Genomic DNA, 56,477 nt, shown 5'->3' on the forward strand with positions numbered 1-56,477 from the left:
GTGCGCGATTCGGCTCCGCCCGGCACGAAGGCGTCGCTATCCGGCCCGGTGCGCATCCGAACCGTGGAAGGCCGCCCGGTAGCTGTGCGGACTGGTTCCGACCACCCGTTTGAAGCGATCGCGGAACGCGGTCGGCGAACCGAACCCGACCTGACCCGCGATCCGGTCGACGGGATGAGTGGTGGCTTCGAGCAGATGCTGCGCCTGCCGGATACGCGCGCGCAGCAACCACTGCAACGGCGTGGTCCCGGTGTGCTCGCGAAAACGGCGGTTGAGCGTGCGGGTGCTCATCCCGGCATGGGCGGCGATGTCGTCGAGGGAGATGTCCCGCGCGCAGTTGTCCTGGATCCATCGCAGCACCGGCTCCAACGCCGAGCCGCGCGGCGTCGGCGGCTGGTCGTGCACGATGAACTGCGCCTGGCCGCCTTCCCGCTCCAGCGGGACAACCGATTTCCTGGCCGCGTCGGCCGCGACCGCCGAGCCGTAGTCCTTGCGGATCATGTGCAGGCACATGTCGATGCCCGCCGCCGCACCCGCCGAGGTGAGCAGCGAGCCGTTGTCCACGTACAGCACGTCGGGGTCCACGTCGATGGACGGATGGTCGGCCGCGAGCGCCGCGGCGGCGAGCCAGTGCGTGGTCGCACGATGGCCGTCCAGCAATCCGGTCGCGGCCAAGATGAAGGCGCCGGAACAGATCGAGGCGATGCGGGTACCCGCCGCCGCGGCCCGGCACAGGGCGTCGATCACTTCCTCCGGCACCAGCAGGCCCGGGTCGGCGCAGCCCGGCAGGACGATCGTGTCCGCCTCGGCCAGCGCGTCGAGCCCGCGCGGCGCCAGCAGCGTGAACACGCCCGCGTCGACCGTCGGTGCGCACGCGCAGACCAGCACGCGGTACGCCGGCCTGCCGTCGGGCAACCGCGTGCGGCCGAACACCTCCACCGGCGTGGCCAGATCGAACGCGATCACTCGGTCCAGGGCGAGTACGACCACGGTGTGCATGGCAATAGCGTAGTAGGCCGGTCGATTCCGGCCAACGGTCACCACCTGGCTTTCGACAGATACTTGCAGTTCACTGATTTGGCGAGAATTGATCGGTATATGGCGCTTTCGCCAATTCCTCCGGCCCGCCATCATGGCTAATCTCGACCGCCGTGACTAAGTTCCTGCTCTCGGTCCACGTGCTCGCCGCGATCATCGCCGTAGGCCCCGTAACGGTGGCGGCCAGCATGTTTCCCGCCACCACCCGCCGCGCTCTCGCCGACCCCGGGACCGGCCACAGCCCCGCCGTCCTCGGTACTTTGCATCGCATCTGCCGGGTCTACGCCCTGCTCGGCCTCGTCGTCCCGGCCTTCGGTCTGCTCACCGCGCTCAGCCTCGGCGTGCTCGGCGACACCTGGCTGGTGGTGTCGATCGGATTGACCGCCGCCGCGGCAGGCGTGCTCGCACTGCTCGTGCTGCCCGGGCAGCAGAAGGTCCTGGCCGACCTCACCGGGGCCACCCCCACGCTGATCCGCCGCCTCGCCATGGACGCCGGGGTGTTCAACCTGCTGTGGGCGGTGGTCACCGTCCTGATGATCGTCCGGCCCGGCTCGACCACCGGAGCGTGAGACTCAGTCGGGCAGGTAACGAACCGCCATCGTGCGGTCGCGCACGACCATGATCGGGCAGGCCACCGACAGCAGCAACGCCTGGCTGGTCGAGCCGAACAGCATTCCGGCGAACCCGCCGCGGCCCCGGCTGCCGACCACGAGCAACTGGGCCCGCTCGGAGCGTTCGAGCAGACAGCGCTCGGGCCGGTCGGTCACGATCTCGCGCCGGATCTCCACGTCGGGAAACCGCTCCTGCCATCCGGCGAGGCTTTCCGCGAGCACGATCTGCTTCTCGGCGTCGGTCGCGCTTTCGGCGTTCGCCGAGGGCACCTCGACGCCGGTCCACCCGTGCAGCGCCAGCAGGGGCACACTCCGCGCCGAGGCCTCGTTCAGCGCCGCTTCGATGGCGGGTTCACTGATCTCGGTACCGTCCACCCCGACGATCACCGGCTGCTTCCTGGCTTCCCCGGTGAGCGGCGCCCCTTCCCGGACCACGACCACCGGGCAGCGCGCCCGCCGCGCCAGCGCCGCGCTGACCGATCCGAGCAGGGCGCGGCGCACGGTGCCGCGTTCGCGGGTGCCGACGACCATCATCCGCGCCGGGCCGGTGCGGTCCAGCAGCGCCGGTCCGACCGGCTCGTGCACGAGTTCGGCGCTGACCTCGATGTCGTGCAAGGCGCGGACCGCGATGTGCGCCTCCTCGCGTGCGGTGTCCAGCACCCAGCGGCCGTGCCCCTCCAGCCGCGCGTAGTCGGTGCTGGTGAGCGGCTCGGTCACCCCGGGCCCGTAATCGGCGACCGGGTCCAGAACGTGCACCAGACGCAGCGGCGCCCGGTGCTGCGCGGCGGCCTGCGCTCCCCACGCGACCGCCGCAGCGGAACCGGCGGACCCGTCCACACCGACGACGATCGGGCCGTTGCTTCGCATGCTCACTTCCTTTCCGGACGAAAGAATCGAGCTCGGCACCCGACGCTGCCGGCCGGGAAGGTCGGCCTCAACCGCCGAGAACGGCGCACGCATAGCCCAGATGGACGCCTTCACCGACCTGGAGGTCGATACTCGCCACGTAGGGCGGATACGGCTCCTGCACCGCGCTGATCGTGTGCGGTCCCTCCGTGGCGGGTATCCAGTCGATCAGGGCGACACCGCCGGAGGGCCGGACCGTGCCGAACGGAATCCCGTTGTCGTAGAACACGACCGGTGCCACCACGTCGGTCACGGTGGCCCGCGCGGTGTAGAGACAGCCCGTCCCGTAGTTCGTCGCCAACCCGAAATTGACGCCGGGATACATCCCGACCTGGGTCACCGTGGCTCCGGCCGACGGCGGCTCGGCCATCGTGACCGCCACGATGGCTCCGATCGCCGCCGCTATCGCACCAACTCGTCTGCGCATTCGGATGGTCCTGTCGGTCGTGATTCGCTCTTCGTCGAACGGGCGCCGGCCACGCGCACCGGCGCGACAAACTAGATCCTCACTCCCGCACGGCCTCGGCGGGGCCCGAACCGCCGAATCGCGATCCCATCGGCACATCCGGTGCCGCCTGATCGGGTCGTGTCGTCGCCGCATGGTTGTGTGTCCGGAGGTGTTCGGCGAGAACGACGGAGGTGCGGCGTGGTAGCGATCGACTTCGAGCGGAGGGTGCGCGCAGCGAGGGCGGTGTCGGTCTGGCGTTCGGCCACCGCCGCGGGGCTCGGCGGCGTGCCGCCGACGGCACTGGTGCTGGCGGGGATCGTCAGCGTGCAGGTGGGCGCGGCGGTGGCGAAACAACTCTTCTCGACGACCGGCGCGGCCGGGGCGGTCATGCTGCGGCTGGTCTTCGCCGGCATCGTCCTGCTGGTGATCTGGCGCTCGTCGCTGCGGGTAGCGCGGGGTGCGCTGCCGGTCGTGCTCGGGTACGGCTCGGTGCTCGCCCTGATGAACCTCTCGTTCTACGAGGCGATCGACCGGATCCCGCTCGGTATGGCGGTGACCATCGAATTCCTGGGACCGCTGACCGTCGCGCTCGCCGGATCGCGGCGCTGGATCGACCCGCTGTGGGCGGTGCTCGCCGGAGCCGGAGTGCTGCTGCTGACCAGAGCGGACGGCGACGTGGACTGGGTCGGCGTGTTGTTCGCGCTGGCCGCTGCGGCGTGCTGGGCGGGCTACATCCTGCTGAGCGCCGCGCTCGGCGAGCAGACCAGCGGCGGCGGCGGGCTGGCGCTCGCGATGGCCTTCGGCGGGCTGATCATGCTGCCGGTCGGCGTCATCGACGCGGGCGCCGCGCTGTGGCAGCCCGCCGTGCTCGCCACCGGATTCGCGGTGGCGATGCTGTCGTCGGTCCTGCCGTATTCGGTGGAACTGGAAGCGCTGCGCCGGATCCCGCCCCGCGTCTTCGGCGTGCTGATGAGCCTGGAGCCCGCGGTCGCGGCGATCGCGGGCTTGGTCGTGCTCGGCCAGGTCATGAACCTCGGGCAGTGGGCAGGCGTGGCGTGCGTGGTCGCGGCGTCGGCGGGGGCGACGCGGACCGAAGCGAAGGATTGAACCGCGGCGAGGCTCGGACCCGTCTCAGCGCTGCTGCCGAGACGCACCCGGCTGCCCGGCGTCACGGTGCTCGTCACGGGCCGTCTCGGGGTCTTCCGCGATCAGGCTGCCGAGCAGGGCCAGGGAGCGCTCGGAGGGTGATCCCGGTTCCGGGTGATAGGCGATCAGTATCTGGCCCGGCGCGCCGTTGACGCTGAACGTCTCGTAGGACAGCGTCAGATCCCCGACCATGGGGTTACGGAAATGTTTGACCCCCGCGGTTTTCGCTCGCACGTCGTGGCGTGCCCACAACTGCCGGAACTCCTCGCTCTTCAGCGACAGCTCCCCGACCAATTCGGTCAAGCGCGGGTCGTCCAGGTCGGCCCCCGCGGTCGCCCGCAGGCTCGCGACGGTGTCGGCCGCGATGGTCGGCCAGTCGGCGTAGAGATCGCGCGCCTCGGGGTCGAGGAAGACCATGCGCACCTGATTGACGCCCGGAACCGAGCACGAGTTGACCGCAGCCGCCAGCGGATTCGCCGCCAGGACGTCCAGGTATCTGCCGAGTACCAGCGCGGGCGTGTTCGGCCACGCGTCCATCAGCCGTACCAGCCCCGGCGCCGCCCGTTCGGGCCGTCGCGGCGCGCGCGCTCGCTTGACCGTGGGCCGCGCCAGCTCCCGAAGATGCGCCGTACCTTCCTCGTCCAGTGTGAACACTCGCGCCAGCGCGGCGATGACCTGCTCGGAGGGATGCCGGTCACGCCCCTGCTCCAGGCGCACGTAATAGTCGGCGCTCACCCCCGCGAGCAGGGCGATCTCCTCCCTGCGCAGCCCGGCGACGCGCCGCTGACCGCCACCGGACATCCCGAAATCCTCCGGTCGGACCAGCTCGCGACGCGCACGCAGGAACGCGCCCAGTCGATTGTCGGAGTTCATGATCCGAGCCTAGGTGAGGCGCGGCGCGCCTGGGTGGCCCCGCGACTACCAGGAAGTCCGCAGCCTGTCAGGCGGGCGCGCGGGGGCGGAACGTAGTGGACATGACGAACAACAACCTCACCGGCCGCGTCGCGGTCGTCACCGGAGCATCGAGTGGAATCGGCGCCGACACCGCACGGCAGCTCGCACAGGGCGGCGCCAAGGTCGCGCTACTTGGCCGACGCAAGGATCGCATCGAGGAACTCGCCGCCGAGATCGGCGGTGACGCGCTCGCGGTGGTCGCCGACGTCGGCGACCAGCAGTCCGTGCGAGACGCCGCCGCCACGGTGCGGGCGGCATTGGGGCCCGTCGACCTGGTCGTCGCGAACGCGGGCGTCATGCTCGCCGCACCGTTCGAGTCCGCGCTCACCGAAGAGTGGGACCAGATGGTCGGCACCAACATCAACGGCCTGCTCTACACCGCCAGAGCGTTCATCGATGACCTGCTCGCGGCCGCGACCGAGGGCGGGCAAGCGGATCTGGTGCTGGTCGGCTCGATCGGCGGGCACACGGTCTTCCCCAACTACGCCGTGTACACCGCCACCAAGGCCGCGGTCGCGCATCTGACCCGCAACCTGCGGGCCGAGTTCGGGCCACGCGGCGTGCGGGTCAAGAACATCGAACCCGGATTCGTCGGCACCGAGCTCGGCGCGGGAATGCAGGACGAGCAACAGCGCGCCGGGCTGGAGCAGTGGCGTACGGCGATCAAGATCCTGGAACCCGGCGACATCGCCGCCGCGATCGCCTACACGGTCGGCGTGCCCCGGCACGTCAACATCGCCGAACTCGTCGTCGTCCCGACACAGCAGGGCTGATCACCGGCTCATCCACTGCTACAGTCCGGCGGATGACGGACGTTGCCCCGGTACTGCGCCGCGCCCGGCCCGAGGACGCCTCGGCGATCGCCGAGATCTGGTATCCGGGCTGGCGCGACGCGCACCTGGGCAACGTCCCCGACACCCTGCTGGCCGTCCGTCCACGCGACTCGTTCGACACCCGCGCGGCCGAGCGCGTCGGCGACACCGTCGTCGCCACCGTGGACGGCGTAGTGGCGGGCTTCGTCATGGTCGACGAGGACGAGGTCGACCAGGTCTACGTAGCCGCCGCACACCGCGGCACCGGCTCGGCCGCCCTCCTGCTCGCCGCCGCCGAACAGCGCGTCCGCGCCAACGGGCACGACCGCGCCTGGCTCGCGGTCGTCCCCGGCAACACCCGCGCCCGCCGCTTCTACGCAAAGCAGGGCTGGACCGATCAAGGCGCCTTCATCCACGCGGCCCCCGGCCCCAACGGACCGGTTTCGGTCCCCGCCCACCGGTACACCAAGCCCGTCTGAGCTAGTCGAGGTCCGCCCACCCAGGCCAAGGCCGCATGCCCTCGTAACCACGGATATAAGCGAGGCGGCGCAGCGCTTGGAGCTGGTAGGTGGAGTCGATGGCGGCGGCCCGCATCGACTGCAGGGCCATCCGGAACTCCTGGATGTCGCGCAGCAGGTAGAACCCGTCCCAGCGCATCACGTCGCGCCCGTACCCGCCGCAGAATTCGGCGTACTGCGCGGCGGTGATCTCGGCAGCGGTCCAGCATTCGATCGCCGCGTGCACTAGGTCCCATTCCGGCGGGCCGATCGCCGCTTGTCCCATGCCGACCAGGATCACGTCCCCGTCGTCGCCGACCACCACGCTCTGGTCCCAGTCGGCGCCTTTGACCACCGACCACGGCAGGCCCGACGGGAGCGTCTTCCAGCGCCCGCGCAATTCCTCCAGGTGTTTGTGCAGCCATCGCCGGTCGTCCTCGGACACAGTCCGCGCGGCGGCGATCTCTTCCTCCACCCGAGCCAAAGGCGACATCCGGCGTAGCTCGAACCCGGGCAGCGGCAGCCGGTGCAGCTGCCCCAGCGCCCTGGCCACCTCGGCGGGCGTGCCGGGATGGTGCGGCGGCAAGTCCTGCCAGAAGGTCACCGGGCAGCCCTCGACCACCACCGGCTGCGGGATGTCCGGGACCACACGCGCCGCCGACACCCCACAGGTCTCGAGCCATCGAGCCACGGCGACTTCCCGCCCCGTCACCAGCTTTTGCCCACGCAGGCCGATCCGCACGACGATTCCGTCGCGCAGCCGGTACACCCCGCGCGTTTCCGCCGGTTCGGCATCGCTCGCATCGATCCCGACGCTCACACACGCGGCACGCAGAATCGACCGCATCCCGTTACCCGCGATCCCTGCGGTCATGTCAGCCTCCCAAGCCCCGCGCTCCCCTCTGGGGAGCAGTAGCGCATCTCGGCTTCGAGCTTCATGGCAGCCATCCAGATACCGGGGGGCTAACACCCCATTTTCCCTGCTCAGTGGACATTACCCCGGCAATTCCACCGCAGTCAGCAACCAAACAGAATCCGCCCGTTTCGCCCGAATTGACGTTTTCTCAGCCACGGGCCATCACCTTCGTCCACCCCGGCCCGCGCCATGCTTACAAAGAAAGCCCCTTGCCGGAAACGCCGCGAGAGACGCTTACAAGATGCCTTCGTTCAGGTCATATGCGTTCACCAGGGCGCAATGGCCAATGGAGGCCCGAAGCGATTTGCCGTCCAGCGTGGCTACCCGGGGCGACCGCGCTCAGCGACTCCTGGTTCGGGTCCGAAAAGAGCAGAACCGCCACAGAGCAATCTTTGAGCAACATTTCTGAGGTGGCGCTGGTATCGGCTCACTTAGGCCTGATTTCGTCGGCCCCGAACGCAACCCACGGTGACGAGGCCGGAGGCGGAACTAGCCGGGCGGGGCATGGGAGTTGCACCCCACCAAGCACCTGCGGAACGCAGCGAGGCACTCGTGGGGCTGCCAGGAATCGAACCCGCTCCCCTGGTCGTGACGTCGAATCGCGGTCTACCTGCGAAAAACACATCCATGGCGAATCGCGTTCGAACACGGGTGACTGTCAGCAGAATGCGGGCACGGGCTAAGCAGGTTCAGGCGGTCGGTCGTACGCGTCGACAGCGGCCTTGGACGTCGAGGAGTCCTGCAACACCAGTTCCCACGGACCGGAGTTGATCTCGAAACTCTTGCCGAACCCGACCCACTTCCCTGCCATCCGAGCGCCGGTCAACTCGATCAGCAGTTGAATCGCGCCGTGGTAGTACGCGCCCCGGTAGTAACCATCCTGGGCGGTGTGCTCGCTCCATGTGCCCGTAGCCACGTGCCCGTCTACGGTCAGGTCCATCTCCATGGACGATTGCGCGGAGTTCGGCAGGCTGCGCACCGTCAGGCGGTTGTCGTGCTGGAGCACCACGACGTGATGCACAGCCGTGAACGTCGCGTCACGACCGGAGGAGTAGTACTCGTACCGGGACAGCCAGATGCCCGAGTAATTGCCAGGCGTCCTTGGGCGCCGCCCGGCGGCGACCTGCTCGGGTGCGACTTCGCCGATAGCCGAGTCGACCACGGTCCCCTCCTCACCGCCGGAGAGACTTCGGCCGGCCATCACGGCACCGAAGCCGAGGGACTCGATCGGTAGGCGCATGACCTTCTCCAGCGCTCGGGCGTGCGACGGCCGCGGATTGCTTGTGAGCCCTGATTCCCAGCGCTGCACAAGGCGTTTCGTGGCACTGGCACACCCGGCATCCCGGAGTGCCCGCGCGAGGTCGTCCTGGCTCATCAAACGCGCGTTCCGGGCCGCGCGGAGAGCCGTATTCGGTGCCGAAGCCATGTCGCCACGTTAGCCCTTTGACGCCTAAATGTCGCCCTGAATAGAGGCGGATTGACGCCCGTTACGTCATCGCACGGACACGGCTTGTCGACCGACTCTGAATCTGGCCCCGCCGTCGGGTCGACCTTCGAATCCTCGGCGTCGGGTGCCCACCAACCACACCACAACGTGCAGAGGGGTCACCGAATGACCACAGAGCCCGCAACCGTCCTTATCGTCATGGCCGCCGTTGGGGGACTGCTGATCCTGCTGTTCTGGGTACTGCCCTGGCTACTCGAACTGGGCGACGACCCGGACGAGTCCGTACCGGCGCGTGACATCCTCGCGCGTATCGAGGAGGAGCAGCGATGACGACACGGCGCAGTTGGATACAGGACTACTGCGAGGACAGCAACATGCCTGCCGACGAGCAGCACGCACAGGGCCTGATGAAGCTCCACGCCACCTGCACCCCGCCGTGCCCGCGCGAGCTGTCCGCTGAACGGTATCTCCGGGAGCGCGGCGAAGGCAGCACACCCGAGAGTCCGACAAGCGAGGTGCAGGAAAAGTGGGCGGAAATGTGGGCACGGCACCCAGCGAGACCGGCAAAGCGGCATGAAAAAGGCCCTTCACCTGCGGTGCAGGTGAAGGGCCTCTGAGTGGAGCTGCCGGGAATCGAACCCGGGTCCTCCGCCGCGTCTTCAGGGCTTCTCCGTGCGCAGTCCGCTGTGCCTCTACTCGGATCTCCGGGTCCCGCGAACAAGCCCGGATGACGATCCCAGTCGCTGTTCGATGTCCCGTCCTACTCCGCGACCGAGTAGGACGGTTAGCCCTCTAGCTGATGCCGGCACCGGAGCCGAGGGCATGCCCCGGGCCGACAGAGACGCTCTGCTGGTTAGGCAGCGAGAGCGTACTCGCGCTGATTGGAATCGGCGCTTAATTGGTTGCAACGACGCTTACGGTGGTCTCTTGCCTGCACCGACACGCTTCCCCTGAATCTACGTACGCAGTCGAAACCGTTCAGCCCCGTACGCCCCGGCACCTTGCCGGGCTGTTCATGTTAACACCGGTCAGAGCCAGGATCATCCCAATATCCGGTGGGGGCGACTGCCAGGACGTCGGCCACGCCACGCAGATCAAGCGGCGATCGACTGGGGAGGATGGAGCACATCCGCCGACCATCTCCCCCGATCGAGACCGAATCCCGCCACCACCACCCGTCGGCGAGCACCGCGCGTTCGAGCACCCGAACCTTCTCGGATGCTGGTGGTCGATTCTCCCGGTTCGACGACCAACCCGACTTACACTGCACGAGCCGTACGATCGGCTCTGAGCAGCGGATCTCGATTTCAGACTAAGGAAACACTTTGGCAGTTCGCACCATTCGGGACAGGTTGCTGCGCCTGTCCGCCCTCACCGTCATCGCCGGACTCGTCCTGACCGGATGCTCCGCACTACGCGACAAGTCGGCCGAAGGAATCGAGCCGGGTGTCACCGCGGACCCGTGCCCGAACGCCGTCGACACCCGCAAGGGGTGTATCTATCTCGGCGTGCTGTCCGATCTGACGAGTGGGCCGTTCGCCGCGCTGGGCAAGGACATTCACAACGGCCAGCTGGCGTTCTGGAAGGCCGTGAACGAGGCGGGCGGGATCGGCGGCAAGTACGAGGTGGACATCGCCACCTACACCGAGGACACGAACTACGATCTGCAGAAGCACGTCGAGACGTACCGGCGGATCGAGCCGCACGTACTGGCGCTCTCGATGAGTTTCGGCACCGTGCAGACGCAGAAGGTACTTCCCGAGATGGACGCGGCGAACATGGTCGCCATTGCCGGAACCCTGTGGTCGGGCTGGCAATTCGAGAACAGCGACAAGGGCCTGTTGCTGGAGTCCGGGTACTCCTACTGTTCGGAGGCGATCATCGCCCTGGACTGGATCGCCGAGCACCTGGCGAAGCCGAACTCGATCGCCACGGTGAGCTACCAGGGTGACTACGGCGGCGACTACTCCACCGGCGCGAAGAAATGGGCCTCCGCCAACCGCGTCGACATGGTGGCGCACATCGACACCGAGCCCAACACTCAGATCGGCAATCAGGACGCGGCGGTCGCCAAGATCCTGAACGCCGGAGCGGATCTCGTGCTCCTGGCCACGGGGCCCGCGGAGGCCGGCGAGATCATGGGCAAAACGGCGCTGGCCGGCTTCCCGGGCCGATTCCTGGGCTCGGGCCCGACCTGGAACGGCGGCTTGTTGAAAAGCCCTGCGGCGACGGCGATCACGGCACGCTACAACATGACCTCGCCGTTGGACGGCTGGGACGGTACCAGCGTGGGCGCCAAGAAGGCGCGGGCCTCGGCGACCAGGGAGCCCTCGACCTGGGGTTACAGCGCGGGCTGGATGTTCTCCTACCCGATGAAGGCGCTGCTCACCCGAGCGGTGAACGAAGGCAGGCTGACCCGCAAGGGCGTCCGGGGGGCGGTGCACGGCCTGCGCGTCGATTACGAGGGTGCGATTCCCGAATACATCTATGGCGCGGCCAAACCCGACCTCGCCCGTCAGCGAGCGGTCATCGAAGCGCCGGAGCAGACCGCGCCGCTGGGTGCGAAAACCCTTGCGGTCGCGTACCACGGCCCGACTCAGGACCGCATCACCCTCACCGAGCCCTGCGTGCAGCCGTAAGCGAGCCAGATATGCCTTTCCATCGTGTTTTCCGTCGACTACTTCGACTCGTAGCCGTTCCGCTCGCGCTCGGGCTCGTCCTGACCGCCGGGTGTTCGACTTCGACGCCCGCCGCCACACCGGGTGTCACCCGCGAACCATGTCCACACGCGATTCACCGCGACAAGGGCTGTATCTATCTGGGCGTGCTGTCGGACCTGAACAACGGCCCCTTCGCCCCGCTCGGAAAGTCCTTGCAGGAAGGGCAGCTCGCGTTCTGGAACGAGGTGAACAAGCAGGGCGGGATCGGCGGCTACGAGATCGACATCACCGCCTACACACGCGACACCGCCTACGACCCGCGCAGGCACGTCACGGAATTCGCGAACGTCGCGCCGCACGTGCTGGCGCTCGCGATGAGTTTCGGAACCGCGCAGACGCTGGCTGTCCTGCAGGAGATGGACGACGCGGATCTGGTGACCGGGGCGGGCACACTCTGGTCGGGCTGGCAGTATCGCTCCACCGATCGCGATCTGGTACTGGACGACGGGTTCTCGTACTGCACCGAAGCCGTGCTCGGCCTGGACTGGTTCGCGCAGAACCACTATCAGCCGCGCACCCTCGGCGTGGTCGCCTATCGCGGCAACTACGGTGGCGACTACGCCAGTGGGGCGCTCAAGTGGGCCTTGGACAACGGCGCCACGATCACCTCGCGCGTCGACACCGGGCCCAACACCGAGGTCGGCAATCAGGACTACCCGGTCGCCGCGATCATGGCCGACCCGCCCGATGTGGTCCTGTTGGCCACCGGGCCGGGCGAAGCCGCCGAGATCGTCGGCAAGCTGGCGAGATCCGGCTACGAGGGCCGGTTCCTGGGGTCCACTCCGACCTGGAACAGCGCGCTGCTCAAGACACCGGCCGCGCCCGCGCTCACGGCGCTGTACAACTACACCTCGCCGTTCGACGGCTGGGACGGCACGAGCACCGGAGCCCAGCGCGCCAGGAACGCCGCGACCAGCGAACCGACGAACTTCGGCTACAACCTGGGCTGGGCGATCTCCTATCCGATGAAGGCGCTGCTCACCAAGGCAGCCGAGTCGGGCGGTCTGGACCGGCCGACCTTGCGCAAGGCCCTGGCCGGGCTCACCGTGGATTCCGAAGGCATGGCGGCGCCGCAGATCTACGGCCGCGACGAACCCGACGTGGCAGCGCAGCGCGCGGTGGTCAACGTGCCCGACCCGTCCACGTCACTGGGTTCGCGCACGGTGGTCGCCGATTACCGCAGCCCCACGTTGAAGCGGATCGCGATGCGCGAGCCCTGCACGAGGTGATTCGCGCAGTCCTTGTGGCGCCCGCCGCCCGAGTGACCTTGCCTGCGGCAACGGGATTCGGCTGGGGCGGCAGTGTCAGTGGGAGTCAGGCGGCGGCAATGAGTGCGACCGCTGCCAGCGCGAGGACCAGGCCGAACTGCTGCTGCCGGTGGACCCGCTCGCCGAGCAGCACCATCGCCAGCAGCACGGTCACCGCCGGATACAGCGAGCCGATCACGCTCACCAGCGACAGCAGCGATCCGTGGAACGCGTACAGCAGCGCCGCGTTGCTGACGACGTCCAGCACGCTGATATAGCAGGCCAGCCGTAACGGTTCGCCGCGCAGCCTGCCGAACTCCCTGGCGACCAGCGCGGCGAGCCAGACGACTCCGGTGGCCGCGACACGCTGCATGAGCAGCGGCCACAGTCCCGAGTCCGCCGAAGTCTTGTGCAGGAAGACGAAGGCGAAGCCGTAGGCGGCGCCGGACCCGATGGTCAGCGCGGCGACGGTGCGGGTGAACCGCAGTTCGCGTCCGCCGGTGATCTCCTCGGTCACCTCGTCGGGCGATTCCCGGCTCACCAGGAGCACCGCGACCAGCGCGAACACGACGCCCGCGAAGGCGAGCGGACCGGGACGCTCGCCGGTCAGCAGCCCGACGAGCACCGGAATGCCCGCCACGAGCACCGCCGTCAGCGGCGACACCACCGCCATCGGACCATTGGCCAGCGCCGCGTAGAACCACCACACCGCGACGCCGCTCGCGACGCCCGCCGCCGCTCCCCACGCCAGCGACGCGGCGTCCGGCGTGCCCGACACGAACGGGAGCAGGGCGAGCACCAGCAGCACCGAGAACGGATAGGAGTAGATGACGACGCGCAGTGCGGTCACCCGCCGCGACGCCACACCGCCGTAGAAATCGCTCACGCCGTAGCCCACCGCGGCTGCCAGCGCGAGCAGGACGGCGGTCACTTCATACCTTTGACCCGCCGTCCCAGCTCGCGGGTGACTTCTCGCTCGGCGGTGCGCCGAGCCAGGTCCTGGCGCTTGTCGTAGTCCTGCTTACCCTTGGCCAGCGCCAGTTCGACCTTCACCTTGCCGTCGGAGAAATACATCGACAGCGGCACCAGCGTCTGGTTGCCCTCTCGCGACTTGCCGACCAGTCGCTCGATCTCGCGCTTGTGCAGCAGCAGTTTGCGCACCCGGCGCGGCGCGTGGTTGGTCCAGGTGCCGTGGCTGAACTCGGGGATGTGCAGCCCACGCAGCCACACCTCGCCGTTGTCCACCGTCGCGAAGGCGTCCACCAGCGAGGCCTTGCCCTCCCGCAAGCTCTTCACCTCGGTGCCGACCAGCGCGATCCCGGCCTCGTAGACGTCCAGGATCGTGTAGTTGTGCCGCGCCCGGCGGTTGGTCGCGATGACCTTACGCCCCTTCTCCTTCATAACGGTCCACTCTAAGTGACCCGGCAACCAAATTATTCCCGCAGGTCGCGGACGCACTAGCCACCCTGATGCAGCACGATGTAGAGCGCGAGGACAGCGAGGAACAGCACAAGCAGGGCCACCGTCGACATCCGCGGTGCGCCGGGACGCTCCGGCGGCGGCCTGCGCCGCAGCCACACGTTCTCGACCGACGGATCGCTCCTGCCCCGGATCTGCGGCGGCGCGTCCGGAGCCTCACCCCCTGCGGAGCCGGAGGAAACATCTTGGCCCTCATCGCTGGAACCCTCACCCGGTGCCATAGCCAGCACGGTAGCCGCGATGACGGTGGCGCGCCGCAATTCCCGCGCCGCGCAACACAGTTGGAACTCAGGCCAGGCGCCGCCGGAACGCCTCGGCGGATGCGCCGGTCGCCAGGTCGACGGTGTGCACGCCCAACTCGACCCCGCCCTGGGTGAGTTCGAGAATCATGAAGCCCAGCTCGTGGTAGTTCTCGTACAGCGCACTGTTGCCCGCGCTCGCGGTGAGCCGCGGCTCCGCGCCGACTGTCTTCGCGGCCGCGCCCGACACGATCTGCCTGGTTCCCTTCGACGCCGCCGTGGGTTCGAGCACCTGCAGCGAGTGATCGTGCCCGGACAGGATGAACTGGCACCGGCCGATCACATGGTCTTCGATGAAGCGTTTCACGTGCACGCCGTTGATCGGCTCCAGAGACAGGCCCTCGTAGCGGCCCGCGTCTCCGTGCGGGCCGTTGCTCAGATACGGCTGGTGCGTGCAGGCGATCTTCCACGGGGCGGGCGACTCGGCGATGGCGCGGTCGAGCCAGTCGCGCTGCTCGTTCATGAACTGCCCGTCGACCGCCCAATAGGGCGAGAAGACCGGTGGCACGTAAGCGGCCAACGGATTGACATCGAGGACGAAGAACTCGACGACGGGGTTCCGCTCCGGGATCCGCACCGAGTAGTAGCGGCTCGGCATCCACCAGCGTCGAGAGCTGGCGTGGTACTCCACCTCGGCATTGCCGCGCAGCAGCCACCCGCCGTCGCCGCCGAGAACCGAACTGTTGTCGTGGTTGCCGAGAACCATCAGCCAGGGGAAGTCCAGTCCGGCGTTGGGATTCTCGAACTTGTCGGCGAACTGGACGTCGGCGGCACTGTCGGGCCCGTGCTCGTAGATGTTGTCGCCGAGACCCAGTGCGAGCGAGACGGGTTCACGGCCGTGGTGTGCGCGCATGGCGTCGGCTACCGCCCATTGGGTGCGGGTGCCGGTGCCCGCGTCGCCGGTCACCAGCACCCGTACCCGACGATCCTCCGGGAAGGGGAACTTGCTGACGCCTTCGGCGACGGGTACCGCCTGCGCGGGCGTCCGGCCGACCAGCGTCGCCCCGGCCGCGAGGGTGGCCGCACCGGCCAAGAACTCCCGGCGCCCGATCGTCTCGCTCACACAGTCCTCCACAGTCTTCGGCGGTCCGGCACGCCGACCATCCTCGCCCATCGATGCACCGCGCGCCGGCGACGGCTCACGCGGCGGCGAGCACTTCGAGCACCTGCTCTCCGTATTTCGCGAGTTTGTTCTCGCCGACACCGCTGACGCCGCCGAGCTGGGCCAGGCTCGCGGGCTTGCGGGCCGCTATCTCGCGCAGGGTGGCGTCGTGGAAGACGACGTAGGCGGGAACGCCCTGTTCCTTCGCGGTGGCCGCGCGCCATTCGCGCAGCTTCTCGAACAGCGGCAGATCGGTGAGTGTCAGGTCGGCGGCCGCCGCCTTGGCGGCCTTCGCGGCCCGCGCGGGCTTGGGCGCGCGTTCGGGTTCACGGCGCAGCAGTACTTGCCGTCCGTCGAACAACACCTCGCTGCTGGCCTCGGTGAGTGTCAGGACGCCGTAGTCGCCGTGGACGGCCAGCAGCCCGTGGGCCAGCAATTGGCGCACCACGCCGCGCCATTCCGTGTCGCGCAGGTCGGTGCCGACGCCGAAGACTTTCAGCTCGTGATGGTCGTGCTGCACGACCTTGGGGTTCTTCTTGCCGAGCAGGATGTCCACGATGTGGCCTGCGCCGAAGCTCTGCCCGCGTTCCCGCTTCAGACGCAGCACCGTGGACAGCAGCTTCTGCGCGGCCACCGTGCCGTCCCAGGACTGCGGCGGGGCCAGGCAGGTATCGCAGTTGCCGCAGGGCAACCCGGGCTCGCCGAAGTAGGCGAGCAACTGGGTGCGGCGGCAGGCGACGGTCTCGCACAGCGCGAGCATCGCGTCCAAGTGCAGTTGCAGCTGGCGACGGTGAGCGGCGTCACCCTCGGAGGAGTCGATCAGCTTGCGCTGCTGCACCACGTCGCTGAGCCCGTAGACCATCCACGCCGTGGAGGGCAATCCGTCGCGACCGGCACGCCCGGTCTCCTGGTAGTACCCCTCGACCGACTTCGGCAGGTCGAGATGGGCGACGAAGCGCACATCGGGCTTGTCGATGCCCATGCCGAAGGCGATGGTCGCCACGACGACCAGCCCGTCTTCGCGCAGAAAGCGCGACTGGTTCGCCGCGCGGGTCCGGTGGTCCAAGCCCGCGTGGTACGGCACCGCGGAGACGCCGTTCTCGGTGAGAAACGCCGCGGTCTTCTCCACCGAGTTGCGCGAGAGGCAGTAGACGATGCCCGCGTCGCCCGCGTGCTCGGTGCGGATGAAGTCCAGCAGCTGGCGCTCGGGACGGTTCTTCGGCTCGATGCGGTACTGGATATTGGGCCGGTCGAAGCTGGACACGAAGCGGCGGGCGCCGCCGAGGTCGAGCCGCTGGATGATCTCGTCGCGCGTCTTCTCGGTGGCTGTCGCGGTCAGCGCGATCCGCGGGACGTCCGGCCACCGCTCGTGCAGCACGGACAGGCCCAAGTAATCGGGACGGAAGTCGTGACCCCACTGCGAAACGCAATGTGCTTCGTCGATGGCGAACAGCGCGATCTTGCCGCGGTCGAACAGCTGCGCGGTCGAGTCCAGGCGCAACCGCTCCGGCGCCAGATACAGCAGATCGAGTTCACCCGCGACGAACTGCGCCTCGACGGTCCGGCGCTCGTCGGGGTACTGGGTGGAGTTGAGGAACCCGGCGCGCACGCCGAGGGCGCTGAGCGCGTCCACCTGGTTTTGCATGAGGGCGATCAATGGCGAGACCACGACACCGACGCCGGGGCGTACCAGAGCGGGCACCTGGTAGCAGAGCGACTTGCCGCCGCCGGTCGGCATGAGCACCAGCGCGTCGCCGCCGTCGATCACGTGCCGCACGATCGCGCCCTGGTCGCCGCGGAAGCTGTCGTAACCGAAGACTCGGCGTAGAACCTGTTGCGCCGCAACGGATCCGGCGTCCGATCCGGACGCGTCTTCGATCGCTACAGCCGCGAAATCATCGGGGGGAGTCACCCGGCCCATCCTACGAGCGCCCGGACGGCGCGGTACCGGTACGGTGCGGCGTTCGCCCTGCTGGACGGCCGAGTTCTGCACATGTGCACAACCAACGCCGAAGCTTCCCGTCCCGGCTCGCCGACCTGGGGGTTTCCCATCAGAGCGGAAATTCTCGGCCCGGCGGCTCCCTCCAACGCTGTTATGTTGTGGCCCATGGCAACAGGGATCGGGACCAGGGCACGCGCGGCGATGCTCACCGCCGTCGTCGTGGTCGCCGCGGCCGCCGTGGTCACTGCGGCACTGCCCGCGGCGCGGGCGGAGACCATCCCCGCGATGTGCTCGCACGGCTGGGAGGCCGGGACCGTCGTCGAGGGAGCCGGCAATCTGGAGAATCTCGATGCCGACGGCCAGGGCGGTTTCTACGTCACCGGCCTGATGGACAATTACCTGGCGCATGTCGACCGCGCCGGGCGGATGGAGAAGCTGGTCACGGATGTACACCGCCCCGCAGGTGTGCGCGTCGCCGGGCGCTACGTCTACTTCCTCACCGGCGACGGGCTCAGCGAACCCCCGGGCACGCTCCAGCGCTACGACGTCGAGACCGGCGCGGTCAGTGTCCTGCTCACCGGGCTGAACGGGCCGAACGGCCTGCTGTTGCTGCCCGACGGCAGCCTGCTGTTCACCACCATCGGTCTGAACGGTCCGAACGGGATCTCCCGCTACTGGCCCGAGACGAACGAGTACGAGCGGGACTGGTCGAGTCTGCCGCCAGCCAACGGCCTCGCGCTGGCCGCGGACGGCGAGTCGGTCTACGTCGACACGATGACGATGCAGATCCTGCGCGTCCGGCTGGACGATCCGGCGCACCCCACGGTGGTCTCCGGCATCCCGGACCTGGTCGCACTCCCCGACGACATGGAGGCCACCCGAGCGGGCGCGCTCTTCGTCGCCGACCATATGCTCGGCGCCGTCTATCAGGTGGATACGACCACCGGCGCCACCTGCGCGATCATCACCGGCTTGATCAAGCCGGGCCCTTTGCGCAACCTGCCGGACGGCGCCACCTCGGTCCGCATCGACCGCGACGGTGACTCCTGGGCGCTGTTCGTCACCAGCATGGACGGCACGCTGCGGCGGTTGCGCCCACCGGCGGGCATCGACCTCACGCCCGCGAATCCCACGCGGGCCGGATAGTTCTGGGTGCTTCGAGGATTCCGCGGTCACCGACCGACCTGGTGTACCCATCGGAGGGAGGAAAGCCGTGGTCGAAACAGCGCCGATGGTGGCGGCCACCGCGATGGACGCCGAGGACATCGCACGACTACGCGATCGGCTCGCGCAGTGGATGGTCGACAACGGCATCGGGCAATGGGTGCCGGGCGAGTACGCGGTGGCGGTTGTCACGGAGGAGATCGCGCGAAATGAATGGTTCGTGTGGCGCGACGAGTCCGCGGCGCTCGTGGCCGCCGTTCGCCTCATCTGGCGGGATCCGGAGTTCTGGGGCGCGGACGACGACACCGAGGCCGGTTACGTCCACGGCCTGATGGTCGCGCCGGAATACCGGGGCCACGGACTCGGTCCGCGCATACTCGGGTTCTGCGCCGCGCACACACTGGCTCACGGCGTCACCCGCCAACGCCTGGATACCGCGTCGGATAACCAGATACTCCGGAAGTATTACGCCGCACAGGGTTTCATCGAACTCCGGGAGACGAGACTGCCGCCCCAGTTCCACGGGACCACCCACGTCGTCCTGATGGAAAAGTTCCTGGATACGCCAGACGTGCGTTAACTGACGGGCTCGCGACCACGTCGTCCCGGGCCCGAGCTCCAGCCGTGCGAAACGGAGCGGTCAACCGCGCAGGCGGTCGAGAACTTCGTCGTGGAGCAGGCTGTTGGTGGCGATCGCGTCACCACCGTGCGGACCGGGTTTGCCGTCCAGCGAGGAGAAACGCCCGCCCGCTTCCCGGACGAGGATGTCGAGGGCGGCCAGATCCCACAGGGAGACCTCCGGTTCGGTGGCGATGTCCACCGCGCCTTCGGCGAGCAGGCAGTAACTGAAGAAATCGCCGTAGCCGCGCACGCGCCACACGTCGTCGGTCAGGGCGAGGAAATGCTCCCGCAGCCCGCGGTCGCGCCAGCCGGACAGACTGGAGAACGCCAGGCTGGCCGAGCCGAGCTCGCCGACTGCGGAGACCGAGATCTGTTCGGCCACTCCCTTTTCGAAGCTCGACCAGGCGCCCGACCCCGCAGCCGCCCACCAGCGCCGGGCCAGGGCGGGCGCGCTCACCACGCCGACCACCGGTTCGCCGTCTTCCAGCAGGGCGATCAGCGTCGCCCAGATGGGCACTCCCCGCACGAAGTTCTTCGTGCCGTCGATCGGGTCGACCACCCATTGCCTTCCGCTGAATTCGGCGGCGCCGCCGAATTCCTCGCCCAGTACCGCGTCATCCGGCCGGGCCTCCGACAGCACCTGCCGGATCGCCTGCTCCACGGCCAGGTCGGCGTCCGACACCGGCGTCAGATCCGGCTTCGCGTCGACCTTCAGGTCCAGCGCACCGAAGCGCGCCCGGGTGATCGCGTCGGCGGCATCGGCCAACCGCAGGGCCAGTTCGAGATCGGAGGAGTACACAGCCACGCCCCGCACCCTATCGGCCCCGCCCGGTCACGCCGTTTCCGTCCCGGTTGGGCGAAGGCCACGGCTGAGTGAGCGCAATCAGCCGCCCTCGCTCCGCGACGGCATCCCCAGCGCCTACCCCACGGTCTCCAATGACCGGGCCGCGACCAACGCGCTCGCCCACCAGTGCAGCTGGTCGAGTAGCGTCGTCGCGGCGGTCGCGGGCCCTTCGGGCTCCAGCAACTTTCCCTCTTCGTCGAAGAGCAGGTAGTAGCGCGGGAACGACACATAGTCGCGCACCGTGTGCGCGTTGAGCTCGTTGAAGATCTGCCGCAGGTGCTCGATGGCGAGCAGGCCGCCGGAGGCCCCGCTGTAGCCGACGAAGCCGATCGCCTTCGCGTTCCACTGGGTGAAATGCCAGTCGATGGCGGCCTTGAGCGAGGCTGGGACGCTGCGGTTGTAATCCGGCGTGACGATGACGAACGCGTCGGCCGCGTCGAGCCGGCGAGTGAGCTCCGCCATGCCGTCCGGGCGCGGCGGATTCGGATCGAGCGCCGGGGGCACCGCGGGCAGGTCCAGCGGCAGGTGCGCCTCGGCGAGATCGATGACGTCCACCTCGAACGATCCGTGCCGTCGCGCCTGCTCGGCGAACCACGATGCGACGACCGGTCCGAAGCGTCCCTCCCGGACGCTGCCGATGATCACCGCGAGCTTCAGTGGGGTGTTGGACATGTCGCATCTCCTCGGATCACAGAAACGACCCCGGCGGGCCGCCGAACCCAATCTGCTTTGCGGCACGCAGGGCAGGGAGACCGCCGTAAGAGTGGTAGTGGCAGGGACACCCTCGCGGCGTTGGGCCTTGTTAGGTTCGACGGGTGAGCGACAACGAACTCGGGCTCTTCCTGCGCACCCGCCGTGAAGCGGTGACGCCCGCCCAGGTCGGCCTGCCCGCCGGTCCACGGCGGCGCACCCCCGGGTTGCGCCGCGCCGAACTGGCCACCCTCGCCGGGGTGAGCGTGGAGTACGTCACTCGCCTCGAGCAAGGTCGCGACCGGCATCCTTCGCCCCCGGTGCTGTCCGCGCTCGCCGACGCGCTGCGGCTGAGCCCCGCCGAGCGCATCCATCTGCACCGGTTGAGCAAGTCGGTGGACAGCGGGTTCACCTGTATGGGCGACGCGCAGCCGCTGCGCGAGGTGCGGCCGACCGTGCGCGCGATCCTGAATCGACTCGAACCCGCGCCCGCCGTGGTGGTCAACCGCCTCACCGAAGTTCTCGCCTACACCGACGGCTACTACCGGCTGATGGCACCGACCGGTCTCTTCGACGGACCCCACACCCCGGCGAACCTGGCGCGTTTCGTCTTCTGCCTGCCCGGCGCCCGGAACCTCTACGCGGACTGGGAGCACGTGGCCGACGAGACGGTCGCCACGTTGAAGCAGGGCCCGTTCCGCACCGACCCGCACATCGCCGCCCTCGCCGACGAGCTCACCGTCACGGTGGGCCCGGAGTTCGCCGACCGGGTCGACACGGTGCCCAGCTTGGCCGCCGCCACCGGTATCAACCGCCTCGTCCATCCCGAGGCCGGTCCCCTGCGCCTGGCCTACGAGCTACTCGAACTCTCCGCCGACGACGACCAGCGGGTGATCGTCTACCTGCCTGCCGACGACGCCACCGCCGCCGCCCTCGACACCCTCAACGGACGCCGCCCGGGCGGACTGCACGCGGTTTCGGGCTGACCGGGCGAACCGTCCTCGGCGACAGACCGCGCGAACGAACCACACCTCGAACACAGAGCACGAACGCCTTCGGCAGCGTGAACGAAGTGGAGTTCGACACACCGCGCGCGCCACACCGAACCCGTCGGTCGGGCAGGACAACGGAACGGGCGCGGCAGGCGCCGACCTGGCGAAGAGCCGATCGCCTCCGCTGCGAATTCCAAACAGCAACTGCGCCAAGCGCGGTCGCCGTTTAGGGTAGGAACCCATGAGGCGTCCGTCACAACGTACCGGCCAGGGGCCGGGTAGGGAGCGAGTGCGTGACGTCCCGGCGATCACCCCGTCCGGCCCTCGAACGACGGCGCCCACCCGTGGTGACGCCGTCCCTGGCCACCCGGCGCGCACTCGTGTGCTGCCGCCGCAGAGGGGCAGCTAGGCTTGACAATCGTGCATCCTGACGTTTCCGCTGATCTCGCCGAACTCGACGCCACCCTGAAGACCGTCGAATCGGTGCTCGACATCGACGAGCTGCGCCGTCGTATCGACGAGCTCGAGCATCAGGCCGCCGACCCCGACCTGTGGAACGACCAGGACCACGCCCAGCGGGTCACCAGTGAGCTGTCCCACGCCCAAGGCGAATTGCGCCGGGTGGAGGAGCTGCGCCAGCGGCTCGACGACCTGCCGGTGCTCTACGAACTGGCGGAGGGCGAAGAGGGCGAGACCAGGACCGCCGCACTCGCCGAGGCCGACGCCGAGCGCGCCGCGCTGCACAGCGACGTGGAGGCGATGGAGGTTCGCACGCTGCTGTCGGGCGAGTACGACAAGCGCGACGCGCTGGTGAACATCCGCTCCGGCGCCGGTGGCGTGGACGCCGCCGACTGGGCCGAGATGCTGATGCGCATGTACATCCGCTGGGCCGACCGGCACAAGTACGGGGTCGAGGTCTACGACACCTCCTACGCCGAAGAAGCGGGCATCAAGAGCGCCACCTTCGCGGTGAAGACGCCCTACGCCTACGGCACGCTGTCGGTCGAGATGGGCACGCACCGGCTGGTGCGGATCAGCCCGTTCGACAACCAGGGCCGCCGCCAGACCTCCTTCGCCGAAGTCGAGGTGCTACCCGTGGTCGAGACCACCGACCACATCGAGGTGCCCGAGACGGAGATCCGCGTCGACGTGTACCGCTCGTCCGGCCCGGGCGGCCAGAGCGTCAACACGACCGACTCCGCGGTCCGCATCACCCACCTGCCCACCGGCATCGTGGTCACCTGCCAGAACGAGAAGTCCCAGCTCCAGAACAAGATCTCGGCCATGCGCGTGCTGCAGGCCAAGCTCTTGGAGCGCAAGCGGCAGGAAGAGCGCGCCGAGATGGACGCGCTGAAGACCAACGAAGGTGCGTCCTGGGGCAATCAGATGCGCTCCTACGTGCTGCACCCGTACCAGATGGTCAAGGACCTGCGGACGAACTACGAGGTCAACAACCCCTCGGCGGTGCTCGACGGGGACATCGACGGTTTCATCGAGTCGGGTATCCGCTGGAGAATGCGAGAGCAGGCGAACTAAATGAATGTCGCGGGAATCCAGGCTATCGCGTCCACCGGCTTCACCACCTGGCTACGCGGTTCCGGCCTGGAGATCGTGCTGCTCATTCTCGGTGCCATCCTGTTCAGCCGGTTCGCCACCTACGTCAGGGACCGGATCACCCGCAAGATCGACGCCGGATTCCGCAGCAGTGACGCCCTGGTGCGCACCGAGGCGGCCAAGCACCGCCACGCGTTGGCGCAGGTGATCACCTGGGTGGTGCTGACCATCGTCTACGTACTGATCACCATGGAGGTGCTGCGGCGGCTCGGCTTCGCCGTCACCGGGTTGGTCGCGCCCGCCGCGGTGCTCGGCGCCGCGCTCGGTTTCGGCGCGCAGCGCATCGTGCAGGACATCCTCGCCGGGTTCTTCCTGATCGCCGAGCGGCAGTACGGGTTCGGCGATGTGGTCCGCATCGCGGTGACTGGAGCCGCGGAGCAGGCGGAGGGTACGGTCGAGGACGTCACGCTGCGGATCACCACGCTGCGCAACGCGGACGGTGAAGTGATCACGGTGCCCAATGGCCAGATCGTGAAGGTCACGAACCTGTCCAAGGACTGGGCACGCGCCGCGATCGACGTGCCGGTGGCCGCGAGCGCTGACATCACCAGGGTCAACGAGATCCTGCACGAGGTGGGTACAAAGGCGTACGAAGACGCTCGCCTGAAGCCGTTGCTGCTCGACGAGCCCACCGTCATGGGTGTGGAAGACCTCACCGTCGACCAGATGAACATCCGAATGGTTGCCCGGACGTTGCCGGGTAAACAGTTCGAAGTCGGACGCGAGTTGCGGGTGCGAGTCGCCGCGGCGCTGCGCCGGGAGGGAATCAGTGAGACCACGTAGATCCACGGCGATCCTGATGGCAACCTGGGTCGCCACGTTCGTGCTGTACGTATTCGTCAAACCCGACGAAACGAGCACCGCGCCTGCCACCCTGGTCAACGCCGTTCCCGCAGCGGTGTTCACCGAAGCGCCGGCCCGCTGAGCCCGGCGGGCGAGCCGCCGCCGTTCTGTCACCCATGGTTGACGACGCAGGCCGCGCCCGGTTGCTGGTTACACTGGCTCCCCGTGATCACCATGCGGAACGTGACCAAGTCGTACAAGACCTCGACGCGACCCGCGCTGGACAACATCACCGTCGATGTGGGCAAGGGCGAGTTCGTCTTCATCATCGGACCGTCCGGCTCGGGTAAGTCGACCTTCATGCGGTTGCTGCTCAAGGAGGAGACCCCTACGGCGGGCGAGATCAGAGTCGCCGATTACCGGGTCGACCGGTTGCCCGGTCGCAAGGTGCCCAAGTTGCGCCAGCGCATCGGGTGCGTCTTCCAGGACTTCCGGCTGCTTCAGCAGAAGACCGTGTACCAGAACGTCGCGTTCGCGCTGGAGGTGATCGGCAAGCGGCGCCAGTTCATCGACCGCACCGTCCCCGAGGTGCTCGACATGGTCGGCCTCGGCGGCAAGTCCGACCGGCTGCCCACCGAGCTTTCCGGTGGTGAGCAGCAGCGAGTGGCGATCGCGCGGGCATTCGTGAACCGGCCGCTGGTGCTGCTGGCCGACGAACCGACCGGCAACCTCGATCCCGACACCAGCGGCGACATCATGATGCTGCTGGAGCGGATCAACCGCATCGGCACGACGGTGGTGATGGCCACCCACGACAACCACATCGTCGACGCGATGCGCAGGCGGGTGGTGGAGCTCGATCACGGACGCCTGGTGCGGGACGAGGCGACGGGCGTGTACGGGGTGGGCCGGTAATGCGCGCGAGCTTCCTCTTCGGCGAGGTCTTCGCGGGCCTGCGCCGCAACGTCACGATGACCATCGCGATGATCCTGACCACCGCGGTCTCGCTCACCATGCTCGGCGGCGGCCTGCTGGCGGTGCGCATCGCGGACAAGACCGAGCAGTACTTCCTCGACCGGCTCGAGGTGCGGCTGTACCTCACCGAGGACGTCTCGGCCAACGACCCGGACTGCTCACAGGACCCGTGCCGGGCGCTGATGGCCGATCTGAAAGCCACCAGCGGCGTGGAGTCGGTCCAGTTCCTCAACCGGGAGGAGGCGGTCCGGGAGGCCAAGGAGAAGACCTTCAAGGACCAGCCCGAACTGGCCAAGTACGTCAGTGAGACGCCGTTGCCCGCCTCGCTGCGGGTGAAGATGGAGAACGCGGAGCTCTACCCCACCATCTACGAGAAGTTCTACGACCGCCCCGGCGTCGGCATGGTGCGCAACGACAAGGACATCGTGGACCGGCTGGTCAGCCTGTTCGACGGGTTGCGCAACGCGGCGTTCGGCTTGGCCGTGCTGCAGGCGCTGGCCGCGGTGATGCTGATCGCGAACATGGTGCAGATCGCCGCGTTCACCCGCCGGACCGAGGTCGGCATCATGCGGCTGGTCGGCGCGACTCGCTGGTACACCCAGTTGCCGTTCCTGCTCGAGGCCGTGGCCGCCGCACTGGCCGGTTCGCTGCTCGCGATGATCGGCCTGCTCATCGCCCGCCCGCTGGTGATCGACCGCGCCCTCGGCGACCTGTTCGCCAGCAAGGTGTTCCCGCGCATCACCGGCGACGACATCGCGATGACCGCGCTGGTCATCGCCCCGGTCGGCATCGTCTTCGCGGCGATCACGGCCTACGCGACGCTGCGGTACTACGTCCGCGAGTGATCCTCCGAGCCGGTGGCCGCGATCAGCTGAGCCACCGGCTCGACTTGCCCACCAGTGGCTGAGCTCGCGTCGGCCGGGTTGGCCGGACCAGCCGCCCTAGCCAGACCAGCCACCTAGCCAGACCAGCCACCCTAGCCAGATCGGCCACCCTAGCCGGACCAGCCACCCTAGCCGGACCAGCCACCCTAGCCAGATCGGCGGCCCTAGCCAGATCGGCAGCGCTGGCCGGATCAGCCGGAACTTCACAGCGCAAGGTCGGTCAACTGCCCGCAGTCGTGCCGGATTCGAATCGGCGGGTCGACGGCGATCACGGTGTGCGGCTTCGAGACGCAGGCGAATCGGTCGCGGCCGCCGCTCTGGTCGAGGCCGTAGATCCCGACGGCCGTCACCATTTCACCCAGGTTCTGCGGCCGGTCCGTTTCGACACGGCTGGGCAATTCGCCCCGGTTGATAGGCCAACCCCGTTAGCGGCAGATTTCGACCGAGCCGTCGCGGACAGCCTGGCGGCGACGGTGGTGGTGGAAGCCACGGCCGCCGTCGCACCCCATTCGGGCATCGGCTCATGGCGCCGTCGCGCATGGCGAAGTGCGGGTCATCGCGGTGCGAGGCGTGGTGCGACCTGCGGCGGAGACGGCGGCGGACCGCCTACGGCGCGACTATGGGCGCTTGTCCAGCAAGGCGTCGATTCCCCGCGTATTCTGCATCTCGACGCGCTTCTTACTCCGGAGTAAGATAGCCTTACTCTGGAGTAAGATAGCTGGGGATAGACCGCACCAAACCATCCGAGAAAACAGGTGATGATGAGCACTCGAGACAGCGCAACGAAGCGACGTCCAGACACGTCCGCGGTCGGCCTGAACCAACCCAAGCGGGATTGGATGGGCGCGGCGATGCGGGTCATGACGACCCTCACCGGGTCGGAACTCGCCGAGAAGTACAACCTGCGCAAGCCGATCGAGCGCGTCACCTACGAGGGCACCAAGACCGGCTTCCGCACGCTCGGCGCCGCGACGCGCGCCTTCGCCAAGGTCGCGGGCACCGGAGCGCCGAAGCGCCTGGCCGCCAACGAGGCGAAGAACAAGGACTTCTTCGACCTGACGCCGACCGACGAGCAGCAGATGATCGTCGAGACGGTGAAGGAATTCGCCGCCGAGATCCTGCGCCCGGCCGCCTACGAGGCCGACAACGCCGCCAAGGCGCCGCGCGATCTGCTCGAGCGCGCCGCCGAACTCGGCATCACCCTGATCAACGTCCCCGAGGAACTCGAGGGTGCGGCCTCCGAGCGTGGCGCGGTGACCAACGCGCTGGTCGCCGAGGCGCTGGCGCACGGCGACATGGGTCTCGCCCTGCCGATCCTGGCGCCCAGCGGCGTCGCGGTCGCTCTCGCGCAGTGGGGCAGCGACGCCCAGCAGAAGACCTACCTGCCCTCCTTCACGGGGGAGAACGTGCCGCAGGCCTCGGTCGTGATCAGTGAGCCGCGTGCGCTGTTCGACCCGTTCGCGCTGGAGACCAAGGCGGTGCGCTCGCCCAGCGGCTACCGCCTCTCGGGTGTGAAGAGCCTGGTCCCCGCCGCGGCCGACGCCGAGCTGTTCCTGGTCGCCGCCGAACTCGACGGGCGTCCGGCGCTGTTCATCGTCGAGTCGGACGCGCCTGGCCTGGTCGTGGAGGCCGACCCGAGCATGGGTCTGCGCGCCGCAGGCCTGGGCAGGCTGATCCTGGACAACGTCGCGGTCGGCGCCGACGCCATCCTGGGCGACGGCGAAGCCACGACCCGCGCCGAGGAGTACGCCGACGCCGTGCGCCTGGCCCGTCTCGGCTGGGCTTCGCTCGCCGCGGGCACCGGTCAGGCCGTGCTGGACTACGTGATCCCGTACGTGAACGAGCGGGAAGCGTTCGGCGAGCCGATCTCGCACCGCCAGGCGGTGGCGTTCATGGTCGCCAACATCGCGATCGAGCTCGACGGCCTGCGGCTGGTCACCCTGCGCGGCGCTTCCCGCGCGGAGCAGGGCCTGTCCTTCGGCCGGGAGGCGGCGCTGGCCAGGAAGCTCGCCACCGACAAGGGCATGCAGATCGGCCTCGACGGCGTGCAGCTGCTCGGCGGTCACGGCTTCACCAAGGAACACCCGGTCGAGCGCTGGTACCGCGACCTGCGGGCCATCGGCATCGCCGAAGGTGTCGTGCTCATCTAACCGGCCCGTTCCGTTCTCCAGGAGACCTCACCCATGATCAACCTCGAACTCCCCAAGAAGCTGCGGGCCAGCGCGAACCAGGCGCATCAGGTCGCGCAGGAGATCTTCCGCCCGATCTCGCGCAAATACGACCTCGGCGAGCACGACTACCCGGTCGAGCTGGACACCATGGCCGCCATGGTCGAGGGTCTGGCCGACTCCGGCACCCAGAAGATCGGCGGCGCGGCCGGTGGCCGTTCCGACGACAGCGACAGCCACGCCACCGAGCTGCTCGGGAACACCAACGGCGGCAATATGTCCGCGCTGCTGAACGCGCTGGAGACGTCGTGGGGCGACGTCGGCCTCATGCTGTCGATCCCCTACCAGGGCCTGGGCAACGCGGCCATCGCGGCCGTCGCCACCGACGAGCAGCTCCAGCGCTTCGGCAAGGTGTGGGCCTCGATGGCGATCACCGAGCCGTCCTTCGGTTCCGACTCCGCCGCCGTGTCCACCACCGCCGTGCTCGACGGTGACGAGTGGGTGCTCAACGGCGAGAAGATCTTCGTCACGGCGGGCCAGCGCTCGACTCACATCGTGGTGTGGGCGACGGTGGACAAGAGCCTCGGCCGCGCGGCGATCAAGTCGTTCGTCGTGCCGCGTGACGCTCCCGGCCTCTCGGTGGCGCGGCTCGAGCACAAGCTCGGCATCAAGGCCTCCGACACCGCCGTGCTGCTGTTGCAGGACTGCCGGATTCCCAAGGACAACATCCTCGGCAGCCCGGAAGTCAACGTGGAGAAGGGTTTTGCCGGGGTCATGCAGACCTTCGACAACACCCGTCCGCTCGTCGCCGCGATGGCGGTCGGCGTCGCCCGCGCCGCGCTGGAAGAGCTGCGCTCGATCCTGACCGCCGCGGGCGTGGAGATCTCCTACGACAGCCCGGCCAACAACCAGCACGCCGCCGCCGCCGAATTCCTGCGGATGGAAGCCGATTACGAGGCCGCCTACCTGCTCGCCTTGCGCGCCGCGTGGATGGCCGACAACAAGAAGCCCAACTCGCTCGAGGCCTCCATGTCCAAGGCGAAGGCGGGCCGCACCGGCACCGACGTCACCCTGAAGTCCGTCGAACTGGCCGGCGCCATCGGCTACTCGCAGCGCACCCTGCTGGAGAAGTGGGGCCGCGACTCGAAGATCCTGGACATCTTCGAAGGCACCCAGCAGATCCAGCAACTCATCGTCGCCCGCCGCATCCTCGGCAAGACCAGCGCCGAGCTGAAATGACCTGGTAGACAACGAAAAACCGGTGCGAATCCACTCATCAACTCGCACCGGTTTTTCGTGTGCCCGGTCCACCGGCTGTGGTCCCGTAACACTGCGGACATGTTCACGAGCAGGTCACCGCAGTCAGCCGAGCGGGGCCGCGCTGGTCACCAGTTCCTCTCCGCGAGGTGACCACCAAGTCCACCCCGCGGGTGCGACGACCCTGCCGCCGACCCGCTCACCTCCAAGTACGACCCGCAGGACGGGGTCGTCTTGCGGTGCGGGCCGTGCGATAACCCGGTGCCGCCGCCACACCGAGATGCTCGACCGGTCCCCCTACCGAGCGGGAGCGGGCTTCGGCCCCCTCTTCTCGTTTCCGATCGGCCATACTGTCTCTCCGTGGAGACGTTCGGAGACTGGCTCGAATTCGTGGGTACGGTGACTACAGCCATCGGTCTCGTCATCGCTTGGGAGAAGGCGACCGGACGACTCGACAGCCTCCGTGAGGGCGCTCACAGGCAACTCCTTACGATCCGCCACAGGGTAGGCGGCGGCCGTAGCATGACTATTCAGGCTGATACAGCGGTCACCTTCGGCGGCACAGGTGAGTTGACCTTCCAAACCGTGGGACAACACGTCGTCGAACCAAATGCGAGTGTCCAGCGGCAGATCGAAGGTCTCGCAGCCGAAACCAGAGTGCTCCGAGACATGATCGTGGAGCTACGCAAGCACATCGAAGAGGTGGAGACCTCGCCCCGCCTCGAGATGTCAGAAGTGAACACTGCCCTCGAGGAGTCGATCAACAAACTCGAATCCGAACTGAACATCAGCTCAGCGAGAGACTTTCGAGTAGCTATCGGGGGTATGCTGCTGACCGTCGTCGGACTTCTCTGGGGGCTGGCCGTAGACGGAGGGTTTTCCTGGCTTCCGTGGCTTTGACCGCGTTGACCGGATTCCCCGCGCACCATTTTCTCGTGTCGGAAGGGGATGCGTCCGGATCAGCGCGGCATGTCCTGAATCAACTCGACGGCTTCCTGCCGGTCCGGCCACGCGACGATGAGACAGCGGACAATCCTTGCCGCCGAACATTTTTGGTGGCCTCGCTGCTATAGACCTCGAACCGAATGGTCCGTAGCCTTCGCATCCATGTGGAGCATTGTGCTTATCTCGATTGTCAGTTGTGTTGTGATCGCCGCTGGATTCGCGTGGGGGCTGCCCGGCGACTGAGGACGGGCCGTCGCAGGCATTCCGCCTGGCTCAGTGCGCTGCGTTCCGGTTTCGGCGAGCGAGCTGGTCGGCGGTGAGATCGGCCGTCCAGAGGGGCTGGAGCATGTGCCAGTCGGCTGGGTGCGCGGCGATACCGGCGGCGAATCGGTCGGCCAGCGCCTGGGTGGTATCGCGTACTCCACCGCTGGTGTCGATGGGGGAATCGACGTGGAATCCCCACCCGTCGGGCGTGTACCAGCAGTGCACGGGAAGCAGGGGGGCTCCGGTGTCGATCGCCAACCGCGCGGGCCCGGCAGGCAGCCGTGCCGGTTCCCCGAAGAAGGTGACCGGCACGCCCGTGCCGGACAGGTCGCGTTCACCCAGCAGACCGACTATTCGCCCCTGTCGAATCCGGGTGATCAGCTGAGCGAACGGCGGCGTCGCGGTACCGGTGAGCGGGATGATCTCGAATCCCAAGCGTTCGCGGAAGCGGACGAAGCGCTGGAACAACGATTCCGGGGCGAGCCGCTCCGCGACGACGGTCGGCGAGCCCACGCGTTGCACCAGCCACACTCCCGCCAGGTCCCAATTTCCGCTGTGCGGCAGGGCGAGCACGGCACCGGTGCCGCGTTCGACCGCCCGGTGGATGTGTTCGAGCCCGGTGGCCGAGGATTCGATGGTATCGGCCAGTCGCACCGGGTCCATCGATGGCAGCCGAAAGGCTTCGCGCCAGTAGCGGGCATAAGAGCGCAGGCTGGCACGGATGAGTGTCTGTGGCACCGCCTCCGGCACGGTGCCCAGTACCCGAGACAGGTTGCGGCGCAATTGGTTCGGTCCACCGTCGCGGGCGGCGCGTTCGGCTGCGGCGTCGAAGAGGCGCACGGCCAGCGGTTCGGGCAGGGCGCGTACCAGCCGCCAGCCGGCGGCGTAACCCAGGTCCCATGCCCGGCCGGCCGGATTCACTACTCGCCGCCGGACTCGGCCGACCCCGCTTCGTCGGTCGTCACGGAAGGCGCCGCTGAGACGACGTCGCTGAATACGGGCAGCCGAACCGATCCGACTACCGGCGCGCTGACCTCGGCGGGCTCACTCGGATGGCTGAACAAGGGTGCCCGGTTACTTCGATGCATTTCTGGATTCTCCGCTCACTCGCGATCGATGACGCCCAAATGGGTGGATACCGCCATACACGGTCACCAACGCCGCGGATTCGGCGGTCGCCTCGAAAACCCACACTACCTTGACCAGAACATACGGAACGGTTTTATCGAGGATGTGCCCGCACGCTCGCGGTCAGCCGCCGAACGCTCGCGCCATGAGGCGGGGCCGTGTACGGTGCGCCTCCGGTCCCGTCTGCCCGCCGGTTCCGCGCGGGGCGGGGACCCGCCGCGGCCCCTGGGCTCCGTAGCGCTCCGTTGGGCAGCACGCCGCTGCGTCGATGAGTCAACGACACGATCACGCCATTCGGCGCTCACCCCTGGACAGGGCGCGCACCAACCAGGCAGCCTATCGCCCTGAGTCGCTGGATCGACAAGTCAGCGGACGTATTTCACTCGAGCAGTACCAGAAAACTTCAAGGAGAACTGGTTATGCAACGACTGAGTTTTACGCGTCGCCTCGCTACCGCTTTCGCCGCCTCCGCGGTGTTCGTGGCCCCTTTCGCCGGGCACGCCGCCGCACAGCCCGCCACGGTGGACTGGACCGTCTCCACCCAGAAATTGCGCGCCGCCGCGGCCGGGAATCCGGCGGCCGAGCAGGCGATCGACCGGCTGATCGCCTCCGGTCAGCTCACCGAGGCCGGGCTGGTGGCCTTGCCCGCGCAGCCGTTCCAGATTCCGGCGCAGTCGGATATCGGACGCGGTGAAGGGCCTGGCGTGTACGGGTCCGGTATCGCGTTGGGCGTGGACGGATTCCGGATCGGGTTCTTCGGCGGGCCCGGCACCATCTCGCCGAATCAGGGCGGGGCCAAGCTCGAGGTGCTGTGGATCAACCTCGCCAACGGGCGCAGCGGCACCGAATTGCTCTACGAGCACAACGACGTTCCGGTCGACACCACCATTCGCACACGCGCACTCGACACCGGCGCTGGTCCGGTGGTCGCCGCGGTGTACGGATCGCTGTGGCACCGCTGGTCGGTACCCGTGAGCGACGCGAACCCGGACGGGTACGCCTACCGGCTGGGCACGATCTCGGTGCCGTCGTTCGGCGCCGTCTACAACTGAGCGCGAAGGCCCCGGCTCCCGCCGCCACGGGGGCTGGGGCCTTCGGTTTGTCGGACCTCACGTAGATCCGTAGCTTTTGATTTCGTGAGCCTGGAAGACCGAGTCGCCGAGTTGGAGTGGCGGCTCAGCGCGCTGGAAGAGAACCTGCGGCCGGAGCACCTCCCGGCGGACACCGAGCAGTGGGCGGTGACCCGCCTGCAGGACGAGTTCGCGGCGGCCGACGAGCCCAACGGCGGGGTCGTCTTCGCCGGGTCGGTCCGCCTGCCCAACGATCAGCAGCGCGAATGGCAGGCCCGGTTCACCACCGGCGACCTCATCGAGGACGACTGGGCCGAGACCGCGGAATGCCTTGCCGCGCTCGGCAGCCCGGTTCGGTTGCGCCTGCTGCGCGAGATCATGGGCGGGCGGAGAACCGCGGCCGAACTGGCCGGGGTGGAGGGTGTCGGCACCTCCGGCCAGATCTATCACCACCTGCGTCAGCTGGCCGCGGTCGGCTGGCTGCACACCGCGGGCCGCGGGCGGTTCGAGGTCCCCGCCGCCCGGGTGGTTCCGCTACTGGTCGCCCTGGCCAGCGCCCGGCGCTGAGCCGGGCGCCGCCGCGGCGGCTGAGCCGGGCGCCGCCGCGGCGGCGACGTATCCGCCGGTCGCGAGCAGCCCACCGATCTGCTCGTAGGTCGCCCGCTCCCGGGGCGCGACCGTCGCCAGGCCGTCGACGTAGCGGTTGAACATGCAGAAGGCAGCCGCGACCAGCACCGCGTCGTGGATGTCCTCGTCCTTGGCGCCCGCGGCGCGCGCGTTCTCGACGTCCTCCGGCGTGACGTCCAGCCCCGACCGACGCACCTTGTCCGCGATCCTCAGCAGTGCGCGGAGTTTCGGATCGATGGCGGCGGACTCCACGTCCTCGATGACGGCGTCGATCAGGTCACGACCGCCTTCTACCAGCACGGCCGCGGTCGCGGCGTGCGACTGCGTGCAGAAGTAGGTGTTGTTGCGCGACGACACGTACGCGGCGATGGTTTCCCGCTCCCCCGGCGTGAGCGGAGAAGTCCCGCGCAGCAGAGTCTGCGCGAATTCGCTCAACGCCGTGCCGGTTTCGGGTTTGAAAGCGAACAGCCCCCGGATGCCGGGCAGGTCGCCGGGAACGTCGATGAACGGTTCACGATCCGTCGGATCGGACATTGGCCGCGTCTCCCTTCGAGCGGTCTTCGAGACGTTGCGAAGGTTATCCCTACCGGCCGGTAACGGCGGGCGAAAAGATGAATCGGGCCGAGAATCGCCCCCCACCTGCGGCGGACGCAACCCAAACGAGACGGATTTGTCCGTTTTAGTTGTGACCTGTCACACTCCGCACTGCTACGGTGGCAAGTCAACACGCCGTACCGGTTCGCTAGGTCGAGGACCGACGCGAGGGTTTTGTGGAGGTTATGCGACATGAACTTGGCCCACACGCTGGAGGCCGTGAAGGCGCTAGGGGTGCTGCGCAGCCGGGGTGTCTCCGATCCCAGGAAGCCGCTGGAGACGCTGCGGACGATGAAGGAGTCGCGCATCTACGGCCCCCAGGCGACGCTGATCCGGCACTCCGCGCGAGTGGCCCCGGACGCGCCGGGCATCGTGGACGAGGCAGGTCCGCTGACCTATCGCGAGCTGGACGACCGGTCCACGGCGATCGCACGCGGATTGCAGGCGGCGGGCGTCTCCGAGGGGATGGTGATCGGCGTCCTCGCACGCGATCACCGCGGCCTGATCCTGGCCATGGCCGCCGCGGGCAAGCTCGGCGTGCGGGTGGCGCTGATGAACACCGGGTTCGCCAAGCCGCAGTTCGCCGAGGTGTGCGAGCGCGAGAAGGTCAAGGCGGTGCTGCACGACAGCGAGTTCCTCGGCCTGCTCGACGCGCTGCCCGCCGACCTGCCGCGCTACCTCACCTGGGTCGATGAGGGCACCGCGCTGCCCGACGGCGCGCAGACGCTCGACGACCTGGTCGCCGCCAACTCCACCGATCCGCTGCCCGCGCCGAGCAAGCCCGGCGGCTTCATCATCCTGACCAGCGGCACCACCGGCCTGCCGAAGGGCGCGCCGCGCACCAAGGTCACCCCGCTGTCCACGGCGCAGCTGGTCGACCGCATCCCGTTCCCGCAGCGCGGCACCCAGGTGATCGTCTCGCCGATCTTCCACAGCACCGGTCTGGCCACCTGGTTGGTCGGCGCGGCCCTGTCCAACAAGGTGGTGGTGCGCCGCCGGTTCGACGCCGAGGCGACGCTCGCCATGATCGCCGAGCACCAGGCCGACATGCTGGTGGCGGTGCCCACGATGCTGCACCGGATGGTCGAGCTGGATCCGGCGATCCGGGCGAAATACGACACGTCCTCCCTGAAGGCGATCGTGCTGGCCGGTTCGGCGCTGTCCCCCGAACTCACCATCAAGGCCACCGAGGCGTTCGGTCCGGTGCTCTACAACCTGTACGGCTCGACCGAGTGCGCGGTCGCGACCGTGGGCACCCCCGAGGACCTCGCCCTGGCACCCGGCACTGTCGGGCGCGCGCCGATCACCTGCGAAGTGCGGCTCTACGACGAGAACGACCAGCGCGTCACCGCCGTCAACACCACGGGGCGGATCTTCATCCGCAGCGGCGCGCCGTTCGAGGGGTACACCGACGGCAGGCACAAGCAGATCATCGACGGCTACATGTCCAGCGGCGACGTCGGCCATTTCGATGAGAACGGCCTGCTGATGGTGGACGGCCGCGACGACGACATGATCGTCTCCGGCGGCGAGAACGTCTTCCCGCAGGAGGTGGAGAACCTGCTGCTGGAACGGCCCGACGTCTTCGACGTCGCCGTGGTCGGCGTGGACGACGTGGAGTTCGGAAAGCGGTTGCGCGCCTTCGTCGTCCCGGAGCCGGGCCACTCGCCCGACGGCGAGGAGATCAAGGCGTACGTCAAGAACACCCTGGCGCGCTACAAGGTGCCGCGCGAGGTGGTCTTCCTCGATGACCTGCCGCGCAATGCGACCGGCAAGCTGCTGCGCCGCGTGCTGGTGGACTACGAAGTCCAAGCCTGATCGGCGGGCGGGGTGAGTGGCGCACTCACCCCGCTACCAGCGGGTAGCGTGCGCTGAGATACATGACACACCTGGTTACAGGAGCTTGCTAGTGTAAGCACCAGCACTGGCACTCGTAATTGCGGTTCGCACCACTCGGAGGACCACCGGGTGGCACCGTCGGAAGGTTGTCGTCGATGTCTCTTTCTCTCCCCGCGCTGGGTGGCACCGCTCGCAAGGCGGGCGATCTGGCCCTCGGCGTGAACGTGATGGTCAAGCGGCGGCTGTTCAATCCGCTGCGCCCCGACCACGCGGCGCGCTCGGCGTTCAACGTCTTGAAGTTCGGACCGTTCGCCGGTGTCGTCATGCACGCCGCACAGACCAGGCCGGAGGCCGCGGCGATCGTCGACGAACGCGGGGAGCTGACCTTCGGTCAGCTCAACGAACAGTCCAACGCCCTGGCCCGCGGCTTGCAGAGCAAGGGCATCAATCCCGGTGACGTGGTGGCGATCCTGGCGCGCGATCACCGCGGCATGGTGCTGAGCCTGCTGGCCACCGGCAAGCTCGGCGTGCGCGGGGTGCTGATGAACACCGGGTTCGCCAAGCCGCAGTTCGCCGACGTGGCCGAGCGCGAGCACGTCAAGGCGGTGCTGCACGACAGCGAGTTCATCGACCTGATGAGCGCCATCCCCGCCGCGATCCCGCGCATCCTGACCTGGGTGGACGAGAAGGACAACGCCGACCCCGCGATCACGACCATCGACTCGCTGATCACCGGGCAGTCCGGCGCCGCGCTGCCCGCCCCCGCCAAGCCGGGCGGCATGATCATCCTGACCAGCGGCACCACCGGCACCCCGAAGGGCGCGCCGCGCGACCGGGTGAGCCCGTTCGCCTCCGCGCAGTTCATCGACCGGGTGCCGCTGCCCAACGGCGGCACCATGATCATGGCGGCGCCGATCTTCCACGGCACCGGCCTGTCCCAGTTCACCCTCGGTCTCGCGCTGGGCAACCGGGTGATCTTCCAGCAGCGCCGCTTCGATCCCGAGCTGACGCTGGCCAATATCGCGAAGTACCGGGCTGATTCGCTGGTCGTGGTGCCCACCATGCTGCAACGCATCCTCGACCTCGGCGACGACGTGCTGGCGAAGTACGACGTCAGCAGCATCAAGGTGATCTTCGCGGCGGGCTCGGCCATCGCGCCGGACGTGGTGACCCGCACGCTGGACCACTTCAACGACAGCCTCTACAACCTCTACGGCTCCACCGAGTGCGCCGTCATGACGGTCGCGACCCCCGAGGACCTGCGCAAGGCGCCGACCACGGCGGGCAAGGCGCCGGTCGGCATCCGGATCGTGCTGCTGGACGAGAACCGCAAGCCGATCACCGAACCGAACGTCACCGGAACCATCTTCGTGGACAACGGCTTCGCCTTCACCGGCTACACCGACGGCCGCACCAAGGAAGTCGTCGACGGCATGATGTCCAGCGGCGACGTGGGGCATTTCGACGAAGAAGGCCTGCTCTACATCGACGGTCGCGACGACGACATGATCGTCTCCGGCGGCGAGAACGTCTTCCCGCTCGAGGTGGAGAACCTCATCGCGGGCCGCGACGACATCTTCGAAGCCGCGGTGGTCGGCGTGGACGACCGCGAGTTCGGCAAGCGGCTGCGCGCGTTCGTCGTTCCGGGTCCCGATTCCAAGCGCGACCCGCAGGAGATCAAGGACTACGTCAAGGCGAACCTGGCCCGCTACAAGGTCCCGCGCGAGGTCGTCTTCCTCGACGAGCTGCCCCGCAACGCGACCGGCAAGCTGCTGCGCAAGCCGCTGATCGAGATGGAGGTCGACGCGGGCTGACCGGCGCGCGTCCGGGTCTGCCGGGCGGCGCGCTCGCCGCCCGCCCGCCGGACCGACGTACTTCCACTTGGAAACTGCACGTCGCTGGGCTGCTCGGCGCCGGCCGATGCGGTCGATCGCGTGCAATCGGTCGGCTATCATCAGCGGGTGAGTTACGAGTTCGACCGGTCTGCCGCGGGACTTCGCGGCGCCGTCGCGCGGGTGCGCGGTGGTTCGGCCGGTGCGATCTCGGGGGCCATTTCCGTCGCGGCGCACGGCTGGGCTTCCAGCGGCATACTGCCGGACACCACCGCACTGGCGCTGCTGGCCGCCGCGTCCGCCGTGATCGGCGCGTTGGTGGCGGGTTTGGCCCCGCTGCGCGATACGTCGGCCGGGCTGGTCGCGACTCTCGTCGCCGGACAGCTGCTCGGTCACTTCACCATGGGAATCAGCTCGGGCCACCTGCATCACGGTGACGCCCAGCTGACTCCGGCCATGCTCACGGCGCACCTGTGCGCGGCGGTCGCGGCGGCCATCGTGATCCGGGGCGCGGAAGCTGCCTACCGGATCGGGACCGCGGTGCTGCGCCGCGTATTTCCGCTGCGGCATATTCCGCCCGTCGTCGCGGACCGCGCTCCTTTGCGTACGGTCCATCGCGACCGGGTCGTCCTGCGTGTGTTCGCCATCGAGGCGCTGCGCACACGAGCCCCGCCGCTCGCGGTCTTTCGCTGATTTCTTCCTATACCCGGCGCACGGAGCACGTGGCGTGAGTGTTGCTCATGGCCACGGCATTTCACCGTGCGGCACAGCGTCGCCCCGCACCTTCGTGCCCACGCCTGAGCGTGCCGACGCGACGCCGTAGTCCGGGTCGCAAACCATCCTTCCGCGCACCGCGGCGAGACACGCATCCTCGCGTGTGTTCGCCACGGCCTGCGGGCTGTCGCCGAACGACGTTCCGTGGCATCCCGTCCGCGCGGTATGTGTCGGCGCCGTCATGGGCGAACGCGGACACCGGGACAACGGTTTGCGCCCAGCCGGGTTCCGCCGTCAGAAACGAAATGACCGTGAGTACAACAGAAACAATCACTTCCGACGCCGACTTACCGGAGCCGTCGGACTCCCCCGGCGCACGCCGGACCACCGCGCGCAACAGCCTGTACGCGCTGGCCATGCGATTGCACTTCTACGCGGGAGTGTTCGTCGGGCCGTTCGTCCTCATCGCCGCCGTCACCGGCGCGCTCTACGCGATCTCGCCGACGCTGGAGTCGATCGCGTCGCGCGATCTGCTGACGGTCACGCAGACCGGAACTCCGAAGCCGCTGGCGGAGCAGGTCGGCGCGGCCGTCGCCACCCGGCCGGATCTCCACCTGGTCGCCGTCGCCCCGGCCGCGGGCGCCGAAGACACCACCCGTGTGCTGTTCAGCGACCCGTCGCTGGGCGAATCCGAGCGGCGGGCAGTGTTCGTGAACCCGTATACCGCGCAGCCGGTGGGCGATTCCGTCGTCTACGGCAGCTCGGGTGCGTTGCCGATGCGCACCTGGATCGATCGGTTGCACCGGGACCTGCACCTGGGCGAGCCGGGCAGGCTCTACAGCGAGCTGGCCGCGTCCTGGCTGTGGATCGTCGCGCTGGCCGGTCTGGTCATCTGGGTACGCCGGGTACGCAGCCGACGGGCCCGCAACGGTTGGGGCTGGCTGTTCGCGGCCGATCGGTCGCAGCGCGCGCGAGGCCGCACTCTGAATTGGCACGGTTCGGTCGGCATGTGGGTGCTTCCCCTGGTGCTGCTGCTGTCGGCGACCGGTATGACCTGGTCGACCTACGCGGGTGAGAACATCACCGAACTGCGCGAGAAATTGAGCTGGACCACTCCGGCGGTCAGCACCGCACTGCCGGGAGCCACTGCGCTCGACCATGATTCGGGCTCCGACCACCATGGCGGCGGCCACGCCGAGCACGCGCCGGCCGACCCGGCCGAGCGGATCGCCCAGCTCGATCGGGTGTATGCCACCGCACGCGCCGAAGGCCTCACCCAGGCCACGGAGATCGCCGTCCCGGCCGCGCCGGGCAAGGCGTTCGCGGTGAAAGAACGCCGGATGCCGGGCACCTACACCGTCGACGCGGTCGCCGTCGACGGTGCCGGCGGCGCCGTCACCGATCGTCTGGCGTACGCGGACTGGCCGCTGATGGCCAAGCTCACCAACTGGGGCATCCAGTTCCACATGGGCCTGATGTTCGGGCTGCTCAATCAGTTGTTGCTGCTCGCGGCGATGATCGGACTGATCACCGTGGTCGTGCGCGGCTACCTGATGTGGTGGCGCAGGCGGCCGACCCGGGATGCGGGCCGGTTCGCCCTTGGCCGCGCTCCGCGGCGCGGCGCCCTGCGCAAGACCTCGCTGTGGCTGGTCGTACCGCTGGCGGCCGTCGCGCTGGTGGTCGGCTGGTTCGTCCCGCTGGTCGGGGTGAGCCTGCTCGTCTTCCTCGCGATCGACGTGCTGATCGGCCTCGCCGGACGGATGCGCGCCACCGCTTAACCACATACCGCGGGCTCGAGCCCGTTACTCACACGACCTACCGAACGTCATTGGTATGGCCGTCGCTTCGCCATGCCTTCGAAACCGAGGATTTCCCATGCAGATCACGAAACTAGCCCTGGCCGCCGCGTTCACCACGGCAGCGGTGAGCATCGCCGCGGGCACGAGTTCCGCCGCTCCCGAGGGCGCTGCGGTGGACAGCACGTCCGTCGAGACCACGTCTACCGAGACCCCGTCTACCGAGACCGCTACCACCGAGGCTGTCGGCTTCACGGCCCACGCCACCGAGACCGCCAGCATCATCACCACCGATTCCGGCTCGCTGGTGGTCGAGGACCAGGTGCTGAAGGTTAAGGCCGCCGACGGCACCGTCGTCGCGGGCGCGCCGTTGACCTTCCGGGTCGACGAGTTCGAATTCCCCATCGTCGCGGAGATCTCCGAGCGCACCGCGACGCTGACCCCGCAGTTCGACATGGCGCACGCGGCCTACAAGCCGGTCGCCCTGCCGTTCGAGGACAAGGCGCCGTGGAAGACCGAGTACGACCGTGAACAGGCCGCCTGGTCGCGCATGACCAGCACCATCTCCATGGGCGCCACCATCGGCACCCTGGTCGGCGGCATCGGCGGCGCCTCGGTCGGCTGCATCCTCGGTGGCATCGCCGGGGCGACCGTCGCCGCCGCCACCATCGTCGGCATGTTCGGCCCGTTCATCCCGGCCGCCGCCGTCGGCTGCCTCGGCGGCATCGTCGCCGTCGGCGCCCTCGGCACGGTCGCGGGCCAGATCCTCGTGACGGCCCCGGTCGCCATCGGCGCGGCGATCATGTACATCTCCACGATCAACGCGCCAATGCCCGGCAAACCCCTCAACTAACTCCTGTCGGGCGAGTGGCACATCACCGAGAGGTCTACTCGCGGTTCGCCGCAGTGATGTGCCACTCGCCGGGTGGTGCGGGAGGTGTTAGATGTCGGTTTCTATGGCGAGGTCGGTGAGCAGGGTGCGGACGTGTTGTTCGATCTGGTCGCGGACGGTGCGCACTGTGTCCGCGTCTTGTCCGGCGGGGTCGTCGAGTTTCCAGTCGAGGTAGCGTTTTCCGGGGTAGTAGGGGCAGGCGTCGCCGCAGCCCATGGTGATGACGACGTCGGACGCTTCGACGGCCTCTGGGGTGAGGATCTTCGGTCTCTGGTCGGTGATGTCGATGCCGATCTCGTGCATGACGTCGGCGACGACGGGGTTGATCCGGTCGGCGGGGGCCGAGCCTGCCGAGCGGACTTCGACTCGGTCGTGCGCGAGGTGAGTGAGCAAGGCGGCGGCCATCTGGGAACGTCCGGCGTTATGGACGCACACGAACAGCACACTGGGTTTGGAAGGCATTGCGGCACAGGGCCTTTCAGTCGGTGTCGGCGGAGTCGCGGGGGATGACGGCGTTGTCGGCGGCGACCGCCGTGGTGGCCGGGTAGAGGACAGTGATGAGCGCCAGGCCCACGAGCCCGCCGACGATCTGGGCCGCGATGTATGCGGGCGTTGAGGTGGGGGCGATTCCGGCGAAAGTGTCGGAGAAGACGCGGCCGACGGTGACGGCGGGGTTGGCGAAAGAGGTGGAGCTGGTGAACCAGTAGGCCGCTCCGATGTAGGCGGCGACCGCCGCTGCCGAGAGTGCGGCGCGTCCGGATCGTGCGAGGGCGAAGACGACCGCGACGAGTCCGGCGGTGGCGACGACTTCCGCGACGAGGTGTCCGCTGGTGATGCGGTGATGCGTCGAGATCTGCCATGCGGGGTGATCGAACATGACGTTCGCCAGGACCGCCCCCGCGCTGCCGCCCGCGGTCTGGGCCGCGATGTACCCGGCAAGGTCTCTGCCGCGCAGGCCGGTGCGGTGGCGTCGCCCCAGGAGCCAGTCCGCGGCGGAGACGACCGGGTTGAAGTGGGCGCCGGAGATCGGCCCGAAAACCAGGATCAGCACCGCGAGTCCGAGCACGGTCGCGGTGGAGTTCTCCAGCAATTGCACGCCGGTGTCGTTCGGCGACAGTTGCTCGGCGGCGATGCCGGAACCGACCACCACGGTGACCAGGAGCGCGGTGCCGAGGAATTCGGCGAGCAGCCGCCGCGTCAGGTCGGTCATCGCGCCAGCGCCTCGGGGGCGGCGATGTCCAGCAGGCGGGACAATTGCCGTAGCGCGGCGGGCTCGATGCGGTAGTACACCCACGACCCGCGCCGCTCACTGCTGAGCAATCCGGCTTCCCGCAGCACTTTCAAGTGGTGGGAGATGGTGGGCTGACTCACGTCGAACCCGGCGGACAGGTCGCAGACGCAGGCTTCTCGTCCGGCATGACTGGCCACGATGGACAGCAGCCGCAATCGCACGGGGTCCGAGAGGGCCTTGAAGACGCCGGCCAGTTCCATGGCGGCATCGGTGGTCAGCGGTTGGCGGACCAAGGGCGTGACCTCACACGATGGTGAGGTCACGCCGATCAGCGGTAATTCCGGTTTCGACACGCATCGATATTGATAGGTATCGAATCCATGGGCAAGCGAACACCTGGTGAACTCGCTGCCGCGGTGGTGGGTCAGTTGCAGCAAGTCGCCCCGGAGGCGACTGCTTCCTTCTTCGCCGCGGCGCCGCAGCAAGCGCCTTCGGCGTCGGCCTCCTCGGCGGTGCCGCAGCAGGCCTGGACGGCCTCGGCGTCGGAGGGCGCAGCCGCGCCGCCGATTTCGGGTGCGACGCCGAAAGTGTCACTGTCGGCCAGGACGGTGTAGACCTCCCAGCGTTCGGCGTCCGGTGCCGTGACCCAGACCTTGTCCTGCGTGGCGAAGCAACAGGTCGTGGCGATCTGCTCCTCGGTGAACAGTCCCGCCGCGGACAGGCGGGCGATCTCGCCGTGCACCTGGTCGGAGGTCTCGACCTCGACGCCGAGGTGGTTGACGCTGCCGCCGTGGCCCGGGTTCTCGATGAGCACGAGTTTCACGGGCGGCTCGGCGATGGCGAAGTTGGCGTAGCCGGGTTTGCGCTTGGCGGGCTCGGCGTTGAACAGGGTCGAATAGAACCGCACGGCCTGGTCGATGTCGTCGACGTTGAGGGCGAGCTGGATGCGGGACATGACTACCTCCACTTGTGTGACATATATCGAAGAACTGGTTCGATGCCGAGTCTGCCACCTTTTCGACATATGTCAATCCCGCGGGTAGTGTCGATCGCATGCCCAAGACGCTGCCCGTGATCGATATGTCCGCTCCCGTGTGCTGCCCGCCGGTCGCGGCCGGGCCGGTCGGCGACGACGCCGCGCTGGAAGTGGCGCTGCGGTTGAAGGCGATCGCCGACCCGGTGCGGGTGAAGCTGCTGTCACTGCTGTTGGCCAGCGCTCCCGGCGAGGAGAACGGCGGCGACCTCGCCGCGGCGGTGGGACTGTCGGAATCGACGGTCAGTCATCATCTCGGCCAGCTGCGCAAAGCGGGACTGGTCGAGTCCGAACGTCGTGGCATGAACACCTTTCACCGCGCACGCCGCGATGCCCTGGCCGCGTTGTGCGTAGTGCTCGACCCCAACTGCTGCCGCTGAACAACCGGGCCTCGACCGCACCAGGCGCCCCCAGAGGGTGTCACCGTGGCCGGAAACGGCGCCACTCCTCGCACATGTTGCGGCATGTGCGAGGAGTAACTCGATTGCTCGATTTCGTACAGGACGCCTACTTCGGGAGTGCGGTGATGCATTCGTACATGTGGCCGTCGAAGGAATACATGGGAGCCACGCTCCAGAGCATCCGGGTGGCGTCGAGGCTGGGGGTGTACATTTCGCCGCCGTCGGTGTTGTAGTAGCCGAACGAGGTCCCGGGGAAATTCTTGCCCGACGAGTTCAGCGAACTGGACATCGCCGCTACGAACGCGGAGAACCGCGCCGAGTCACTGGATTCACGGTCGGCCAGCGCGGCGGCGCTCTGCGCCCACCCGTCGTATTGCTCCCTCAGCGAGCCGGAAGGCGCCGGTGTTCCGGATGGGAACGCGATCGCCTCGTAGACGCGGGGCCGGTCGCTGAACCCCGACATCGTCCAATAGATCGAGGACGCGTCGCCGCGATCGGCGCTGTTGTCATCCGACACGTGGCAGATGCCGTACATGTGGACGTCCAGATTCAAGCCGAGGCGGCTCAACCAGCCGGGAAGCGCGCCCTCGAAGTGGCTGAGGCAGGTCTGGTCCTCACCCCCGTTCTCCTCTGCCTCGGTGGCAGCCATCATGCAGGCGAGGCGATAGGCGTCGTAGGCGTCGTCCCGGCCTCCGTTCGTGGCCGGTATGCGCTTCTTCAGCGCCTCGGGATTGCGCATCTCGCTGCGGCTGGGCCTTTCGAAGATCTCGACTCGCTTCATTCCGGTAACCCTCCTTCGCTCGATGGTCGGATTTGTGTTCGCCATCAACCCTGACCACGGTCGGGGCGGTCGGCCTCGCACGTTTCGGGTGGTCCTCGGGAACGGCGCGACGTATTGCAAGGAATTGCTCTGGGGCGCGAAGGAGAAATACCGGTCTCGATCAGGGGTCCGTGGCGGTATGCCGTGTGACGAGGAGAGACACCAGGAGATCGAGAAGGGACAGCTCGTCGGCGGCGGCTACGTTCTCGATGATCGAATCGAGAATCGGAGCGGCGTAGAGGCGGCCGCTGTCGGGCCCGGCCGCGGTTCGGGCGCTGGCGATCAGTTCGTAGAGCACTGTTGCGAGCACATAGGCGCGCTGCTCACTGGGGTGCTGCTGCCGGCGGGCCGCATCGCTCATGGCTGCGTCGACAGCGGCGATCACGTCGGCGAGAACGGCTATCTCGGCTTCGGCGCGGTCGTCGTAGGTCATGGGGTCGCCCACCGACGGCGCCCCCGCGCGCCCACGCGGCCCCGAACGACCGCGACGACGATCCGTCGGGAAGACCGTGACGAGTCACGCGGCGGCGACACCTGGATGTTCTGCACTGGCAGGCCCCTCGCGGTCGTCGGTCGACCGGGAACCGGGGCGGGAACGCCACCTTCACGATGCGTCGTGCACGATTCGGATGTCCCGTCACACAGGGGTTCGGTTGTGCGACAGGGTTTCCCGGTTCCGGGTACGAATTACAGAGTGCCGGTGCAAAATGCCTGGTGGAAGGTAACGCACACGCAGACTCGAGCAATCGGCAGCAATGACCGTCCGGCAGGGCAAGGGGGCACCGTGGCAGAAGTGACGATGTGGACCGGCGCGGATGTGAAGACGCTTCGGGACGCGTGCCGGTTGACCCAGAGCGAGCTCGCGGAGCTGCTGCGTTGTGCGCAACGGACGGTGAGCTTTTGGGAAAGCCGACCGTACCGCCGGGTGAGTATCAGCCATCAAGCGCGGCTGGACAGGGTTCTGAAAGATGCGGACCATGGGGCGCACGAGCGTTTCCGGACGTTGATTGGAGACCCAGACGTGAACCGGCGAGACTTCATCGCCGCCACCAGCGCGGTCATCGGCACGGCGACAATGAGCAAGAGTGGTTCTCCTACCGTCACGCCGGACGCGATCGGGCATCTGCGAAACACCGTGCACTCCGCACAGCTGCTGGACGATCAACTCGGTTCCGACGCCGCCCGGCCGATCATCGAAGCTCAAGCACACACGTGCGCGGCGCTGCTGCGCGACTGCCCGGCCGGTTTGCGGCCCGCACTGCAATCGTTGACCGGAGAGGCCACGGCCAGCAGCGCATGGTCCGCGTGGGACCAGGGCGACCTGGTGCGGGCGGAACAACTGTTCCGCACCGCCTACCAGCACGCGGAAGAATCCGGCGATATCGACATCGCGACCGGAATCCTCTGCCACCGAGCGCAATTGGCGGTTCAGATGCGTGCGTTCCCGAAAGCTGCCACGATCGCGGACCGAATGTTGCGACTGCCCGTCCAGGACGGTCGAGTCGACGACTTCAGAAAGCTGTGCGCGGCGCAGGCGTTCGCCTCCGATGGACGCAGGTCCGATGCGTGGCGCCAGCTGCTCCAGGTAACCGACGAGTTCACCGAGCAGACGACGCCGGACGAGTCCTACTGCTACTACCAGAGTGCGTGGACGACCGGCGCCATGACGGCCCGCTGCCTGGAAACGGGAGGCGAGCTGGACGTGGCGGCCGACACGATCGACGCGGTGCTGGGGCTCATTCCGTCCCATGCGACTCGCGACCGGGCTTTGTGGAATCTCAACCTCGCACAGCTGGCCATCGCGCGTGATATCGACCGGGCGTGCGCGGCCGCCGAGCATGCGCTGGAGCTGGCCGCGCGGAACACCTCGCCTCGGCTGCGACAGGCATACGCGCAGACCAGGAAGAAGTTCGAGCCGTGGGCTACGGCGCGACCGGTCCGGGATCTGGACGCCTACGCGGCGACCGTATTGGCGTAGAAGTCCTCCGCCTGTTTGTCCCCGGACGACCCGGGTATGCGATGAATGTCCCGAGTCGCCCCCAAGGGAGCGCTTGTCAACCGAAAGACGCCCGTCCGCGCGATCGGTGCGGGTGGGCGAGGAAAGGGGTAGCAAGTGAGCACAATGGCCGCCACGGTGGACGTCGACGTTCCGGTTCGCACCGCCTACAACCAGTGGACGCAGTTCGAGTCGTTTCCGCAGTTCATGGAGGGTGTCGAAGTGGTGAACCAGCTCGACGACCGGCACACGCACTGGCGTGTCCATGTCGGCCCGTCGACGCGGGAGTTCGACGCGACGATCACCGAACAGCATCCCGACGAACGGGTCGCCTGGAAGTCCGACAGCGGGCCCAAGCACGCGGGAGTCGTCACCTTCCATCGCCTCGACGACACCCACACCAGGGTGACCGCGCAGATGGATGTCGACCCCGAAGGGTTCGTGGAGAACGTCGCCGACAAGCTCGGCGTCTTGAAGCACCGGGTGAGCGGTGACCTGGAGCGCTTCAAGCACTTCGTCGAAAAACGAGGGCACGAAACGGGCGCTTGGCGCGGCGACATTCCGCGTCCGGGCGCCGGAGACACCGCCACGGAGCGCGGCGGGGCTCCCCGCCCCGGCGAAACCGGAAGCATGCCCGGCGGAACTCCCCGCCCGGGTGCCGGCGGAACCGGCATGCCAGGCGAAGGCGGAACCGGCGCATGGCCCGGCGGAACCACCCGCCCCTGACGCCCGAGCCGCGCGACTACCAGCGCCCCCTGGGATTCCCAGGGGGCGCTGCCCGTGTCAGGCGGAGTCGGATTCCTCGTCGGTACGATCCGCGGGCTGCGGTTGCGGCGGCACCTGGACCGGACGCAGCAGCGCCCAGGCCACGAAGGCGACGGCCACCACGCCCATGCCGAGCCCGGCCCAGAGGTTCACGTTGACGCCGCCGGTCTTGGCCTGCTCGGCCGCGGTGTCGTGCACCAGTCCGGTGACGACGAGCACGATCGCGTAGCAGCCGAGCAACGCGCCGACGATGGTGCGGATATCGAAAAGCATTGCGGCGGCTCCCTATCCGACGACGAGGTTGAGAACGAGTACGAGCACGAACGCGATGCCCGCCAGCAGGACGGGACGCTGGTACCAGGGCAGCGTGGCCGCCTCGGGGTCGGTGCGCACTTCCTTCGGCGTCTCCGAATACACCAGCCCGACCAGTTCCGCCGCAGGTTTCGGCTCGGTCACCTGGGTGACCGCGACGCTGACCACGATGTCGACCACGAACGCCACACCGGCGGCGACGAAACTCGCTCCCTGGCCGGACAGTTCGAACACTTTCATCTCGTGCAGGATGAAAACGACGATCGCCGAACCGGTTCCGCAGACCAAGCCCATCCAGCCCGCGGTGGGCGTCATCCGTTTCCAGAACATGCCGAGGATGAACGTGGCGAACAGCGGGGCGTTGAAGAAGCTGAACAGGGTTTGCAGGTAGTCCATCATGTTGCTGAATCCGGAGGCGATGAACGCGGTGAAGATCGCGGCCACGGTCGCCCCAACCGTGGCCAGCCTGCCCACGCCGAGGTAGTAGCCGTCCGGGCGGTCGCGCCGCACGTACTGCTGCCACAGGTCGTAGCTGAACACCGTGTTGAACGCGGAGATGTTGGCGGCCATGCCCGCCATGAACGCCGCGAGCAGACCGGCCAGGCCGACTCCGAGCAGGCCGTTGGGCAGCACGTCCTTCATCAGGTACAGCAACGCCTGGTTGTAGGTGGTGTCGCTCTCGAAGTCCGGATTCGCGGTGACCGCCGCCTTGTACTCCGCCATCTGCGGCACCAGCACGGCGCTGATCATGCCGGGGATCACCACGATCAGCGGGATGAACATCTTCGGGTAGGCACCGATGATCGGGGTGCGCCGCGCCGCCGCGATGGAGTGCGTCGCCATCGCGCGCTGCACTTCGACGAAGTTGGTGGTCCAGTACCCGAACGAGAGCACGAACCCGAGCCCGAACACGATGCCCAGGATCGAGAGGAAGTCGTTGCCGAACCCGCTGAGCGCGTTGCCCGGCCAGGACTCCAGCTGCTCCGGACCGCCGGGCGACGCGCCGACCTTCTCCCGCAGGCCGTCCCAGCCTCCGATCTTGTGCAGGCCGACCAGGGTGAGCGGCAGCAGCGCGGCCACGATGACGAAGAACTGGAGCACCTCGTTGTAGATCGCGGCCGAGAGGCCGCCGAGGGTGATGTAGGACAGCACGATCACGGCGGCCACGATCACCGCCACCCACAGCGGCCAGCCCAGCAGCACGTTCAGAACGGAGCCGAGCAGGTACAGGTTGACCCCGGCGATGAGGACCTGGGCGACGGCGAAGCTCAGCGCGTTCACCAGGTGGGCGCCGGTGCCGAAGCGGCGGCGCATGAACTCCGGCACGCTGCGCACCTTCGAGCCGTAGTAGAACGGCATCATCACCACGCCGAGGAACAGCATGGCGGGCACCGCGCCGATCCAGAAGTAGTGGAAGGTCGGAAACCCGTACTCCGCGCCGTTGGCGGACATGCCCATGATCTCCACCGCGCCGAGGTTCGCGGAGATGAACGCCAGACCGGTCACCCAGGCAGGCAGCGAGCGTCCGGACAGGAAGAAATCGATGCTGGAGGACACGCGCTGCCTGGCCAGCAGACCGATGCCGATGACGAACACGAAATACAGTGCCACCAGGGCGTAATCGACCGGCTGCGCGTCCAGCCGCAGGGTCTCGGCGGCTAGCGGGGGCGAGGCGGCCAGGGGGGACACGATCGGCACGGCGGCGAGAACGGATGGATCGGCGAGCGGCACAGCGTTCCTCCTGGCGGTGAAACCGGGGCGGCGAGCGAGATCGTGCGTCGTGCTGGTTCTGCCCGGCGCGCGCGACCTCCTCGTCGCCCGCCGAATGGTGTCGGCTGACGTTTACTCTGCGTGATCATGCCGTACCGGCGTGGCACATTCGCCCACAAATTCTGGACGGTCGCTCAGCCGATCCGGTGCGCTCCGGCGGCGGGAACGACGACGAACGTGCGCGGCTCGGCGAAACCCGCCCGTGCGAAGCGCCGCCGCACCGACTCCACCACGCTCGCGGTGCGTTCGTGATCGACGAGCGCGATGACGCTGCCGCCGAATCCGCCGCCGACCATCCGCGCGCCGTGCGCCCCCGCCGCCAGCGCGGCGTCGACCGCGGCGTCCAAAGCCGGGGTGGACACCTCGAAGTCATCCCGCAGCGAGACGTGCCCCGCGGTCAGTACGGGGCCGATCCCGCGGGGGTCGACGCCCGCGCGCAATTTTTCGGCAACTGCGAGCACCCTGGCGTTCTCGGCCACCACGTGCCTGGCGCGGCGGCGCAGCACGCCGTCGGCGATCCGGTCTGCATCCGCGGGGGACGTCACCTCGCGCAAGGTGGCGACGCCGAGCGCCCCGGCCGCCGCCGCACATTGCTCGCGACGCTCGGCGTAGCGGCCGTCGACCAGCTCGTGCGGCTGCCCGGTATCGATCACCAGCAGTTCGAGTCCGAACGCGCCGAGATCGAAGGGGATCTGCTCGTGCCCGGTGCCGCGCGGCGCGGTGGCGTCGGCGGCGAATGCCCGCACGTCCAGCAGCAGCGCGTGCCCGGCCGTGCACAGCATGGCGGCCGACTGGTCGAGCAGGCCGGTCGGAGCGCCGACGTAGTCGTTCTCGGCGGCGCGGGCCACGTCGATCAGCGCGCGGTCGGTCAGTTCGGGGGCGAACAGATCACGCAGCGCGACGGCCACCGCGCACGACAGCGCCGCCGAGGACGACAGCCCCGCACCGATCGGCACCGCGCCGTCGAGGTCGAGTTCCACGCCGGGAATCCGGTGCCCGCGCCGGGCGAACTCGGCGACCACGCCCAGCGGATAGCGCGCCCACCCGGGCACCCGCGCCCGCTGCCCCACGAGGTCGGAGACCGCGACGAGCACCGGCTCGCCGGGCCGTTGCCGCGAGCCGACCCGCAGCCGCCCGTCCGTGCGCTGCGCCGCCGTGCACCGCATCACCAGCGGCAACGCGATCGGCAGCACGTAGCCGTCGTTGTAGTCGGTGTGCTCACCGATGATGTTGACCCGCCCCGGCGCCACCCATGTCCGCACGCTCGTTCCTCGCTGTTCTCGTCGGGTGGTGCCAGGGTACGAGACACGCCGCACGAGCTTTGTTTTCGACGCCCTCGGGTGCGCGATCGCGGTTCGTGACGCACAGTCGATTTCGACGCAAGACCGGCCTGCAAAATCTGGTGGCCGCGTCGGATCGGGAGGGCATCATGATGCACGACACCTCACGCGGCGACCTGCGCGCGCGGTCTCGCCCGGATCGGCTGCGGCCGCCGCTGGATCGCCCCCTCCCGGCGCCGCTGACCATCGAGATCGGCGCGGCGACCGGAACGGGACCGACCGCCATGTCGGCATTCGACGCGGCGCTGCGCGACCTCGGCGTGGGTGAGGCCAACCTGATCCGGTTGTCGTCGGTCATTCCGCCGCGCGCCACCGTCGAACGCATCGGCCGGGTGCGCAAGCCGATCCCCTGGGGCGACCGGCTCTACTGCGTGTACGCCGTGCGGCACGCCTACGGGCGCGGCTCGACCGCCGCGGCGGGCATCGGCTGGGCGCTGCGCGACGACGACTCCGGCGCCGGACTTTTCGTCGAGCACGAGGCCGAGACCAGCGAGGAAGTCGTCGCTCTGATCCGGGCCAGCCTGGCGGACATGACCCGACACCGCGGCGGCGGCTTCGGCCCGGTCCAGCTGTGCACCGTGGACGCCACCTCCGACGGCGACCCGGCCTGCGCGCTGGTCCTCGCGGCCTACCACACGATTCCGTGGGGCCCGCGATGAGCGATATCTCCGTGACCGTCGAGGGAGCGATTCCGGAGGAACGGATCGCGGTGTTCCATCGCCTCTACGAGGAGGCGTTCGGCCCGCTGCGCGCGAAGGCCATCGCGCGACAGGTGCTGCATCCCGAGGAATTCCGCGAGGAGATGGTGGACCCCCGCGTGCAGAAGTACGTCGCGCACGCCGACGGCGAGCCGATCGGCGTGACCACGCTGACCAGGCATCTGGAGACCGTGCCGTGGATCAGCCCGGACTACTTCGCGGCGCGCTATCCCGAACACGCGGCGCGTGACGCGATCTACTATGCGGGTTTCACCCTTGTTGCGCCAAGTGCCCGCGAAGGGGCGGCGTTCCATGCCATGATCAAATCAGTTGTCCATGTTTTGGTTGCCGAACGCGCGGCGGTCGGTTGGGACATCTGCTCGTACAACAACACTCGGTTCTCGTTCGCCGACAACATTCGGGCAGTGCTCGACGAACAGGCGAACGTCGAAGTCGCGGTGGAGGATTCCCAGATCTACTACGCGGCCCGGTTCACCGGGGACGGAGCGACCAAGGGGGGCTGATGACACCCAGTGAACAGCCACAGGCGAGCTGTCGGCCGAGTCTCGGATCAGGCTGGCACGCGGTGCTTCTGGGGGGAAGCGGGGCCGCGATCGCGGTTCACCTGGCGCTGGACTCCCAACTGGTGGCGTTCGTGACGATGGTGGTCATCGTGGGCGAGACCCTCGCCATGATCGCCGTCGGCCTGCACACGCACCGGCCCGCGCACCCGCTGCCGTGGTATCTGCTGTCCGGCTCGGCGGTGCTGTTCGCCGTCGGCACCACGCTGCGTGACATCGGCGACCACGCGGTCCACCCGCTCGACGACGCGTTCACCCTCCTCGGTTATCTCGGCGTCGGGCTCGCCGCACTGTTCTGGTTGTGGCCGCGCCAAGTGCACGGCGACTACGACCTGCTGCTGGATTCCGCCCTCATCGGGCTCGGCGCGCTGCTCGCCTCCTGGACCTTCCTCATCTCACCGATCCTCCAGTCAACCGACGCCGGGCTGGACGTGCTCGTCGCCGCGACCTACCCCGTGCTCGACGCGCTGCTGCTCACGTTGGTCGCACACTCGATGGCCACCTCCACTCGTGCGGAGACCTCGCTCTGGCTGCTGCACGCCGGACTGATCGCGGTGCTGCTCGGCGACCTCGGCTACAGCCTGGAGACCGCGGGCGCGACCGCCTTCGGACGCGAGGTACTGTTGGCTCCCCTGCTCGCGGCCTACGCCACCGTGGGCGTGGCGGCGCTGCACCCGACCATGGCCGCACTCGGCACGCCGCGGCGCATCCACCCGCACCACTCCCGGCAGCGCGCCAGCCTCATCGCGATCGCGTTGATCGTGGCCTCGCTGGTGCCGGTGGTGGGGTCCAGCCTGCACCCGCTCGACCGCGTGGTGGTGTCGTCGCTGTTCGCGCTGCTGCTGATCGGCATGCTGGTGCGCAGCGAGCGCGCGATCGTGCGCAGCGCCCGCAGCGAGCGGCGCGCGCAGTACCAAGCCGACCACGACATGCTCACCGGACTGCTGAATCGGTCCGCGCTGTTGCGCGCCCTGCGCCAGCGTGGCAGGCAGTGGACCGAGCAACCGATCTGCTTGCTGTTCATCGACCTCGACGGCTTCAAGCGGGTCAACGACAGTTACGGACACGCCGTCGGCGACGAGCTGATCGCCACCGCGGCGGCCCGGATCCGGCGCGTGGTACGCCCCGAGGACGTGGTGAGCCGCTACGGCGGCGACGAATTCGTCGTGCTCGCCGCGCTGGCCCGGCCGGAGGCCGCCGTGCTGGCCGAACGGCTGCTCGGCGCGTTCGTCCGGCCGTTCGGGCTGAGCGCGGGCGAGATCCCGATCACCGCGAGCGTCGGCGTCGCGTGCGTCGGTCCGCGCAGCTCGGACCCCGACATGCACAGCCTGCTCCGGGACGCGGACGCGGCCATGTATCACGCGAAGCACGACGCGCTCGGCTACGCGTTCCACGACGACGTGCGCCGCCCGCCCGCCGACACCGAGCGCCGGATCTGGCGTACGGCCACCCGATCCGCCAGTCCCGCGGTGTGACTCAGTCGCTCAGCTCGTCCAGCAGGCGCTTGGCCTCCTCGAGCTCGGCCTGTAACTGCTGCACCTTGGCCTCCTGCACTCCGCGCAGCGCGTCCAGGACCCCCGCGACCACCTCGGCGACCTCGGGATGCAGGATCTTCGCCGCCTGCGCCACCGCGGAACCGGCCACCGGCAGGCCGCGCAGGGTGCGCTTCTTGCCGCTGACCACGTCGACCGACCACTCGCCGTCGGCGGTGCCGGTGAGCGTCACGGTGACCTCGGGCGCCGCCTTGGTCTTGCGGGCAGCGGGGGCCTTCGCGGGCTTGGGCGCCGCCGGGGCCTGCTTGCCCGCACTCTCGGCTCGGCTCGCTTCCCCGGTGGCCTCCACCGGCTTCGGGGCGGCAGCCGCCGTGGGGGCGCTCGCCTGAGCGGGCTGCGGCGCGGTGCTCGTCGCGGTCGACGGCTGGGTCACAGGGGATTCCTTCCTGGTTGACGACTTCGGCTGGGCAGTGGCGCCCGCCGCCCCTCGCGGCGGCTTGGTCAAGGTCACCTCGGTGGGAGAGAAGGACAGTACATCCTTCGATCCGGTCGGCCGGACCTGCAGGAAGTCACCGTCGGCAGGGTCGCCGAGGGCGATCACCTTGCCCGAGCGCCCCTCCGGAACGCCCACCGCGGCCGAGGTGAACCACACCATAGGCGGGCGGCCACCGGCTATGTCCGTGGCGATCTGTCGAATCTCGCTGTCCGACAATGGTTGCGGCTTGGTTCGTGGCGACGGCATGGTGACTCCGAGCGATTTCGTGGTTGGCTGCGTGCACAGATGATGCCCCACGCCGCCGACAGATTCGCGGGCCACCGTCGAATCGGGTCGGCGCAGAGGGCGATCCGAGCAATCAGCGAATTTCTGGCAACAGCCGCGGCGGCCCCGGTCAGCTCGTTGCCGACGGCGCACGCAGCGCGGGGAACCAGATGTCGGTGAGCACCTCGACGGCTTGGTCCACCGAGACGTCGATGGTGCCCTGCATCGCCCATCGGGTGAAGAACCGTTCCAGTTGCGCGACAAGCAATTCCACGCGCAACCGCGCCTCGTCGCGCCGCTCGGCAGGCCACCCGGCGAGATAGGCGGTCATCGCGTTGGGCAGGGCGAGAATGCCGTTGCGAGCGATCTCGCGGAACTCCGGCTCCAGCGCCGTCGCCTCGTCCCACGCGGGCAGCAGGTCCTTGTACTCGTGGAACCACTCGATCGCGCGGGTCATCCAGCCGGCGAACTCGGCGCGCGAACCGGTCTCCAGCACCCGGTCGAGGTCCTGATAGAAGTGCAGCGCGGTGGGCGCGGTGCCCTGCTCGGCGATCGCGCGCAGCAACTCCAGTTTCCCCGCGAAGTGCAGGTAGAAGGTGGCGCGGCTACAACCGACCGCCGCGGCGATGTCGTCCACCCGCACCGCCGCGTAGCCGCGGGTGGCGAACAGCTGTTTGGCAGCCTCCAGCAGGCGGGACCTGGTCTGCTGCTTCTGCTCCTCCCGCAGGTTCGCGTTCGCGTTCGTACGCATGGTGAACAGGTACCTCGTATCCGTAAAAGGTGGGCTGACGTGCGGCTGCCGCCGCCCGAGTCTACGCGCGGAGGGCCTGAATAGACAGTGCGTCACTCACTAGACATGATGTCTACCCAGTGTTATTTTGTTGCCTACGTCACTCCGGTGCGCAACCCGCATCGGACGTTCGGCCGTCATCGGCGACGGCCTCCAGCACGAGGACAGTGAATGACGTCAACCGCACTCCCCCGGGTCTGCGTGATCGGCGCGGGTCCCTCCGGGATCACCGCAGCCAAACGCTTGAACGACCACGGCATCCCCTTCGACTGCTACGAGGCGTCCGACGAAGTCGGCGGCAATTGGTACTTCAAGAACCCCAACGGCATGTCGGCCTGCTACCAGAGCCTGCACATCGACACGTCCAAGTTCCGCTTGGCGTTCGAGGACTTCCCGGCGCCCGATGAGTGGCCGGACTTCCCCCACCATTCCCAGCTGTTCCAGTATTTCCGGGACTACGTCGACCATTTCGGCATCCGCGACCGGATCGTGTTCGACACCGTGGTGACCGCGGCCGAGCGTGGGGCGGACGGTCGCTGGCTGATCACCACGAGCGAAGGGCGCACCAGAGACTACGACGCGCTCGTCGTCTGCAACGGACATCACTGGGACCCCCGAATCCCGGACTATCCGGGTGATTTCGACGGCACGCTGCTGCACAGCCACGCCTACAACGACCCCTTCGACCCCGTCGACATGCGGGGCAAACGCGTTGTGGTGGTCGGCATGGGCAATTCCGGCCTGGACATCGCCTCCGAGCTGTCGCAGCGTTTTCTCGCGGCGAAGCTCTACGTTTCCGCCCGGCGCGGGGTCTGGGTGCTGCCGAAGTACGTCAACGGCAAGGTCGGCGACAAGCGCTCGATGCCACGGTGGATGCCGCCGAAGCTGGGCCTGAAGCTCAAGCAGCGCTTCGTGCGCAAGTTCCGCGGCAACATGGAGGACTACGGCCTGCCCAAGCCCGACCACCTGCCGTTCGAGGCGCATCCGTCGGCCAGCGAGGAGTTCCTGCACCGCGCGGGCTGCGGCGACGTCACGTTCAAGCCCGCGATCACCGCACTGGAGGGGTCGCGGGTGCGCTTCGCCGACGGCAGCACCGAAGAGGTGGACGTGATCGTCTGCGCCACCGGATACCGCATCTCCTTCCCGTTCTTCTCCGATCCCGAACTGCTGCCCGACAGCGACAATCGCTTCCCGCTGTTCAAGCAGATGATCAAGCCCGGCATCGACAAT

59 protein-coding genes, 1 other RNA gene and 1 pseudogene (1 of these 61 cut by a window edge) are annotated in these 56,477 nt (G+C 68.3%); 33 read left to right on the plus strand and 28 right to left on the minus strand.

Going from position 1 to position 56,477, the window contains the following annotated elements:
• Nucleotides 1-36 precede the first annotated feature (36 nt).
• Complete coding sequence (locus IU450_RS13465; RefSeq protein WP_195150147.1) at nt 37-999, minus strand: GlxA family transcriptional regulator; 963 nt, start codon at nt 997-999, stop codon at nt 37-39.
• 152 nt (nt 1,000-1,151) lie between these two features.
• Between IU450_RS13465 and IU450_RS13470 the strand changes: the two genes are divergently transcribed.
• Complete coding sequence (locus IU450_RS13470; protein ID WP_195150148.1) at nt 1,152-1,607, plus strand: hypothetical protein; 456 nt, start codon at nt 1,152-1,154, stop codon at nt 1,605-1,607.
• Nucleotides 1,608-1,610: 3 nt separating this feature from the next.
• On the opposite strand, the gene IU450_RS13475 is transcribed toward IU450_RS13470, so the two are convergent.
• Nucleotides 1,611-2,516, minus strand: coding sequence for a universal stress protein (locus tag IU450_RS13475; protein WP_195150149.1), 906 nt, complete (start codon nt 2,514-2,516; stop codon nt 1,611-1,613).
• A gap of 67 nt (nt 2,517-2,583) precedes the next feature.
• Complete coding sequence (locus IU450_RS13480) at nt 2,584-2,982, minus strand: Ig-like domain repeat protein (protein WP_195150150.1); 399 nt, start codon at nt 2,980-2,982, stop codon at nt 2,584-2,586.
• Nucleotides 2,983-3,201: 219 nt separating this feature from the next.
• Here IU450_RS13480 and IU450_RS13485 point away from each other — a divergent pair, with 219 nt between their 5' ends.
• On the plus strand, nt 3,202-4,110 hold the full coding sequence (locus IU450_RS13485) for an EamA family transporter (protein ID WP_195150151.1): 909 nt from the start codon (nt 3,202-3,204) through the stop codon (nt 4,108-4,110).
• A 24-nt stretch (nt 4,111-4,134) separates the two neighbouring features.
• On the opposite strand, the gene IU450_RS13490 is transcribed toward IU450_RS13485, so the two are convergent.
• Complete coding sequence (locus tag IU450_RS13490) at nt 4,135-5,022, minus strand: helix-turn-helix transcriptional regulator (RefSeq protein ID WP_195150152.1); 888 nt, start codon at nt 5,020-5,022, stop codon at nt 4,135-4,137.
• Nucleotides 5,023-5,123: 101 nt separating this feature from the next.
• Here IU450_RS13490 and IU450_RS13495 point away from each other — a divergent pair, with 101 nt between their 5' ends.
• Nucleotides 5,124-5,876, plus strand: coding sequence for an SDR family oxidoreductase (locus IU450_RS13495; protein ID WP_195150153.1), 753 nt, complete (start codon nt 5,124-5,126; stop codon nt 5,874-5,876).
• 32 nt (nt 5,877-5,908) lie between these two features.
• A complete protein-coding gene (locus tag IU450_RS13500) occupies nt 5,909-6,394 on the plus strand; it encodes a GNAT family N-acetyltransferase (RefSeq protein ID WP_195150154.1) in 486 nt (161 codons plus the stop codon).
• Between the two features lies 1 nt (nt 6,395).
• On the opposite strand, the gene IU450_RS13505 is transcribed toward IU450_RS13500, so the two are convergent.
• Nucleotides 6,396-7,286, minus strand: a complete 891-nt coding sequence (locus IU450_RS13505) for a phosphotransferase (protein WP_195150155.1) — start codon at nt 7,284-7,286, stop codon at nt 6,396-6,398.
• A gap of 721 nt (nt 7,287-8,007) precedes the next feature.
• Nucleotides 8,008-8,754: a helix-turn-helix transcriptional regulator gene (locus tag IU450_RS13510; RefSeq protein WP_195150156.1), complete on the minus strand. Its 747-nt coding sequence runs from the start codon at nt 8,752-8,754 to the stop codon at nt 8,008-8,010.
• Nucleotides 8,755-8,940: 186 nt separating this feature from the next.
• On the opposite strand from IU450_RS13510, the gene IU450_RS13515 reads away from it, so the two are divergent.
• A complete protein-coding gene (locus IU450_RS13515; protein WP_195150157.1) occupies nt 8,941-9,105 on the plus strand; it encodes a hypothetical protein in 165 nt (54 codons plus the stop codon).
• A complete protein-coding gene (locus IU450_RS13520; RefSeq protein WP_195150158.1) occupies nt 9,102-9,392 on the plus strand; it encodes a hypothetical protein in 291 nt (96 codons plus the stop codon). Before IU450_RS13515 ends, IU450_RS13520 begins: the two co-directional genes overlap by 4 nt.
• On the opposite strand, the gene ssrA is transcribed toward IU450_RS13520, so the two are convergent.
• Nucleotides 9,391-9,761, minus strand: a transfer-messenger RNA (tmRNA) gene (ssrA, locus tag IU450_RS13525). The two genes, IU450_RS13520 and ssrA, sit on opposite strands and share 2 nt — an antisense overlap.
• A 339-nt stretch (nt 9,762-10,100) precedes the next feature.
• Between ssrA and IU450_RS13530 the strand changes: the two genes are divergently transcribed.
• Nucleotides 10,101-11,414: an ABC transporter substrate-binding protein gene (locus IU450_RS13530; protein WP_195150159.1), complete on the plus strand. Its 1,314-nt coding sequence runs from the start codon at nt 10,101-10,103 to the stop codon at nt 11,412-11,414.
• Between the two features lie 185 nt (nt 11,415-11,599).
• On the plus strand, nt 11,600-12,724 hold the full coding sequence (locus IU450_RS13535; protein WP_324197658.1) for an ABC transporter substrate-binding protein: 1,125 nt from the start codon (nt 11,600-11,602) through the stop codon (nt 12,722-12,724).
• 85 nt (nt 12,725-12,809) lie between these two features.
• Here IU450_RS13535 and IU450_RS13540 read toward each other — a convergent pair whose 3' ends face one another.
• From IU450_RS13540 to recQ, 5 genes are all read right to left on the minus strand, one after another.
• Nucleotides 12,810-13,673: an EamA family transporter gene (locus IU450_RS13540; RefSeq protein ID WP_195064765.1), complete on the minus strand. Its 864-nt coding sequence runs from the start codon at nt 13,671-13,673 to the stop codon at nt 12,810-12,812.
• Nucleotides 13,670-14,143 (minus strand): SsrA-binding protein SmpB, encoded by a 474-nt coding sequence (gene smpB / locus IU450_RS13545; RefSeq protein WP_195150161.1) that lies wholly within the window; start codon nt 14,141-14,143, stop codon nt 13,670-13,672. Before smpB ends, IU450_RS13540 begins: the two co-directional genes overlap by 4 nt.
• Before the next feature lie 56 nt (nt 14,144-14,199).
• A complete protein-coding gene (locus tag IU450_RS13550) occupies nt 14,200-14,442 on the minus strand; it encodes a hypothetical protein (protein ID WP_195034746.1) in 243 nt (80 codons plus the stop codon).
• A gap of 67 nt (nt 14,443-14,509) precedes the next feature.
• Nucleotides 14,510-15,583, minus strand: a complete 1,074-nt coding sequence (locus IU450_RS13555; protein WP_324197659.1) for a metallophosphoesterase — start codon at nt 15,581-15,583, stop codon at nt 14,510-14,512.
• Nucleotides 15,584-15,659: 76 nt separating this feature from the next.
• Nucleotides 15,660-17,534, minus strand: a complete 1,875-nt coding sequence (gene recQ / locus IU450_RS13560; protein ID WP_416382863.1) for a DNA helicase RecQ — start codon at nt 17,532-17,534, stop codon at nt 15,660-15,662.
• Between the two features lie 195 nt (nt 17,535-17,729).
• Between recQ and IU450_RS13565 the strand changes: the two genes are divergently transcribed.
• Nucleotides 17,730-18,710 (plus strand): hypothetical protein, encoded by a 981-nt coding sequence (locus IU450_RS13565; protein ID WP_195150164.1) that lies wholly within the window; start codon nt 17,730-17,732, stop codon nt 18,708-18,710.
• 67 nt (nt 18,711-18,777) lie between these two features.
• Nucleotides 18,778-19,308 (plus strand): GNAT family N-acetyltransferase, encoded by a 531-nt coding sequence (locus IU450_RS13570; protein ID WP_324197660.1) that lies wholly within the window; start codon nt 18,778-18,780, stop codon nt 19,306-19,308.
• Nucleotides 19,309-19,368: 60 nt separating this feature from the next.
• Here IU450_RS13570 and hisN read toward each other — a convergent pair whose 3' ends face one another.
• Nucleotides 19,369-20,154: a histidinol-phosphatase gene (gene hisN / locus IU450_RS13575; protein WP_195150165.1), complete on the minus strand. Its 786-nt coding sequence runs from the start codon at nt 20,152-20,154 to the stop codon at nt 19,369-19,371.
• A gap of 114 nt (nt 20,155-20,268) precedes the next feature.
• Nucleotides 20,269-20,865 carry an NADPH-dependent FMN reductase gene (locus tag IU450_RS13580; RefSeq protein WP_195150166.1) on the minus strand — a complete coding sequence of 199 codons (597 nt, stop codon included), beginning with the start codon at nt 20,863-20,865 and terminating at the stop codon, nt 20,269-20,271.
• A gap of 143 nt (nt 20,866-21,008) precedes the next feature.
• Here IU450_RS13580 and IU450_RS13585 point away from each other — a divergent pair, with 143 nt between their 5' ends.
• The 6 genes from IU450_RS13585 (at nt 21,009) to ftsX (ending at nt 26,092) form a co-directional block, all read left to right on the plus strand.
• A complete protein-coding gene (locus IU450_RS13585; protein WP_195150167.1) occupies nt 21,009-21,869 on the plus strand; it encodes a helix-turn-helix transcriptional regulator in 861 nt (286 codons plus the stop codon).
• A gap of 426 nt (nt 21,870-22,295) precedes the next feature.
• Nucleotides 22,296-23,411 carry a peptide chain release factor 2 gene (prfB, locus tag IU450_RS13590; RefSeq protein ID WP_195150168.1) on the plus strand — a complete coding sequence of 372 codons (1,116 nt, stop codon included), beginning with the start codon at nt 22,296-22,298 and terminating at the stop codon, nt 23,409-23,411.
• Nucleotides 23,412-24,272 carry a mechanosensitive ion channel family protein gene (locus IU450_RS13595; RefSeq protein WP_043696228.1) on the plus strand — a complete coding sequence of 287 codons (861 nt, stop codon included), beginning with the start codon at nt 23,412-23,414 and terminating at the stop codon, nt 24,270-24,272.
• A gap of 16 nt (nt 24,273-24,288) precedes the next feature.
• Complete coding sequence (locus tag IU450_RS40590; protein ID WP_267470546.1) at nt 24,289-24,414, plus strand: hypothetical protein; 126 nt, start codon at nt 24,289-24,291, stop codon at nt 24,412-24,414.
• A gap of 83 nt (nt 24,415-24,497) precedes the next feature.
• Nucleotides 24,498-25,187, plus strand: coding sequence for a cell division ATP-binding protein FtsE (gene ftsE, locus IU450_RS13600; protein ID WP_195064775.1), 690 nt, complete (start codon nt 24,498-24,500; stop codon nt 25,185-25,187).
• Nucleotides 25,187-26,092, plus strand: coding sequence for a permease-like cell division protein FtsX (gene ftsX, locus IU450_RS13605; RefSeq protein ID WP_195150169.1), 906 nt, complete (start codon nt 25,187-25,189; stop codon nt 26,090-26,092). The genes ftsE and ftsX overlap by 1 nt, the downstream gene beginning before the upstream one ends.
• Nucleotides 26,093-26,334: 242 nt before the next feature.
• Here ftsX and IU450_RS13610 read toward each other — a convergent pair whose 3' ends face one another.
• On the minus strand, nt 26,335-26,484 hold the full coding sequence (locus tag IU450_RS13610; RefSeq protein WP_195150170.1) for a hypothetical protein: 150 nt from the start codon (nt 26,482-26,484) through the stop codon (nt 26,335-26,337).
• 402 nt (nt 26,485-26,886) lie between these two features.
• Between IU450_RS13610 and IU450_RS13615 the strand changes: the two genes are divergently transcribed.
• From IU450_RS13615 to IU450_RS13625, 3 genes are all read left to right on the plus strand, one after another.
• Nucleotides 26,887-28,281, plus strand: coding sequence for an acyl-CoA dehydrogenase family protein (locus IU450_RS13615; protein WP_416382864.1), 1,395 nt, complete (start codon nt 26,887-26,889; stop codon nt 28,279-28,281).
• A 33-nt stretch (nt 28,282-28,314) separates the two neighbouring features.
• The gene (locus tag IU450_RS13620) at nt 28,315-29,538 is read left to right on the plus strand and encodes an acyl-CoA dehydrogenase family protein (RefSeq protein WP_043696248.1); all 1,224 of its coding nucleotides are present in this window, start codon (nt 28,315-28,317) and stop codon (nt 29,536-29,538) included.
• Nucleotides 29,539-29,916: 378 nt separating this feature from the next.
• On the plus strand, nt 29,917-30,456 hold the full coding sequence (locus IU450_RS13625; protein WP_195150172.1) for a hypothetical protein: 540 nt from the start codon (nt 29,917-29,919) through the stop codon (nt 30,454-30,456).
• 318 nt (nt 30,457-30,774) lie between these two features.
• On the opposite strand, the gene IU450_RS13630 is transcribed toward IU450_RS13625, so the two are convergent.
• Nucleotides 30,775-31,686: a phosphatidylinositol mannoside acyltransferase gene (locus tag IU450_RS13630; protein WP_195150173.1), complete on the minus strand. Its 912-nt coding sequence runs from the start codon at nt 31,684-31,686 to the stop codon at nt 30,775-30,777.
• Nucleotides 31,687-32,312: 626 nt separating this feature from the next.
• Here IU450_RS13630 and IU450_RS13635 point away from each other — a divergent pair.
• Nucleotides 32,313-32,945 (plus strand): hypothetical protein, encoded by a 633-nt coding sequence (locus IU450_RS13635; protein ID WP_195150174.1) that lies wholly within the window; start codon nt 32,313-32,315, stop codon nt 32,943-32,945.
• Between the two features lie 84 nt (nt 32,946-33,029).
• Nucleotides 33,030-33,530: an ArsR/SmtB family transcription factor gene (locus IU450_RS13640; RefSeq protein ID WP_195150175.1), complete on the plus strand. Its 501-nt coding sequence runs from the start codon at nt 33,030-33,032 to the stop codon at nt 33,528-33,530.
• On the opposite strand, the gene IU450_RS13645 is transcribed toward IU450_RS13640, so the two are convergent.
• Nucleotides 33,498-34,124, minus strand: a complete 627-nt coding sequence (locus tag IU450_RS13645; RefSeq protein ID WP_195150176.1) for a carboxymuconolactone decarboxylase family protein — start codon at nt 34,122-34,124, stop codon at nt 33,498-33,500. The two genes, IU450_RS13640 and IU450_RS13645, sit on opposite strands and share 33 nt — an antisense overlap.
• 252 nt (nt 34,125-34,376) lie before the next feature.
• Between IU450_RS13645 and IU450_RS13650 the strand changes: the two genes are divergently transcribed.
• The 5 genes from IU450_RS13650 to IU450_RS13670 all read left to right on the plus strand — a co-directional run bounded on the left by IU450_RS13650 (nt 34,377) and on the right by IU450_RS13670 (nt 41,218).
• On the plus strand, nt 34,377-36,002 hold the full coding sequence (locus IU450_RS13650; protein ID WP_195150177.1) for an acyl-CoA synthetase: 1,626 nt from the start codon (nt 34,377-34,379) through the stop codon (nt 36,000-36,002).
• 176 nt (nt 36,003-36,178) lie between these two features.
• Complete coding sequence (locus tag IU450_RS13655) at nt 36,179-37,837, plus strand: acyl-CoA synthetase (RefSeq protein WP_195150178.1); 1,659 nt, start codon at nt 36,179-36,181, stop codon at nt 37,835-37,837.
• A gap of 147 nt (nt 37,838-37,984) precedes the next feature.
• A complete protein-coding gene (locus IU450_RS13660) occupies nt 37,985-38,548 on the plus strand; it encodes a hypothetical protein (RefSeq protein ID WP_195150179.1) in 564 nt (187 codons plus the stop codon).
• Between the two features lie 326 nt (nt 38,549-38,874).
• Nucleotides 38,875-40,347 carry a PepSY-associated TM helix domain-containing protein gene (locus tag IU450_RS13665; protein ID WP_228834536.1) on the plus strand — a complete coding sequence of 491 codons (1,473 nt, stop codon included), beginning with the start codon at nt 38,875-38,877 and terminating at the stop codon, nt 40,345-40,347.
• 97 nt (nt 40,348-40,444) lie between these two features.
• Nucleotides 40,445-41,218 (plus strand): hypothetical protein, encoded by a 774-nt coding sequence (locus IU450_RS13670; RefSeq protein ID WP_195150181.1) that lies wholly within the window; start codon nt 40,445-40,447, stop codon nt 41,216-41,218.
• Nucleotides 41,219-41,305: 87 nt separating this feature from the next.
• Here the strand turns inward: IU450_RS13670 and IU450_RS13675 are convergent, their stop codons facing one another.
• The 4 genes from IU450_RS13675 to IU450_RS13690 all read right to left on the minus strand — a co-directional run bounded on the left by IU450_RS13675 (nt 41,306) and on the right by IU450_RS13690 (nt 43,443).
• Nucleotides 41,306-41,719, minus strand: a complete 414-nt coding sequence (locus IU450_RS13675; protein WP_195150182.1) for an arsenate reductase ArsC — start codon at nt 41,717-41,719, stop codon at nt 41,306-41,308.
• A 16-nt stretch (nt 41,720-41,735) separates the two neighbouring features.
• Nucleotides 41,736-42,467 (minus strand): aquaporin, encoded by a 732-nt coding sequence (locus IU450_RS13680; protein WP_195150183.1) that lies wholly within the window; start codon nt 42,465-42,467, stop codon nt 41,736-41,738.
• Nucleotides 42,464-42,841, minus strand: coding sequence for a metalloregulator ArsR/SmtB family transcription factor (locus IU450_RS13685; protein ID WP_324197661.1), 378 nt, complete (start codon nt 42,839-42,841; stop codon nt 42,464-42,466). Before IU450_RS13685 ends, IU450_RS13680 begins: the two co-directional genes overlap by 4 nt.
• Before the next feature lie 71 nt (nt 42,842-42,912).
• Entirely contained in the window at nt 42,913-43,443 is a 531-nt protein-coding gene (locus tag IU450_RS13690) for an ArsI/CadI family heavy metal resistance metalloenzyme (RefSeq protein ID WP_195150184.1), read from the minus strand.
• A 98-nt stretch (nt 43,444-43,541) separates the two neighbouring features.
• Between IU450_RS13690 and IU450_RS13695 the strand changes: the two genes are divergently transcribed.
• The gene (locus tag IU450_RS13695; RefSeq protein WP_195150185.1) at nt 43,542-43,901 is read left to right on the plus strand and encodes an Rv2640c family ArsR-like transcriptional regulator; all 360 of its coding nucleotides are present in this window, start codon (nt 43,542-43,544) and stop codon (nt 43,899-43,901) included.
• A gap of 127 nt (nt 43,902-44,028) precedes the next feature.
• On the opposite strand, the gene IU450_RS13700 is transcribed toward IU450_RS13695, so the two are convergent.
• Together IU450_RS13700 and IU450_RS13705 are read right to left on the minus strand one after the other, a co-directional pair.
• On the minus strand, nt 44,029-44,703 hold the full coding sequence (locus IU450_RS13700) for a hypothetical protein (protein WP_195150186.1): 675 nt from the start codon (nt 44,701-44,703) through the stop codon (nt 44,029-44,031).
• A gap of 160 nt (nt 44,704-44,863) precedes the next feature.
• Entirely contained in the window at nt 44,864-45,175 is a 312-nt protein-coding gene (locus IU450_RS13705; protein ID WP_195150187.1) for a hypothetical protein, read from the minus strand.
• A gap of 588 nt (nt 45,176-45,763) precedes the next feature.
• Here IU450_RS13705 and IU450_RS13710 point away from each other — a divergent pair.
• Together IU450_RS13710 and IU450_RS13715 are read left to right on the plus strand one after the other, a co-directional pair.
• Complete coding sequence (locus IU450_RS13710) at nt 45,764-46,720, plus strand: hypothetical protein (protein ID WP_195150188.1); 957 nt, start codon at nt 45,764-45,766, stop codon at nt 46,718-46,720.
• Nucleotides 46,721-46,864: 144 nt separating this feature from the next.
• Nucleotides 46,865-47,314: pseudogene (locus IU450_RS13715) on the plus strand (SRPBCC family protein); the annotation flags it as partial.
• A gap of 207 nt (nt 47,315-47,521) precedes the next feature.
• Here IU450_RS13715 and IU450_RS13720 read toward each other — a convergent pair.
• From IU450_RS13720 to galK, 3 genes are all read right to left on the minus strand, one after another.
• Nucleotides 47,522-47,776: a hypothetical protein gene (locus IU450_RS13720; RefSeq protein ID WP_195150189.1), complete on the minus strand. Its 255-nt coding sequence runs from the start codon at nt 47,774-47,776 to the stop codon at nt 47,522-47,524.
• Between the two features lie 12 nt (nt 47,777-47,788).
• The gene (locus IU450_RS13725) at nt 47,789-49,495 is read right to left on the minus strand and encodes a sodium:solute symporter family protein (protein WP_195150445.1); all 1,707 of its coding nucleotides are present in this window, start codon (nt 49,493-49,495) and stop codon (nt 47,789-47,791) included.
• 224 nt (nt 49,496-49,719) lie between these two features.
• Nucleotides 49,720-50,847 (minus strand): galactokinase, encoded by a 1,128-nt coding sequence (gene galK / locus IU450_RS13730; protein WP_195150190.1) that lies wholly within the window; start codon nt 50,845-50,847, stop codon nt 49,720-49,722.
• A gap of 95 nt (nt 50,848-50,942) precedes the next feature.
• Between galK and IU450_RS13735 the strand changes: the two genes are divergently transcribed.
• The 3 genes from IU450_RS13735 (at nt 50,943) to IU450_RS13745 (ending at nt 53,679) form a co-directional block, all read left to right on the plus strand.
• Complete coding sequence (locus tag IU450_RS13735; RefSeq protein WP_324197662.1) at nt 50,943-51,584, plus strand: pyruvoyl-dependent arginine decarboxylase; 642 nt, start codon at nt 50,943-50,945, stop codon at nt 51,582-51,584.
• Entirely contained in the window at nt 51,581-52,147 is a 567-nt protein-coding gene (locus IU450_RS13740) for a hypothetical protein (RefSeq protein ID WP_195150191.1), read from the plus strand. The genes IU450_RS13735 and IU450_RS13740 overlap by 4 nt, the downstream gene beginning before the upstream one ends.
• Nucleotides 52,148-52,209: 62 nt before the next feature.
• Entirely contained in the window at nt 52,210-53,679 is a 1,470-nt protein-coding gene (locus IU450_RS13745) for a GGDEF domain-containing protein (protein WP_324197663.1), read from the plus strand.
• A 1-nt stretch (nt 53,680) separates the two neighbouring features.
• Here the strand turns inward: IU450_RS13745 and IU450_RS13750 are convergent, their stop codons facing one another.
• Complete coding sequence (locus IU450_RS13750) at nt 53,681-54,439, minus strand: DUF6319 family protein (RefSeq protein ID WP_195150193.1); 759 nt, start codon at nt 54,437-54,439, stop codon at nt 53,681-53,683.
• 148 nt (nt 54,440-54,587) lie between these two features.
• Nucleotides 54,588-55,208, minus strand: coding sequence for a TetR/AcrR family transcriptional regulator (locus IU450_RS13755; protein ID WP_195150194.1), 621 nt, complete (start codon nt 55,206-55,208; stop codon nt 54,588-54,590).
• Between the two features lie 210 nt (nt 55,209-55,418).
• Here IU450_RS13755 and IU450_RS13760 point away from each other — a divergent pair, with 210 nt between their 5' ends.
• On the plus strand, nt 55,419-56,477 hold the 5' portion of the coding sequence (locus tag IU450_RS13760; RefSeq protein ID WP_195150195.1) for a flavin-containing monooxygenase. 309 nt of this gene lie beyond the right edge of the window; the window shows 1,059 of its 1,368 coding nt (coding positions 1-1,059); its start codon is at nt 55,419-55,421; its stop codon lies beyond the right edge, outside the window.

Source organism: Nocardia abscessus (assembly GCF_015477775.1).
Lineage (GTDB): Bacteria > Actinomycetota > Actinomycetes > Mycobacteriales > Mycobacteriaceae > Nocardia > Nocardia abscessus_A.

Coding starts and splice junctions, on each gene's coding strand:
- IU450_RS13465 (WP_195150147.1), bottom strand. CDS start 999: ATGCACACCGTGGTCGTACTCGCCCTGGACCGAGTGATCGCGTTCGAT.
- IU450_RS13475 (WP_195150149.1), bottom strand. CDS start 2,516: ATGCGAAGCAACGGCCCGATCGTCGTCGGTGTGGACGGGTCCGCCGGT.
- IU450_RS13480 (WP_195150150.1), bottom strand. CDS start 2,982: ATGCGCAGACGAGTTGGTGCGATAGCGGCGGCGATCGGAGCCATCGTG.
- IU450_RS13490 (WP_195150152.1), bottom strand. CDS start 5,022: ATGAACTCCGACAATCGACTGGGCGCGTTCCTGCGTGCGCGTCGCGAG.
- IU450_RS13495 (WP_195150153.1), top strand. CDS start 5,124: ATGACGAACAACAACCTCACCGGCCGCGTCGCGGTCGTCACCGGAGCA.
- IU450_RS13500 (WP_195150154.1), top strand. CDS start 5,909: ATGACGGACGTTGCCCCGGTACTGCGCCGCGCCCGGCCCGAGGACGCC.
- IU450_RS13505 (WP_195150155.1), bottom strand. CDS start 7,286: ATGACCGCAGGGATCGCGGGTAACGGGATGCGGTCGATTCTGCGTGCC.
- IU450_RS13510 (WP_195150156.1), bottom strand. CDS start 8,754: ATGGCTTCGGCACCGAATACGGCTCTCCGCGCGGCCCGGAACGCGCGT.
- IU450_RS13515 (WP_195150157.1), top strand. CDS start 8,941: ATGACCACAGAGCCCGCAACCGTCCTTATCGTCATGGCCGCCGTTGGG.
- IU450_RS13520 (WP_195150158.1), top strand. CDS start 9,102: ATGACGACACGGCGCAGTTGGATACAGGACTACTGCGAGGACAGCAAC.
- smpB (WP_195150161.1), bottom strand. CDS start 14,143: ATGAAGGAGAAGGGGCGTAAGGTCATCGCGACCAACCGCCGGGCGCGG.
- IU450_RS13550 (WP_195034746.1), bottom strand. CDS start 14,442: ATGGCACCGGGTGAGGGTTCCAGCGATGAGGGCCAAGATGTTTCCTCC.
- IU450_RS13565 (WP_195150164.1), top strand. CDS start 17,730: ATGGCAACAGGGATCGGGACCAGGGCACGCGCGGCGATGCTCACCGCC.
- IU450_RS13580 (WP_195150166.1), bottom strand. CDS start 20,865: ATGTCCAACACCCCACTGAAGCTCGCGGTGATCATCGGCAGCGTCCGG.
- IU450_RS13595 (WP_043696228.1), top strand. CDS start 23,412: ATGAATGTCGCGGGAATCCAGGCTATCGCGTCCACCGGCTTCACCACC.
- IU450_RS40590 (WP_267470546.1), top strand. CDS start 24,289: ATGGCAACCTGGGTCGCCACGTTCGTGCTGTACGTATTCGTCAAACCC.
- ftsX (WP_195150169.1), top strand. CDS start 25,187: ATGCGCGCGAGCTTCCTCTTCGGCGAGGTCTTCGCGGGCCTGCGCCGC.
- IU450_RS13610 (WP_195150170.1), bottom strand. CDS start 26,484: ATGGTGACGGCCGTCGGGATCTACGGCCTCGACCAGAGCGGCGGCCGC.
- IU450_RS13620 (WP_043696248.1), top strand. CDS start 28,315: ATGATCAACCTCGAACTCCCCAAGAAGCTGCGGGCCAGCGCGAACCAG.
- IU450_RS13635 (WP_195150174.1), top strand. CDS start 32,313: ATGCAACGACTGAGTTTTACGCGTCGCCTCGCTACCGCTTTCGCCGCC.
- IU450_RS13645 (WP_195150176.1), bottom strand. CDS start 34,124: ATGTCCGATCCGACGGATCGTGAACCGTTCATCGACGTTCCCGGCGAC.
- IU450_RS13650 (WP_195150177.1), top strand. CDS start 34,377: ATGAACTTGGCCCACACGCTGGAGGCCGTGAAGGCGCTAGGGGTGCTG.
- IU450_RS13655 (WP_195150178.1), top strand. CDS start 36,179: ATGTCTCTTTCTCTCCCCGCGCTGGGTGGCACCGCTCGCAAGGCGGGC.
- IU450_RS13665 (WP_228834536.1), top strand. CDS start 38,875: ATGACCGTGAGTACAACAGAAACAATCACTTCCGACGCCGACTTACCG.
- IU450_RS13670 (WP_195150181.1), top strand. CDS start 40,445: ATGCAGATCACGAAACTAGCCCTGGCCGCCGCGTTCACCACGGCAGCG.
- IU450_RS13675 (WP_195150182.1), bottom strand. CDS start 41,719: ATGCCTTCCAAACCCAGTGTGCTGTTCGTGTGCGTCCATAACGCCGGA.
- IU450_RS13680 (WP_195150183.1), bottom strand. CDS start 42,467: ATGACCGACCTGACGCGGCGGCTGCTCGCCGAATTCCTCGGCACCGCG.
- IU450_RS13690 (WP_195150184.1), bottom strand. CDS start 43,443: ATGTCCCGCATCCAGCTCGCCCTCAACGTCGACGACATCGACCAGGCC.
- IU450_RS13695 (WP_195150185.1), top strand. CDS start 43,542: ATGCCCAAGACGCTGCCCGTGATCGATATGTCCGCTCCCGTGTGCTGC.
- IU450_RS13700 (WP_195150186.1), bottom strand. CDS start 44,703: ATGAAGCGAGTCGAGATCTTCGAAAGGCCCAGCCGCAGCGAGATGCGC.
- IU450_RS13705 (WP_195150187.1), bottom strand. CDS start 45,175: ATGACCTACGACGACCGCGCCGAAGCCGAGATAGCCGTTCTCGCCGAC.
- IU450_RS13720 (WP_195150189.1), bottom strand. CDS start 47,776: ATGCTTTTCGATATCCGCACCATCGTCGGCGCGTTGCTCGGCTGCTAC.
- IU450_RS13740 (WP_195150191.1), top strand. CDS start 51,581: ATGAGCGATATCTCCGTGACCGTCGAGGGAGCGATTCCGGAGGAACGG.
- IU450_RS13750 (WP_195150193.1), bottom strand. CDS start 54,439: ATGCCGTCGCCACGAACCAAGCCGCAACCATTGTCGGACAGCGAGATT.
- IU450_RS13755 (WP_195150194.1), bottom strand. CDS start 55,208: ATGCGTACGAACGCGAACGCGAACCTGCGGGAGGAGCAGAAGCAGCAG.